At 45.6% G+C, this 57,671-nt stretch carries 48 protein-coding genes, 1 tRNA gene and 1 pseudogene (1 of these 50 running past the window's edge); 24 read left to right on the top strand and 26 right to left on the bottom strand.

The genetic code is table 11. From position 1 onward, the window contains the following. Positions 1–104 precede the first annotated feature (104 nt). Positions 105–950: a diaminopimelate epimerase gene (gene dapF, locus NIES208_RS04875; protein ID WP_075890315.1), complete on the bottom strand. Its 846-nt coding sequence runs from the start codon at positions 948–950 to the stop codon at positions 105–107. Between the two features lie 41 nt (positions 951–991). Between dapF and NIES208_RS04880 the strand changes: the two genes are divergently transcribed. The 6 genes from NIES208_RS04880 (at position 992) to NIES208_RS04905 (ending at position 6,318) form a co-directional block, all read left to right on the top strand. Beyond that, on the top strand, positions 992–1,204 hold the full coding sequence (locus NIES208_RS04880) for an Hfq-related RNA-binding protein (RefSeq protein WP_075890317.1): 213 nt from the start codon (positions 992–994) through the stop codon (positions 1,202–1,204). A gap of 68 nt (positions 1,205–1,272) precedes the next feature. Beyond that, positions 1,273–2,181, top strand: a complete 909-nt coding sequence (locus NIES208_RS04885) for a M23 family metallopeptidase (RefSeq protein WP_075890319.1) — start codon at positions 1,273–1,275, stop codon at positions 2,179–2,181. A gap of 317 nt (positions 2,182–2,498) precedes the next feature. Continuing rightward, positions 2,499–3,053 carry a late competence development ComFB family protein gene (locus tag NIES208_RS04890; protein ID WP_075890321.1) on the top strand — a complete coding sequence of 185 codons (555 nt, stop codon included), beginning with the start codon at positions 2,499–2,501 and terminating at the stop codon, positions 3,051–3,053. Between the two features lie 119 nt (positions 3,054–3,172). Next, positions 3,173–3,832: a sigma-70 family RNA polymerase sigma factor gene (locus NIES208_RS04895; RefSeq protein WP_075890323.1), complete on the top strand. Its 660-nt coding sequence runs from the start codon at positions 3,173–3,175 to the stop codon at positions 3,830–3,832. An 82-nt stretch (positions 3,833–3,914) separates the two neighbouring features. Next, positions 3,915–4,433 (top strand): anti-sigma factor family protein, encoded by a 519-nt coding sequence (locus tag NIES208_RS04900; protein WP_139324988.1) that lies wholly within the window; start codon positions 3,915–3,917, stop codon positions 4,431–4,433. Positions 4,434–4,698: 265 nt separating this feature from the next. Continuing rightward, positions 4,699–6,318: an NAD(P)H-quinone oxidoreductase subunit 4 gene (locus NIES208_RS04905; protein ID WP_075890327.1), complete on the top strand. Its 1,620-nt coding sequence runs from the start codon at positions 4,699–4,701 to the stop codon at positions 6,316–6,318. 131 nt (positions 6,319–6,449) lie between these two features. Here NIES208_RS04905 and NIES208_RS04910 read toward each other — a convergent pair whose 3' ends face one another. Then, entirely contained in the window at positions 6,450–7,688 is a 1,239-nt protein-coding gene (locus tag NIES208_RS04910; RefSeq protein WP_075890329.1) for a hypothetical protein, read from the bottom strand. Between the two features lie 265 nt (positions 7,689–7,953). Here NIES208_RS04910 and htpG point away from each other — a divergent pair, with 265 nt between their 5' ends. Further along, positions 7,954–9,924 carry a molecular chaperone HtpG gene (gene htpG, locus NIES208_RS04915; protein WP_075890331.1) on the top strand — a complete coding sequence of 657 codons (1,971 nt, stop codon included), beginning with the start codon at positions 7,954–7,956 and terminating at the stop codon, positions 9,922–9,924. A gap of 303 nt (positions 9,925–10,227) precedes the next feature. Here htpG and NIES208_RS04920 read toward each other — a convergent pair whose 3' ends face one another. Beyond that, positions 10,228–11,625: an ATP-binding protein gene (locus NIES208_RS04920; protein WP_216349359.1), complete on the bottom strand. Its 1,398-nt coding sequence runs from the start codon at positions 11,623–11,625 to the stop codon at positions 10,228–10,230. 681 nt (positions 11,626–12,306) lie between these two features. Between NIES208_RS04920 and NIES208_RS04925 the strand changes: the two genes are divergently transcribed. Continuing rightward, the gene (locus tag NIES208_RS04925) at positions 12,307–13,023 is read left to right on the top strand and encodes an LOG family protein (RefSeq protein ID WP_075890333.1); all 717 of its coding nucleotides are present in this window, start codon (positions 12,307–12,309) and stop codon (positions 13,021–13,023) included. A 35-nt stretch (positions 13,024–13,058) separates the two neighbouring features. Here the strand turns inward: NIES208_RS04925 and NIES208_RS04930 are convergent, their stop codons facing one another. Continuing rightward, positions 13,059–13,463 carry a DUF4359 domain-containing protein gene (locus NIES208_RS04930; protein WP_075890335.1) on the bottom strand — a complete coding sequence of 135 codons (405 nt, stop codon included), beginning with the start codon at positions 13,461–13,463 and terminating at the stop codon, positions 13,059–13,061. Between the two features lie 58 nt (positions 13,464–13,521). Here NIES208_RS04930 and NIES208_RS04935 point away from each other — a divergent pair. Continuing rightward, positions 13,522–13,594, top strand: a tRNA-His gene (locus NIES208_RS04935). A 211-nt stretch (positions 13,595–13,805) separates the two neighbouring features. Here the strand turns inward: NIES208_RS04935 and NIES208_RS04940 are convergent. The 3 genes from NIES208_RS04940 to NIES208_RS04950 all read right to left on the bottom strand — a co-directional run bounded on the left by NIES208_RS04940 (position 13,806) and on the right by NIES208_RS04950 (position 16,907). Then, complete coding sequence (locus tag NIES208_RS04940) at positions 13,806–14,846, bottom strand: hypothetical protein (protein WP_075890337.1); 1,041 nt, start codon at positions 14,844–14,846, stop codon at positions 13,806–13,808. A 173-nt stretch (positions 14,847–15,019) separates the two neighbouring features. Further along, a complete protein-coding gene (locus NIES208_RS04945; RefSeq protein WP_075890339.1) occupies positions 15,020–16,228 on the bottom strand; it encodes a saccharopine dehydrogenase family protein in 1,209 nt (402 codons plus the stop codon). A gap of 61 nt (positions 16,229–16,289) precedes the next feature. After that, positions 16,290–16,907 carry a hypothetical protein gene (locus NIES208_RS04950; protein WP_075890341.1) on the bottom strand — a complete coding sequence of 206 codons (618 nt, stop codon included), beginning with the start codon at positions 16,905–16,907 and terminating at the stop codon, positions 16,290–16,292. Positions 16,908–17,272: 365 nt separating this feature from the next. Here NIES208_RS04950 and NIES208_RS19885 point away from each other — a divergent pair, with 365 nt between their 5' ends. Both NIES208_RS19885 and aspS read left to right on the top strand, forming a co-directional pair. Continuing rightward, on the top strand, positions 17,273–17,530 hold the full coding sequence (locus NIES208_RS19885) for an HNH endonuclease (RefSeq protein ID WP_075890343.1): 258 nt from the start codon (positions 17,273–17,275) through the stop codon (positions 17,528–17,530). Positions 17,531–17,707: 177 nt separating this feature from the next. Next, positions 17,708–19,498, top strand: coding sequence for an aspartate--tRNA ligase (gene aspS / locus NIES208_RS04960; protein WP_075890345.1), 1,791 nt, complete (start codon positions 17,708–17,710; stop codon positions 19,496–19,498). Positions 19,499–19,669: 171 nt separating this feature from the next. Here the strand turns inward: aspS and hetR are convergent, their stop codons facing one another. Next, positions 19,670–20,575, bottom strand: a complete 906-nt coding sequence (gene hetR / locus NIES208_RS04965; RefSeq protein ID WP_084176536.1) for a heterocyst differentiation master regulator HetR — start codon at positions 20,573–20,575, stop codon at positions 19,670–19,672. Between the two features lie 320 nt (positions 20,576–20,895). On the opposite strand from hetR, the gene NIES208_RS18505 reads away from it, so the two are divergent. Further along, complete coding sequence (locus NIES208_RS18505) at positions 20,896–21,111, top strand: hypothetical protein (protein WP_139324989.1); 216 nt, start codon at positions 20,896–20,898, stop codon at positions 21,109–21,111. A 439-nt stretch (positions 21,112–21,550) separates the two neighbouring features. On the opposite strand, the gene NIES208_RS04970 is transcribed toward NIES208_RS18505, so the two are convergent. From NIES208_RS04970 to speD, 9 genes are all read right to left on the bottom strand, one after another. Then, positions 21,551–22,816 (bottom strand): SUMF1/EgtB/PvdO family nonheme iron enzyme, encoded by a 1,266-nt coding sequence (locus tag NIES208_RS04970; RefSeq protein ID WP_075890347.1) that lies wholly within the window; start codon positions 22,814–22,816, stop codon positions 21,551–21,553. After that, complete coding sequence (gene egtC, locus NIES208_RS04975) at positions 22,785–23,555, bottom strand: ergothioneine biosynthesis protein EgtC (RefSeq protein ID WP_075890349.1); 771 nt, start codon at positions 23,553–23,555, stop codon at positions 22,785–22,787. The genes NIES208_RS04970 and egtC overlap by 32 nt, the downstream gene beginning before the upstream one ends. A gap of 57 nt (positions 23,556–23,612) precedes the next feature. Further along, positions 23,613–24,734 carry an aldo/keto reductase gene (locus NIES208_RS04980; RefSeq protein ID WP_075890350.1) on the bottom strand — a complete coding sequence of 374 codons (1,122 nt, stop codon included), beginning with the start codon at positions 24,732–24,734 and terminating at the stop codon, positions 23,613–23,615. 15 nt (positions 24,735–24,749) lie between these two features. After that, the gene (locus NIES208_RS04985; RefSeq protein WP_075890352.1) at positions 24,750–25,820 is read right to left on the bottom strand and encodes a tetratricopeptide repeat protein; all 1,071 of its coding nucleotides are present in this window, start codon (positions 25,818–25,820) and stop codon (positions 24,750–24,752) included. A gap of 205 nt (positions 25,821–26,025) precedes the next feature. Further along, positions 26,026–27,150 carry a recombinase RecA gene (recA, locus tag NIES208_RS04990; RefSeq protein ID WP_084176537.1) on the bottom strand — a complete coding sequence of 375 codons (1,125 nt, stop codon included), beginning with the start codon at positions 27,148–27,150 and terminating at the stop codon, positions 26,026–26,028. 160 nt (positions 27,151–27,310) lie between these two features. Then, positions 27,311–28,978, bottom strand: coding sequence for a bifunctional 3,4-dihydroxy-2-butanone-4-phosphate synthase/GTP cyclohydrolase II (gene ribBA / locus NIES208_RS04995; RefSeq protein WP_075890354.1), 1,668 nt, complete (start codon positions 28,976–28,978; stop codon positions 27,311–27,313). A gap of 78 nt (positions 28,979–29,056) precedes the next feature. Continuing rightward, positions 29,057–30,757, bottom strand: coding sequence for a sensor histidine kinase (locus NIES208_RS05000; RefSeq protein ID WP_084176538.1), 1,701 nt, complete (start codon positions 30,755–30,757; stop codon positions 29,057–29,059). A gap of 346 nt (positions 30,758–31,103) precedes the next feature. Beyond that, positions 31,104–31,334: a hypothetical protein gene (locus NIES208_RS05005; protein WP_075890498.1), complete on the bottom strand. Its 231-nt coding sequence runs from the start codon at positions 31,332–31,334 to the stop codon at positions 31,104–31,106. Positions 31,335–31,473: 139 nt separating this feature from the next. Further along, positions 31,474–31,863, bottom strand: coding sequence for an adenosylmethionine decarboxylase (gene speD, locus NIES208_RS05010; RefSeq protein WP_075890358.1), 390 nt, complete (start codon positions 31,861–31,863; stop codon positions 31,474–31,476). Positions 31,864–32,062: 199 nt separating this feature from the next. On the opposite strand from speD, the gene clpB reads away from it, so the two are divergent. Beyond that, positions 32,063–35,239, top strand: a complete 3,177-nt coding sequence (clpB, locus tag NIES208_RS05015; protein WP_075890360.1) for an ATP-dependent chaperone ClpB — start codon at positions 32,063–32,065, stop codon at positions 35,237–35,239. A gap of 150 nt (positions 35,240–35,389) precedes the next feature. Here clpB and NIES208_RS05020 read toward each other — a convergent pair whose 3' ends face one another. From NIES208_RS05020 to NIES208_RS05030, 3 genes are all read right to left on the bottom strand, one after another. Continuing rightward, the gene (locus NIES208_RS05020; protein WP_075890362.1) at positions 35,390–36,091 is read right to left on the bottom strand and encodes a hypothetical protein; all 702 of its coding nucleotides are present in this window, start codon (positions 36,089–36,091) and stop codon (positions 35,390–35,392) included. A 347-nt stretch (positions 36,092–36,438) separates the two neighbouring features. Beyond that, positions 36,439–36,906, bottom strand: coding sequence for a hypothetical protein (locus NIES208_RS05025; protein ID WP_075890500.1), 468 nt, complete (start codon positions 36,904–36,906; stop codon positions 36,439–36,441). A gap of 386 nt (positions 36,907–37,292) precedes the next feature. Then, positions 37,293–38,087 (bottom strand): hypothetical protein, encoded by a 795-nt coding sequence (locus tag NIES208_RS05030; protein ID WP_075890502.1) that lies wholly within the window; start codon positions 38,085–38,087, stop codon positions 37,293–37,295. Between the two features lie 295 nt (positions 38,088–38,382). Between NIES208_RS05030 and NIES208_RS05035 the strand changes: the two genes are divergently transcribed. Next, the gene (locus NIES208_RS05035) at positions 38,383–39,306 is read left to right on the top strand and encodes a tetratricopeptide repeat protein (protein ID WP_075890504.1); all 924 of its coding nucleotides are present in this window, start codon (positions 38,383–38,385) and stop codon (positions 39,304–39,306) included. A 441-nt stretch (positions 39,307–39,747) separates the two neighbouring features. On the opposite strand, the gene NIES208_RS05040 is transcribed toward NIES208_RS05035, so the two are convergent. Then, positions 39,748–40,068 (bottom strand): Mo-dependent nitrogenase C-terminal domain-containing protein, encoded by a 321-nt coding sequence (locus NIES208_RS05040; protein WP_084176540.1) that lies wholly within the window; start codon positions 40,066–40,068, stop codon positions 39,748–39,750. 261 nt (positions 40,069–40,329) lie between these two features. On the opposite strand from NIES208_RS05040, the gene ligA reads away from it, so the two are divergent. Together ligA and gntT are read left to right on the top strand one after the other, a co-directional pair. Then, positions 40,330–42,357, top strand: a complete 2,028-nt coding sequence (gene ligA / locus NIES208_RS05045) for an NAD-dependent DNA ligase LigA (protein WP_075890364.1) — start codon at positions 40,330–40,332, stop codon at positions 42,355–42,357. A 378-nt stretch (positions 42,358–42,735) separates the two neighbouring features. Beyond that, complete coding sequence (gntT, locus tag NIES208_RS05050; protein WP_075890366.1) at positions 42,736–44,118, top strand: guanitoxin biosynthesis MATE family efflux transporter GntT; 1,383 nt, start codon at positions 42,736–42,738, stop codon at positions 44,116–44,118. Between the two features lie 424 nt (positions 44,119–44,542). Here gntT and NIES208_RS18870 read toward each other — a convergent pair whose 3' ends face one another. Beyond that, the gene (locus NIES208_RS18870; protein WP_171971721.1) at positions 44,543–44,692 is read right to left on the bottom strand and encodes a hypothetical protein; all 150 of its coding nucleotides are present in this window, start codon (positions 44,690–44,692) and stop codon (positions 44,543–44,545) included. Between the two features lie 174 nt (positions 44,693–44,866). Here NIES208_RS18870 and NIES208_RS05060 point away from each other — a divergent pair, with 174 nt between their 5' ends. Beyond that, positions 44,867–45,502 carry a class I SAM-dependent methyltransferase gene (locus tag NIES208_RS05060; RefSeq protein WP_075890370.1) on the top strand — a complete coding sequence of 212 codons (636 nt, stop codon included), beginning with the start codon at positions 44,867–44,869 and terminating at the stop codon, positions 45,500–45,502. A 4-nt stretch (positions 45,503–45,506) separates the two neighbouring features. Here NIES208_RS05060 and NIES208_RS05065 read toward each other — a convergent pair whose 3' ends face one another. The 3 genes from NIES208_RS05065 to pyk all read right to left on the bottom strand — a co-directional run bounded on the left by NIES208_RS05065 (position 45,507) and on the right by pyk (position 49,003). Further along, positions 45,507–46,355 (bottom strand): segregation/condensation protein A, encoded by an 849-nt coding sequence (locus NIES208_RS05065; RefSeq protein WP_075890372.1) that lies wholly within the window; start codon positions 46,353–46,355, stop codon positions 45,507–45,509. A 39-nt stretch (positions 46,356–46,394) separates the two neighbouring features. Beyond that, positions 46,395–46,868 (bottom strand): LapA family protein, encoded by a 474-nt coding sequence (locus tag NIES208_RS18360; RefSeq protein WP_084176541.1) that lies wholly within the window; start codon positions 46,866–46,868, stop codon positions 46,395–46,397. 335 nt (positions 46,869–47,203) lie between these two features. Beyond that, positions 47,204–49,003, bottom strand: a complete 1,800-nt coding sequence (pyk, locus tag NIES208_RS05075; protein WP_075890374.1) for a pyruvate kinase — start codon at positions 49,001–49,003, stop codon at positions 47,204–47,206. Positions 49,004–49,763: 760 nt separating this feature from the next. Here pyk and NIES208_RS05080 point away from each other — a divergent pair. The 6 genes and pseudogenes from NIES208_RS05080 to NIES208_RS05100 all read left to right on the top strand — a co-directional run bounded on the left by NIES208_RS05080 (position 49,764) and on the right by NIES208_RS05100 (position 55,843). Further along, the gene (locus NIES208_RS05080; RefSeq protein WP_075890376.1) at positions 49,764–50,360 is read left to right on the top strand and encodes a hypothetical protein; all 597 of its coding nucleotides are present in this window, start codon (positions 49,764–49,766) and stop codon (positions 50,358–50,360) included. A 129-nt stretch (positions 50,361–50,489) separates the two neighbouring features. Further along, positions 50,490–51,659: a pilus assembly FimT family protein gene (locus NIES208_RS05085; RefSeq protein ID WP_075890378.1), complete on the top strand. Its 1,170-nt coding sequence runs from the start codon at positions 50,490–50,492 to the stop codon at positions 51,657–51,659. 26 nt (positions 51,660–51,685) lie between these two features. Continuing rightward, positions 51,686–52,141: a type IV pilus modification PilV family protein gene (locus NIES208_RS05090; protein ID WP_139324990.1), complete on the top strand. Its 456-nt coding sequence runs from the start codon at positions 51,686–51,688 to the stop codon at positions 52,139–52,141. Next, positions 52,092–52,262, top strand: a pseudogene (locus tag NIES208_RS19890) (PilW family protein); the annotation flags it as partial. The gene NIES208_RS05090 and the pseudogene NIES208_RS19890, both read left to right, overlap by 50 nt. Positions 52,263–52,349: 87 nt before the next feature. Then, positions 52,350–53,225 carry a hypothetical protein gene (locus NIES208_RS05095; protein WP_225875254.1) on the top strand — a complete coding sequence of 292 codons (876 nt, stop codon included), beginning with the start codon at positions 52,350–52,352 and terminating at the stop codon, positions 53,223–53,225. Positions 53,226–53,287: 62 nt separating this feature from the next. Beyond that, a complete protein-coding gene (locus NIES208_RS05100) occupies positions 53,288–55,843 on the top strand; it encodes a hypothetical protein (RefSeq protein WP_075890384.1) in 2,556 nt (851 codons plus the stop codon). 194 nt (positions 55,844–56,037) lie between these two features. On the opposite strand, the gene phnD is transcribed toward NIES208_RS05100, so the two are convergent. Continuing rightward, positions 56,038–57,054, bottom strand: coding sequence for a phosphonate ABC transporter substrate-binding protein (gene phnD / locus NIES208_RS05105; RefSeq protein WP_075890386.1), 1,017 nt, complete (start codon positions 57,052–57,054; stop codon positions 56,038–56,040). Positions 57,055–57,166: 112 nt separating this feature from the next. Here phnD and NIES208_RS05110 point away from each other — a divergent pair, with 112 nt between their 5' ends. Then, a protein-coding gene (locus NIES208_RS05110) for a sensor histidine kinase (RefSeq protein ID WP_075890388.1) crosses the window boundary here: on the top strand, positions 57,167–57,671 show its 5' portion. The gene runs 1,181 nt beyond the window's last position; 505 of the gene's 1,686 nt are visible here — the first part of the coding sequence; its start codon is at positions 57,167–57,169; the stop codon falls past the right edge of the window.

The following is a 57,671-nucleotide window of genomic DNA, read 5'->3' on the forward strand; positions in this document are numbered from 1 at the left end:
CGTGTCTCTTTTTCTCTAAAGAATTTTGGCTACATTCTTATCCATAACTGACGTTCAAATAGATCTGGTAATCTTGCTTGCTGTTGGCTCAAATCGTTAAATTTTTATAGGATTGTCGAGCCTTGAAAGGAAACCTCCGCAGGGCCTGTCATATACACATGGTTATCTTCAGCTGACCATTCAATCTGTAGACAGCCACCGGGAAGCTCCACAGTACAGAGGCGATCGCAGTTGCCAGTGAGTACACCCGCCACCACCGAAGCACAGGCTCCAGTTCCACAGGCAAGGGTAATCCCAGCACCGCGCTCCCAGACGCGCATTTTGATGTAATCCGGGCGCACCACTTCAATAAATTCTGTATTGATTTTCTGGGGAAATGCAGGGTGGGTTTCAAAATCAGCACCAATTTTTTCGAGGGGAATGGCGGCCACATCCTCCACAAAGGTAATGCAGTGGGGATTACCCATGCTCACACAGGTCACTGTCCAAGTTTTCCCAACAACTTCGAGGGATTGCTTCACGGATTTTCCTTCGTCGTCAGCCAGTGTCGTGGGAATTTCAGCAGCCGTTAAAATTGGCTCGCCCATATCGACGCGCACCTGTTGTTCTGCTTCGAGGCGAGGGCGGATAGTGCCCGCAAGGGTGTGAATATCGTAGGTTTTACCGACAGGGTTACCACCTTCGAGCTGATCGATAAACCGTGCCATGCAACGAATACCATTGCCGCACATTTCTGGTTCGGAGCCGTCAGAATTGTAGATACGCATGGTGTAGTCGGCACCGTCAGTGCCCGGTAGCGCAAAGATTACACCGTCTGCGCCAATACCAAAGTGGCGATCGCAGAGTTTTGCTGCTTGTTCAGGGGTGACGAGGGGCTCAGTTTGCTGACGATTATCAAGCAAAATAAAATCGTTACCGAGACCTTGATATTTTGTAAATTCCAGCGCCATACTTGTCGGTTAAGCTAAATCAGTAAAACTAGAATGCCATTATGACAGACTTTAATACGGGCTATCCGAGCGTCCGCAAAATTCAAACTTACATTAAAGACAAGACCCCAACGGAAATTAAACTCCTGACGAATGATGTTTTAGTTGGCAAATTATTGTGGCAAGATCCCTACTGTATTTGTTTGGCCGATGCGGAGGAAAAACAAGTTATTGTCTCCCGTGAGGCGATCGCCTACGTCAAACCCCAAGGCTAGACACTACGCTCTTAGGGATTTGCCTCCACAATCTAAAATTTTTCCAACCCTATTCTCTTTCCTATATTATGACGATGCTCCGTGGTCTATTTCTCAGTGCCGTTACGACCCTCACAATATCAACGGCAAGCCTTGCCCAGTCAGAGTCTCAGCTAAAAGTTGAGCTTCGTCCCAGTAGCCCCAAACTAGGGGAGAGTATGGTGGTGGAAATCGATCCGCCGGGTAATTTATCACCGGAAACAGCTCAGCGGTTAACGGTCAATTTCACAAAAAGTGGCACAACACAACCAGTCAGTTATCCCGCTTTTCCCATTGATGCAGCCGGCGATCGCTACCGCGCTTTAATTCCCACATCGCCCCTCGATCAGCACGGCAGAACCCTCCTACAAATTAGCGATGGCAACGAAACCCGCAACCTCGCCGTCTGGGTACAAAATCGCACCTTTCCCACCCAACGCATCACGATTCGAGGTGTAGCCTCCCAAGGCGCAACCCAATACGAATTAGACCGTGTCGCAGAATTTAAAACATTAGTCACTCCCATTAAATATTGGAGTGGCAAACTGGTGCGCCCAAATAGTGGTCGTATTTCTACAGTTTTTGGAGTACGTCGCTACTATAACGGCGTTTTCGCCCATGACTATTACCACCGTGGCATTGACTATGCTGCTGGTTACGGTTCACCCGTTGTTTCCCCCGCTGCTGGCAAAATCGCTCTCATTGGCTACGAAAAAGATGGCTTTCGTGTTCACGGCAATACAGTGGGTATCGACCATGGCCAAGGTTTGATTAGTATTTTGATGCATCTCAACAGTATTCCCAGCGGCCTCAAAGAAGGAGATCTCGTCCAAGCCGGGCAACAGGTTGGTACAGTCGGCTCCACTGGTGCTTCCACTGGCCCCCATTTGCATTGGGGTTTGTACGTCAATGGTGTGGCGATCGATCCCGTTCCTTGGCGATCCCAGGGAATAGACTAAAAGTCCCTTAACCAAATTTTTCCCGCGGAGGGCACTGCGGCAATACAGATCAGCAGCAGTGCTTTATCTGACTATCCTTTGCAACTGCATTCCAGTATTAAAGCTTTGCCCAAAGCCGAATATGAAGTTACTGTATGTTTTCGCCAATTTTCAGTCAACAGATATAGGCAAATTTCAGTAGGAGCACTATTATTTCTGTAAGTTAGAACACATCAGAATTTGATGAAGTTTTTGCTTTTCAGTGCGCCTTTCTAAATTTTTTACGCAAAGATAAAGTAAGAAATTGGTATTTTTATCAGAGATTCACCAGCAAACCTATGAGTATCGATCAAATCGTTGAACAAGCCCTGAAGGATGGGTATCTGACCCCCAGCATGGAAGCTGAAGTCGGTCGCATCTGTGACATGGCGTCAGAGCTTTCCATCGAAGAGTATATGGCTTTAGATCGACTAATGGGCGCGCTGTTGACGGGAGAGGTTGTGGCGGTTCCCCGCAAGCAATTTATTAACGTCATGGAAGAATTAGTCATTAGCCGATCCATTGCGCGCGTCGCAGAAATTGAAGCAACGAGTGAAAAGTCCCTAGATGTTGGCGATATTGCGGCTTATGCTCTCAATCGTCTGCCGCCTCTGTATGCAACCACGGAAGAAGGTGCAGTTTACCAACGCCAAAAGGCTCAAGAAGAGCTACAAACTCTCATCAATGAGCAAGTAGATTCTGCTTTAACCCGTTACCTAGATCGCCCTGAGTTCTTCCCTGAGAGACAAGCTATTACCCCAACGAAGCAAGAAGGTACGGTATTATCACAGGTTAGTAAGCTCTTGGGAGATTATGCACCGGGCTTTGAGGGTAAGGCCCCCATTTCTGAGTAATGGCCTGTGGGTCATTTGGCACAGACAGTTTTCTTTCTGTCTACTCCGTGGAACTTTTGCGATCGCCTTGATGTCAAATAAGGAAAGACATTGTTTAGCGAGATAAGTCCTGCAAAGCCATGAGTCAATCTCTCCCGCTTTCTGTTTCTTCCTATGAGGGAGTCGTCCCCCACAATCGTGTGTCACCGGAAAAACTTTCTAATTATGATTTAATTCTCCGTTGTCAGGCAGAAGGTCAACCGGAAAAGTCTGCGTTTGTGGAATTACTACGACGCTATCAATCCCATGTAGATCGCTTGCTTTATCACCTTGCCCCTGATTGGCAAGATCGTGCCGATTTATCTCAGGAAGTCTGGATCCGTGTCTACCGCAATATTAGTCGCCTAAATGACCCGAAGAAGTTTAAGGGTTGGCTCAGCCGGATTACCACGAATTTGTTTTATGATGAGCTACGCAAACGTAAGCGGGTTCGTCGACCCCTCTCTCTGGACAATACTTTCCGCACCCAAGATGGTGAGATTAGCTGGGATGTCCCTTCTGATGATCCAAGTCCTGATGATGATTTGGCCACCCAAGAATTTTATGAGCATCTGAAGGGGGCGATCGCCCAACTGCCAGAAGCTTTTCGCACTACAATTGTCCTAAGGGAGATTGAAGGGCTACCCTATGAGGATATTGCTGAAATGACGGGTGTTTCCCTCGGTACAGTAAAATCCCGCATTGCAAGGGCGAGGGCAAAATTACAAGAAATGCTACAGCCCTATCTCAACGAGGCCTAAGCAGCCAAACTCAGTGCCGACAACGGTCAACAGCCACCAAATTTATATCCACCTGTATACAGATCAGGGCGGTGACCTAGAGATGACAAACAAACGTTTACAGACTGACTCCACTTTAAAGCTCAATACCCTTACAGAAGACCAACTCTCTGATCTAGAGCTTCTCAGTGCCTATGTAGATGGAGAGGCAACACCCGAAGAATCCCATCAGGTACAAGAGCGCCTCGATACTGATCCAGTATTTAGACGGCAGTATCTACAGTTGCATCAGATTCGGCAGGGATTGCAGGCAATGCCTACACCGTCAAGTCAATCTCACCGCCGTTTATCTAATCAAGTTTTTCGTCGTCTGCGCTGGCAAAAGAGCAAGGTTCTCTCTTTGTGGGGCGGGGGGGCGATCGCCGCGTTATTTATTGCAGGCGTTGTCAGTAATCTTCCTCGTTCCAACCAAACAGAATTCGTGAACCGCACCGCACCGGTAGCACCCACGACCCTACTCGAAACAGCCCGTGAGCCCAATCAGGACGAAGCTTTAGTTGTCGCTTTAAATCGACCAGTTCTCCAAATTCCGAAAATGGCAACGTCTGACGACACACCATAACGTCTTGACAAAAAAACAGAATAGATCTTTTAAAAGGGGCAATGCCTCTTTTTTTGTAGGTGAGTAATGATCAAAATGTTGGCAATCCTAGACATCATCGCAACTGCAACAGTATTGAGTGAAAACAATTACTCCTTTAGACAGATCTCTATGGGTCTATTGTTAGGAGATGATAAAAAGTTTTTTTCTTAAACCCTTGGCAGTTCGCAACAAAAGTTAATATAATCGGAGCAGTCCCAACGATGAGTATTTATTACTAGGTTTCATGGATAGCTTACAGATACCTTGGCTGACTGCGGCGATCGCCCTACCCCTCATAGCAGCCTTTGCCATTCCCTTTATCCCCGACAAAGACGGCAAGACAGTCCGTTGGTATACCCTTAGTGTTGCCCTCACGGACTTTATGCTGCTCATTACCGCTTTCTGGAATAACTACAGCCTTCAGGATACGGATTTTCAACTCACCGAAAAATTGGCTTGGATTCCCCAGCTGGGCTTGAATTGGTCTTTAGGCGTTGACGGTTTGTCAATGCCTTTGATCGTTTTAGCCACTCTAATTACCACCTTGGCGATTTTGGCATCGTGGAACGTCACGAAGAAGCCCAAGCTATTCGCCTTTTTAATGCTTGTCCTTTTAAGCGCACAAATTGGTGTCTTTGCCGTACAGGATGTTCTCCTATTCTTCATCATGTGGGAATTGGAGCTTGTACCTGTTTACCTCCTGATTTCCATTTGGGGTGGTAAAAAACGTCTTTATGCCGCAACCAAATTTATTCTCTACACAGCATTTGGTTCTGTATTTATCCTTGCCGCAGCGTTAGCACTGGCTTTCTACGGCGACAATGTGACCTTCGACATGCAAGAGTTGGGCATGAAGGACTATCCAGTTCTGGTGGAGACCCTCGCTTATGTGGGCTTCCTAATCGGTTTTGGTTTAAAGTTACCGATTTTCCCACTGCATACTTGGTTGCCTGATGCCCATAGTGAGGCTTCTGCGCCTGTTTCGATGATTTTGGCAGGTGTGCTCTTGAAGATGGGTGGCTATGGTCTCATCCGTTTCAATATGGAGATGTTGCCCGATGCCCACATTAAGTTTGCGCCGCTTCTAATCATTCTCGGTATTGTCAATATCGTTTATGGTGCATTGACTGCTTTTGGTCAAACCAATCTCAAGCGTCGTCTGGCTTCTTCGTCTATTTCTCACATGGGTTTTGTGCTCATTGGTATTGCCTCTTTTACTGATTTGGGGATGAATGGTGCGGTGTTGCAAATGCTTTCCCATGGTTTCATTGCGGCGGCGTTATTTTTCCTCTCTGGTGTTACCTATGAGCGGACTCACACGTTGATGATGGATGAGATGAATGGTATTGGAAAATTAATGCCGAAGACGTTTGCTATGTTTACGGCGGCGGCGATGGCTTCTCTGGCGTTGCCGGGTATGAGTGGTTTTGTCAGTGAGCTAACGATTTTCCTTGGTCTTAGTGAAAGTGATGCTTATAGTTCTGGTTTTAAGGTTATTGCGGTTTTCCTCACGGCTGTGGGTGTGATTTTAACGCCCATTTATTTGCTCTCGATGCTACGGGAAATCTTCTATGGCGATCGCCCTGAGGAGCTGAAGGCGACTCCTGCTCAAGCTGATGCCAAACCCCGCGAAGTCTTTATTGCGGTTTGCTTGATTGCGCCTATTATTGCCATTGGTCTTTATCCGAAGTTGGCGACTCGCACCTACGACACAAAGGTTGTTGAGGTTGCTAGTAAGGTGCGCTCTGCGCTTCCGGTCTATGCGGAAAAAGCTACTGAGAATCAGGGTTTACAGGCAGCAAATAATGTTTTTGAATCGATGCACACGCCGGCATTGATTGCGCCCAGTTTGCCAAATTCCTAGGGTCTAACGGCTATCCAAAGTTTGAATAAGTAAAGTAAGTAAATTTAAGGGTCCTGCGGGGCTCTTTTTTTTGGGGAGATATTTTTTAATTTCGTGATTAATCACTCGTGATTTAGGCGATCGCCGCCACTCTAAACGAAACGCGCTCCTTTAATGCGACAGCCGAGACCGCCTCGTTCTTGGAGACTTTTATGGGTAAGCTGCCGTGGTGAAAAAATCACATCGGTAACGACTTGCCATGTTTCGACCATGAGTTTTCGGAAACGTATTTCTTGCTCTGGCGCTGCACCATTGGTGATGTAATAGGCATTGCCATCTTTGCCTGTAATAAATTCGCCATTGCAAAAATTATAAAAAACGCCATTAACTAAATTTTCTCGTTTGACAGTCAATCCTGCCTGGTGTAAATCTTTAGCGGCGATCGCCTCAAGATGATCCTGAAGTTCTAGTAATGCTGCCATGGTTTCAGTGGTAGAGCAGGGTGCGAGTGTGGCCATTTCCTGAGCGTTATTGAGGGCTTCTGCACTGTCATTAACGACGACGATACCTTTGCCCAAAAACAGCATGCCCATATCTAGATGAAATTGACCGGGTTGCTCGACATAAACGATTTGTTCTGGGCTGCTAAGACGAAATTCTTCTACTAATAATGCCTTGAGGCGATCGCCTGTTATTTCCCTCAGATATGTAGTGGCATCAATCGCATCTTTGCCAATGAGAATCAGGGTTTGACCTTGGGCATCTTCCCCCACAATCATGTTGCCCCCCTCGATATAGGCAGAGATAAATTGCACCGTTTGCCCCCGTAATTTTGCTGCCGTCAGTTGCTGGGGAACCATCTCCGCTTCATGGACTTTAATGCCTAGGGGAATCCAAAGATGATCTTCCCCTAAAACCTGTTCGAGAGTTTCGTCCCCGATTTGTCCAGACCAGCGCGATCGCCGCCCCTCAGTCATTGCCACAATTAACTCTTCTAAATCGCACGCCATCGGCAGCAGCACCTGACCGTCGTCGAGATACTCTGCACAGTCTTCTGCCCACTTCAACACAGGTGATTCACTAACATTTACCCGATAGTCCAGCTCGGCAAATCGCGATTTTGATAATTCTGTTTCGACATCAACGGCTCCTAGACCGTGGGTCAAAATTTCTAGTTTGAGACCAAATGCCTGTGCCTGCTCTGCAAAAAATCTCAGATAAGCCAACTCCGTGGCGACGGGCTGACCATCGGTGTGGCTCCGTGAATAATTCATGTACCACACATTTGTGCAACCACTGGGCGTTTTACGATGCAGAGGCGATCGCCGCCCTTCTAAACTGTTTTCATGTTTATCTACAGAAATGGGATGCTGATTTTCTGACTCTTCCATTGCCGATATTTTTACGCCATTTTTACGCCCTGCCTCTGTGTAGAGTAGCGGTTTTCGACCCTTAACGGCGATCGCCCATAGATTTGATGATGATTTTATGGAAAATAATCTTTCACGCCACCTTTATCTCCATTCAGGGGGATGGAGCGAATCGTGTTGAGGTAGGGTAATCCGAATCGAAATATGACGGCGATCGCCTACCTCCTTTGGGGTGAGACTCCGGCAAAATGGTTAACACACTTAGCGCATACGTAACGTAAGACCTATGGCTGTCCTCGAAAAAGGCAACATTTCAATCCATACCGAAAATATCTTTCCGATTATCAAAAAATCTCTCTACACAGACCATGAGATCTTTTTGCGGGAACTAATTTCTAACGCAGTCGATGCCATTAGTAAACGGAAAATGGCAAAACTCTCTGGCGAAAGTAGTGTTGAAGTGCCCGACGGCGAAATCATCCTAGCGGTTGATCAAGAGGCAAAGACCCTCTCCATTACCGATAACGGCATCGGTATGACCGCAGAGGAAGTGAAAAAGTACATTAACCAAGTGGCTTTTTCTAGTGCTGAAGAATTTATCGAGAAATATGGCAGCGATGCGGATGCCCTCATCGGTCACTTCGGTTTAGGTTTTTACTCAGCCTTTATGGTGGCCACCAAAGTCGAAATCGAAACCCTTTCTTGTAAAGATGGCTCCGAGGCAGTGCATTGGTCTTGCGACGGTTCCCCCGAATTTGAACTCAGTGCCAGCGAGAAAGACACCATCGGTACAACCATTACCCTCACCATCATGGATGATGAGACGGAGTACCTCGAAGACCAGCGCATTAAACAGCTCGTTAAGACGTATTCGGACTTTATGCCCGTTGCCATCAAGTTCAATGGTGAGCAGATCAACAAGCAGCGCGCCATCTGGAAAGAGTCTCCCCAAAATCTCACTGACGAAGATTATTTAGAGTTTTACCGTTATCTCTATCCTTTCCAAGAGGAGCCTTTACTTTGGGTGCATCTGAATACTGATTATCCCTTCATGTTGAATGGTATTTTGTATTTCCCGAAGCTACGTCCCGACGTGGATGTCACAAAAGGTCAAATTAAACTCTTCTGCAACCAAGTTTTCGTCAGTGATCACTGTGAGGAGGTTATTCCTGAATTTTTGATGCCTTTACGCGGCGTGGTGGATAGTACTGACATTCCCCTCAATGTTTCCCGGAGTGCCCTCACTAATCACCGCACTGTTCGTCGCATTTCTGATTACATCGCAAAGAAAGTCGGCGATCGCCTCAAGACTTTGTACCGTGACGACTACGCAGCCTATGTCAAAGGCTGGGAAGATATCGGCACTTTCGTAAAGTACGGTTCTATCCGCGACGAAAAATTCAAAAAACAAGTCGAAGATATCCTCATCTACCGCACCACTTTTGAAGCCGATGTCGCGAAGCCCGAAGAGCCAAAAGTAGAAGTCCAGAGCAGTGACAGCGATGTTTGGGATGATGTCAGTAAAGAGGGTAACATTGCCACAGAACCTTTCACTACCCTAAAGGACTATTTAGAGCGCAACAAAGAAAAGCACGAAAACCGCGTCTTCTATTGCACCGATACCAGCACCCAGGCCACCTACATTGAGCTGTACAAAAACCAAGGCTTAGAAGTCCTATTTATGGACTCATTTATCGATACCAACTACTTCATTCCGTTCTTGGAGCGTGAATTTAGTGACGTGAAATTCTCTCGCGTTGACTCCGAGCTTGATGACAGCCTCGTCGATAGCGATAAAGCCAGTGAAATCGTTGACCCCAGCACCAACAAAACCCGTGCTGATGTGATTAAAGAGGTCTTTGAGCAGGCGATCGCCAAAGAGAAAGTCAACATCAAAACCCAATCACTAAAAGGAGCAGACAATCAAGCAGCACCACCCGCCATGGTTCTCCTACCAGAAGCCATGCGTCGCCTACAAGAAATGACCGCCATGATGCAACAAAGCACCATGCAGTTCCCCGACGAACACGTCTTAATGATCAACACCGCTCACCCCCTCATCGAAAACATCTACAACCTTAGCCAAGGGTCAATTATCCAAGCCGACGGTTCCTCTTCCAACCAAGCCACCGTCAATATGCTCTGTCAGCATGTTTATGACCTCGCCCTAATTGCCCAAAAAGGCTTTGACGCAGATGGCATGAAATCCTTTGTCGAGCGCTCCAACCAAGTTCTTACCAAACTCAGCGAAAAGTAAAACCCTCCGATCAGAGGGAATCATCCGTAGGGGTAGTCCGTAAACTGCCCCTATTTAACCTGAGTTCGGTTTAAGCATGGTCTGGAATGACGACGCGGCGAAAGGGAGAGCGAGGGATGGGGCGGTTTTTTATTCAAACAATTCTAATGCGGGTGTCCGTTGATGTCCCGTATCTCCCCCTCTCCGTGTCTCTCTATCCCAATGTCCCCGTGTTTTCAAGGCATTCGGATAACTCCTTAACCCGAACTGACGTTATTTACTTTTGTGCCGCTTCACCCAAGATCACCTGAGCTTCAGATCAAGTCACAGTTCAATCGGTAGATCAACAATAAAACGCGTTCCCGCATTCGGCTGAGAGAAACAGCGCAAATCTCCCTGATGACTGTCCACAATAATCTGACGGCTAATGGATAATCCCAAACCAGTACCTTTACCCGATAGCTTCGTTGTAAAAAACGGCTCAAACAAATGCTGTAAAGCCTCTTGGGCAATACCTGTACCATTATCTCCAATGGTGACACGCACAAATGCAGGCCGATTCGAAGGTTCTAAAAACTGGGTGCTAATGGTAATTTGACCTGCTCGATCTGTATCTTGAATCGCATCCACCGCATTATTCAAAATATTCAAAAAGACTTGGTTAATCTGGCTAATATGGCAGGCGATTTGCGGCAAAACAGCATAGCGCTTTTTGACATGAATCGGCTGGTCTGCCTTCATGCGATGCTGCAAAATCACAAGGCTACTATCGAGTGCTTCATGAATATCAAAAAATTCTTTGTCTGCTGGATCTTTACGTGCTAGCTTTTGTAGATCAATCACGAGACTGCGAATACGTTCAGAACCGTACAACATCGATGTCATAATCTGTGGCAAATCTTGGCGCAAATAGTCCAAGTCCAGCTCTTCGCTTGCTGCTAAAACTTTCGGGTCAAGCTCCGTTGTTTCTAGGAGGTCGAGAAATGTCATTAAATCTTCGATATGCCCCTTCGCATGGACGATATTGCCATAAATAAAATTCAGCGGATTATTAATTTCGTGGGCAAGACCTGCACTGAGATAGCCGAGGGTTGATAATTTTTCAGATTGAATGAGTTGCTGTTGGGTGCTCTGGAGCTGCTTTAGGGTTTGGGCAAGTTCTTGCGCCCGTTCTTCGGCGATCGCCTGGGCATCAAGACTCGATTGATAAAGTTGAGCCTGATAAATATCAATAGCAAAATCTAAACTTTCCTTCTCTTTCTGATACTGAGTGACGGCCGCATCCAACGCAATTAATAAAGATTCAGAAGCCGCCACCAAAATACGCTTGAGATAAACATTGTCCGTTGTCAGCTCTGCTTCCGGACAGACTAATAAATTTCGCCCGGCCTCAATGTAATGACAAACCTGCTGATCCAGCTCATAGGGCGGTAAATAATAAATTTTTGCAATCTCTGGCGAATGGTGACTGGCCAGCTTGAGCTCGGTATTGCCGTGGAGCAGTCCCTGGTGGGATTCAGCCATCAGATCCAAAACCTCAGAAAGCTTTTGGCGCAAATCGCTGCGTAACTCCGGTGGTGAGGCGATCAGACGCATACTATACAGCGCTACCCGTTGGGACAACATCCGCTGACGACCGCTGACATTAATCACCGCAGCATTGGTCTCTAGCATCTGCTCTAGCTCATAATTATAATTCCGATAAATTGAAGCGACAGCCAAGTTTAAGAGTAATGACAAATGAGGATTTAGCACTGCAACTATCGGAGAACTCAAAGGATATAAAAATGGCGTTTCTCGCCGAGATAAAGCAGGCATAAAGATGTCTTATAGGGAGTTAAGCAGAAATAGCGATGGCGGTAGACCAGTATTTTTGAGACTTATTTTACATATTGTAAATGATGGCTTTAAAGACTTAGGGTATAAGGGAATACGAAACGTCAAGACTTTACTGGACAAGCGACACAACTTCATTTTTGTGTGAGGCTACATCGTGAGCTTTGGCAATTATTGCAATATTTCTTTTGTTTGTGGTTAACATTTTTTTGATGATTATTGTAAAAATTTAACCTAATGTCTTGATACTAGATTCTGGTAAATACTGTTTTTTTTATTGCAGTTTTCCCGGATAAAGATAAAAAACATAGGGACATATTCTGTGCACAAAATTATAAAACTCACACAAATAAAATTGTGTTTAAGGGTTGTTTAAAACTTCTCGGTGTTATCGTAGTGGCGATCGCCTCATGGTTATTCAGCTAGCAGTACAGATAGCAATACAGATATTGATGGAGGGAAGAGGAAGGTGAAGCTGACAAAACATCAATGTTATGATTTAGCCATAAATCAAAGCACAACTAATTTGCTGCGCTTTCAAAGATAAGTCTGGCTAATGTAGTACTAATGCAGCAAAATTTTCCCGATCATCCATCTTGCAATCCGCCTAGCCTCAGCCAACAACAAATGAGCTATGAGGTTGTACAAGAAGCGATCTTGTCTTTGTGGCAAGTGGTGAGTGGCTTGAGTAGTATTGAGCCACCTCAACGAGAGCGGTATCGCGTCACTATTTTTGGCTCAGCGAGACTCGCTAAAGACGAAGCGGTTTATCAAGATGTCAAACGTCTTGCCAGTGAACTCACTTATCTTGGCTGCGACATCATCACTGGTGGCGGGCCGGGGCTAATGGAAGCGGCTAATGAAGGAAGCGTTGTGGCAGACCTCGATAACCAAACAAAATCGATTGGAATCCGTGTGGATCTAGGGTTTGAGCAGGAGGTGAATCCTTTTGTGGAGGAGGTATTTCAGCATCGTACTTTTTTCTCGCGTCTGCACCATTTTGCCCTTGTGTCGGATGCGTTTGTGGTGATGCCGGGGGGGGTTGGCACAACCCTTGAGGCGTTAATGATTTGGCAATTATTGCAGGTGCGCTCGATCCATGATGTGCCGTTAATTATGGTGGGAGATATGTGGCAGGGTCTGGTGGATTGGGCAGATCAATCAATGGTGCCGCAGATGGCAGCTCCTGAAGATATGCAGATTCCTTTTTGTGTCGCGACAGTGGATGAGGCGATCGCCCTCCTCAAACAAGACCACCATAGATGGCAAACACATTGCCCATAAAAACACCTTGCCCATCACAGTTTTATGGGTCGTGCTTAACTTTTCTCAGCGCGGTAGGTCAAAAAATGATTAAACAAGCCAATCGTTTCGAAGGAATAATGGGGAAAAGGTTCGGGTAATTTAATTTCTGTTTGATATATTCCGAAAAAAAAGTAGTTTTGATAGCTCGTTTGTTCGCCGATTAATTCTCCTAGTTGGGGCTGGCTCGCATCGACTAAGGTTTTGCAGTAGTTTTTTAGGGCTTCACTGCTAAACTGACCTAAATCAATGGGCAAATTGTCGCTAGAGTTTTGGCAAACATTATCTTTGAGGTAGATGGCGATTTGCTCACCAGCATAGGTTTCGTAGCGGTTTGGTGAGGGATTACTAAAAAAGGCGATCGCCCCCAAAGCGATAATCGAGGCACCACTGACCATCCCCAGAATTTGCGAAATTTTCATAGATTGCTAGACAAAAATAAAATCTGTGGTTAATATAGGTAACTGTGTCGAAGACATGGCGAGCGTAGCCAAGTGGTTAAGGCAGCGGTTTGTGGTACCGCCATTCGGGGGTTCAAGTCCCCTCGTTCGCCCTCTTAATTCATCATAAATGACAGCAACTTGAGGTTGCAGCAAGGCTTTTCTTTTAGCTGACAAGTTTTGCCTGCGATACAGCCCTTGCGGTGGGTGTCCTCATTGTTAGAAAAGGATTTTCAGCGACAGACATTGAAGCTGGGGATGATGAACTTATTCCGCTGACCCAAGGGAAAGTTCACCATCTCGTTTAAGACGTTGTAGATGAAATTATAGATTTGGGGTTTCGGTTTCTTGGGGCAATGCTCCTTCGTGCCAACTAGAACGCCATGCCGCTTCCGCTTCGGCGATCGTTAGCTCCCGTTTTGTTTTTTTATAGTATTTTTTAAGTTTTTTGATTTTTTTCAATTCTTCACGTATGCGGCTTCGTTGTACTGTAACTTGGGGGTCGCTAAATTCAATTTCAGAGAGTTTTAAGTCAACAGCGGTAATCTTTGTGCGGCGCTTTTTTTTGTCTCCCATATCTGCTTCGATAATGAGATTTACCAAGTTATTAATTTTGGCATTGCTATTGGATGGACGCTCATTTTGGAGTGCCACGTCTAAAACTTTCTGGGGAATATGTTTTGGTAAGACACCAGCGTCTTGAAATAGGCGATTAGAATTTTTTGAGCCGCGACGTAAGGTTGTCCTAATACGTTTTTCTAAACGACGGTATTCTTCGATTAAAGCTTCGGGACTATTTTCGTCAATGGGTTCAGCCTCGGCTTCACTTTGCATCATCTCTGAAATACTGGCGGCAATGCGTTCTGCTAGCTGGGAAAGCTCGGCACGTCGATCGTCTTTTTCGTCGGTATCATCTTCTGCTGATTTTGTTGGAGAGTTATTTTCTTGTTTTAGGTCTGGGATCACTTCATCTAGACTTTCGAATACTTCTAATAATTCTTGTTCTACATTTTCGTCATCTGTCGCGATGATTGTTTCGCTGAGTAAAATTGCTTCTTCTTCTTCTTGTTCTTCGGGCTGTTCTAGATCTGTTAAAACTCGCCCTAGTTCAAGGTTTGTTTGTTTGGCAATTTGCCTTAAATCTTGCTGCATTTTTTGCCGCTGGTCATAGGACAAAGCGAGCATGTTATCGGGATAAATATGGGTACAGAGCTGAAACCCGGCTAACACTAACTGTCGTTCTAGGCTAGTGCCGAGGACTGTGAGATAGTCGGCATAAGCTTCGTGTAGGCTTTGTCGCACTGTGCAGACTTTTTCGGTCAGGGTATTGAGATCACGACGAATTTGCTCGATTGCTTTGACCATGCACTTTATAAGTTTGATGATTTATTTAGGCTCTAAAACGCTCTTAAAAGTAGCTGTGAAGACTGACTTAAGCTAACTCACTTTATCTTCTTACAGTCATGATAAAAAATGAAGGGAGGATGTTTCGCCCTAGGGGTGGCGATCGCCCTACTTTTTGAAACGAAACAAGCACTCTAGTCTATTTCTTCAAAGGTTAGTCCGGCAGACTGGATTAAACGGCAAATTAATGTCTCTCCGAAAATGCTGGCGGGTGTCCAAAATCCACCATTGGCATCAATATCTTTTGCCAAACACAGTCCTGCCTGTGCCAAAATCTTTGCGGTGGAGCCATAGCCGGGGTCGCGATCGCCGGTCACTTTGGTCATGATGGTTTTGCCGGATGTTGTTTCTCCCCAAAATCTTAGGTCATAAAAACCATTTTCCTGCTCGGTTTCGCTGGGGCCTTCGCCGGGGGCTGGAATGAATTTTTTGAGTAATTCTGGGGCGATCGCCGCCGCTACGCCAAAAATATCAAGGGCAAATTTTAGGCCATAGGATGTGAGCCAACCGGAGATACCTGTTCCCACCAGCATGGCTTCGTCGTATTGAAATTTTTTGCTATAGTCCCAGTCCTGCAAAGCATTGGAGCGCAACACGACAGGCATATTTACACCCGCCATCACAAACGGCGTAATCCATTCTCCAAAGGTATTATCGATCTGCACTGGACTGAAAGGGGCGGGATGTTTTAAACTTGCTGCTGCATCGCCACACAAAATGTAAGGATTAGCGAGGGCTGATTTAACTTCTGGATCGGCGATCGCCTCCTGAACTAAATTCACACCACTGGCTGCTGTCCCCCCAGAAAAACCACCGCTTGCAGCTTTCACTCGCATTTTGACACGCACACAGGTTTCGCCAAATTTTTCTTGCGCCTGTTGCTGGAGATAAAAAACACCGAGATCAGACGGAATCGAATCAAAGCCACAACAATGTACAATCCTCGCGCCGGACTGCTGGGCGATCGCCTCGTATTTCGCGATCATCTGTTGCACCCATTGCACTTCCCCAGTGAGATCACAATAATCTGTCCCAGTCTCCGCACAAACTTTCACAAGGGTTTCGCCATACAAAGCGTAGGGGCCAACCGTCGTCACAATCACTTTTGTTTGCTGGCAAAGCTCCCGCACCTGTTGCTCGTCGGTCACATCTATCTGTAACGTTTTTAGATCCTGTGCCGCTTCACCCAAAGATGATTTGAGAGTGTTTAGTTTGGAGAGGGAACGTCCGGCGATCGCCCATTTGAAGTCTTCAGTTTTGCTATGGGTAACCAGATAACGGCAAACAATTTGCCCCACAAATCCAGTGGCACCGACAAGAATTAGATCAAAAGACTGGGACATGATTCACATAAAAGTGGTTCTTCACCTAGGATAAAACGTCGGAAAAAAAGCTGTGGCGAGCCTATTCCCCTTTTTCTTCATCTTCCGCTTCTACCAGTTGCATTACTGCTTCGAGTGCACCATAAACCCTTTCGATGCGGTCAATCGTGAAGTTTTCGGGATGCTGCGTAAAAACATCGTCATATAGTTTCCCGAATTGCCAGAGATTTCCATCTGTCACAATGCCGTAAATCGTGCGGTGGCGATCGCCATTAATTTTTTGTGCGGCGACTAATTGTGCCAAACATTGACCCCAACCTTGCTCAAAGTCATTTTTCTTTGCTTCTACTACTACGACTAAGGGAGGCTCTAAAACAGTTTTTCCGAGGGGCGATCGCCGAGAAAATAGATAATCAGGTGTTCCTGAAAGCTCATCATCGTAGCGAATACTTTTCTGAATCCAAAAAGCGTAATTTTGATAATGCTGTTTATAAACTTCCCTCAGTAATGGTGAAATTACAACTTCACTACGTGCAGCTTCTGAAGAAAACACATCAATATTTTGTTTACTAAATTTAAAATCATTCAGAAAACTTTCAGACGGAAATAGTTCATTACTTTGAACAACACTTTTTTCCAAATATTTAATTTCAAACGTCTGCTGAACTTCTGAAATATTTTTGTACTGACTAAACGACATAACTATATCCCTTAATGTCTACAAGGTCTTAATTGACACTTTAGATTTCCTTGGTTAAGCTTCAAAAAGATTAGAAATATTATTTCTCTCCGAAAAGCGTGAATGGCAATTTTGCGGTTCACTCTATGGTAGAGCAACGCCCGCCTCTGTACTGGCGATGCACCATATAGATTGTATTTAGTAGCTGCAGAGTTCTCAGCCTAACCAACTGACTTTACAGATCCAAAATGTTATCTATATAACGCTTACCGTATATTGTTTTTCGGTGACGAAACCCAAGGGTTTACATTGACTATATGGTTCATCGTCAATGGTTAGTGTATTTAATATTTCGAGACTAGATAACCAATTTCAATGGTCTCGTAATGAACCCAAAACAAAAACGTAATAAAAAGGCTGCTCTTTTAAAAGACTTTGGGGCAGTTTGCTGGTGGTGTCAAAAATCCTTTGCCGCTAAAGACCTCACTTTTGAACATTTGCGACCAAAAAGCAAAGGAGGCTCCAATTCATTAGAGAATCTCCGACTAGCTTGTCGTCCTTGCAATCAAGCACGTGGAAATAGTCTTTTTCCACCAAAAGCCACCAAAAATAACCAGCGACCGAAAAGCCAAAACCGTCGTTAAATGAAACGGGTGAGTTGGGTGAAAGTGATTTTAAATCTTCCAACTCATTTTTTCTTTTCTTACTGAATATCAATGGTGTTCGTACCTATAGATAGCCAAGATAGGCAAGACTCTTAATCTTTGGTAGGCTTAGAGTCGCTTTAAAGTTCTATGCCTTAACTATATATATTTAAACCTATGCGTACTCATTATTGTGGGGAACTGCGTTCCGAGCATATTGACCAGACCGTAACCCTTTGTGGTTGGGTCGATCGCCGTCGTGATCATGGTGGTGTAATTTTTATCGATTTGCGCGATCGCCGTGGCGTTGTGCAGATTGTCAGCGATCCGGAGCGGACACCAGATTCCTATAATAATGCCGATGCCAGCCGTAGCGAGTACGTCGTCAAAATCGTCGGTAAAGTCAGCCCCCGCAAAGATGGCGCAATTAACCCCAACCTTGCCACGGGCGAAGTCGAGATTTATGCAGACTCCATCGAAATTCTCAATAGCGTTAATAAACAACTTCCCATTTTGGTTTCTGCCAGCGCCGATGGTGACCAAGTAAAAGAAGACTTGCGCTTGAAATATCGTTATCTCGATTTGCGTCGGGAAGCGATGGCGAAAAATCTCCAACTGCGCCACACCGTCACAAAAGCCATGCGCCGTTTCCTTGAAGACGAAGAGAACTTCATAGAAGTGGAAACCCCCATCCTCACCAAATCCACCCCTGAAGGTGCCCGCGATTATTTAGTGCCTTCCCGTGTGAATGCAGGTAGCTGGTACGCTTTGCCCCAATCTCCCCAGCTCTTTAAGCAATTGCTCATGGTGGCGGGCTGCGATCGCTACTATCAGATTGCCCGTTGTTTCCGGGACGAAGATCTGCGGGCCGATCGCCAACCGGAATTCACCCAGTTGGATATGGAGATGAGCTTCATGTCCCTCGACGAAATTCTTGATCTCAACGAACGTCTGATTTGTGCCATTTTTAAAGCCGCAAAAGGTATCGATTTACCTCGTCCTTTTCCACGCATTACCTATGCCGAGTCCATGGAAAAATATGGCTGCGATCGCCCCGATACCCGCTTCGGTCTAGAGCTAGTCAACGTCTCCGACATCGTCAAAGATATGGGCTTTAAAGTCTTTTCCGGCGCAGTGAAAAACGGTGGTCAAGTCAAAGTTCTCCCAATTCCCAACGGTAACGATGCCATTTCTAACGTGCGCATCAAGCCAAAAGGCGATCTCTTTAATGCAGCTTGTGAAATGGGTGCAAAGGGTCTGGCATTTATCCGCGTACGTGAAAACGGCGAGATTGATACCATTGGCGCGATTAAAGATAACCTCAGCGAAGAGCAGAAAACCGAACTCCTCCAACGCACAGGGGCAGAACCCGGCACATTATTACTTTTTGGCGCAGGCGATACCGACACTGTCAATAAATCCCTAGACCGTGTCCGTCAATTGGTCGGCGCAGAAATGGGTTTGATTGACGAAAATAAACTCAACTTTGTGTGGGTCACCGAATTTCCCATGTTCGAATACAACGCCGACGAAAAGCGCCTCGAAGCTTTGCACCATCCTTTCACAGCGCCCAATCCAGAAGATCTTGACGATCTTGCGACTGCTCGCGCCCTTGCCTATGACATTGTGCTGAATGGCATTGAAGTCGGTGGTGGTAGTCTCCGGATTTACCAGCGGGATGTCCAAGAAAAAGTCTTTGCAACCATCGGTCTATCCGACGAAGAAGCCAAGGAAAAATTCGGTTTTTTACTTGAAGCCTTTGAATATGGCACACCGCCCCATGGTGGTATCGCCTACGGTTTAGACCGCCTCGTGATGTTGATGGCACAGGAAGAATCCATCCGCGATGTCATTGCTTTCCCCAAAACTCAACAAGCCAGTTGCCTACTCACTGAAGCCCCTGCCAGCGTCGATGATAAACAGCTGAAAGAACTTTATGTCGCTTCCACTGTTTCTGATGACGAATAGATTTTGCTGGATAGATTAGATTTTTCTGCAATTTACGGGAACTAATCTAATGGCGATCGCCTCAATATAAAGATAATTGGGGATTCTCCAGCCGTTTGGAGAGACTAGATGATATTTAGGCCCTTCATATTATGAAGGGTCTTTTTTTCTAATGAGGCGATCGCCAAACCATCACCCATCCTTTTCACCAAAAACCATCTGCACAGCCATCGTCGTTGCCCCCCGTTTGTGATACTTATCCGCCCAAGTGCGCATCAGCTCATCCAGCTCCGCTTGCGCCGCAGGCAAATCTGCATCAGGAATATCTAACGACTCAAAAATACGCATCACATTGGACTTTTTCTCCGCCCACTCCCGCATCAAGCGAAAATACCGTGCCGTATCCTCCACCATCGTATAAATCCGCTCATCCTCGCCCTCCGGCGCATAGGTCGGACGCTGCAATACGTAATAGGGCATCCCCCAAGGATTATCCAAACGCATCACCGTTTCCGAATGCAACAAGCGACGCTTAATATGTTCAGCCAAAGCCTCACTCAAAGGCATACGCCGATCATCAGGAAACTTCTCCTGCGATCGCTGGTGGAGAAATTCGATCAGATCAGCAAACTGTAGCGAACTAATCACCTGAGCCCGGGGCAGACCTTCAGGCAAACGTTGCTCAAAATACTCACGATGCTCCAAAGAAAGCTGATTTCCAGACATGGGAGACTGACCATCCCGCAACGGATAATGCTCTAGCCACGCAAAAGGCAGTTCAATCAAATACGAAGGTTCCTGAGAACCCAACATTTTTAGGAGCTGACCTTCCCGCAGCGCCGTCTCAATCTCCTTGACAATAACCTTGACACGCTTCGGCTCAATATGGTGTAGATGCCCCGTCATCCGGAGATTACCATCTTGCTCCTGATAAGTCGTATAGATAGCGCACTTCGCCGCTGTTGCCGCTGCATCCAGAAAAGCCCCATGACGATAACCATTACCTCGCAACACACAGAATGCTAGATATAACAAAATTTCGTCGAGGGCACTCGGATTTAAGTCTTTAAGTAAATCCAATTCAGTTTTCATCACCATGTCGATTAGGTCAACAGTCTTTAAAAATGTGGATGAGAGAGGAAATTATTGCATTACGAGGCGAGACCGCTTTCGTTAATTTGGATTAGGCGAATGACTACCCTACCAATGAAATGATACAGCCTTGATGCGATGAACCCTAGCAATATCGAGGATTATTTCGAATCCAATGACTTAATTGTAAGCAACTTTTTCCACTATGGTCGAGGCGATATAACTATTATCTAATTTTCCCAAAAAAACCATCAGAAATTCCGGAGAGGTTGACTTGTCTAAGTAGAGAGAAATGTACCCTTTAAAGTCCATCTGGGCAATCTGCTATGACCACTAAAAATGCAATGGTAATGCTCCTTTCTATCGGTCTTTTCTCTACTTTAAGTGTATTTGGAGAGTCAGCACAAAGTTCTATCTCTAAAACTACTGAAAAAAATATTTTACTCAGTGATTCAAACTCAGTAGAAGTTGCAGAAAGAGGCAGCGGCAGGATTGAGCCGAGTGCAACTTCTAGCGCTTTTGAACGTCATTGTTTTAGCTAGTTATTGCGCACTTTTATTTATCAGGATATGACACAAGTTCATTGGTAAATAATAGGTTATTTCATATTTATCAGGGTTTGTTTCTCACCATATTTATTACCTTTGAGGGATTACGGTGAAATATTATATTCTTGCTGGCAGTTTATTATTAAGCGTTTGTCTTGCACCGAAAATCGCGAGGGCTAACGACTCTCTGTCTATGCTGCAAATAGAACAGAATTTATCTTCGAAAGAAGGAAATACCTGTAGTTATGTTCGTGGCTGTGGTCGTCGCGATAAGGTTTAGGGTTTGAATTACTCAGTTTTTTCTAATACCAATTCAAAAAAATAGAGCTACTAATGGGTGAACAAAAATCCTTATTTGATAGGCAATTTAGGATTGTGTTTGTGGATTTTCTAAAATCATTTGGTATAAGGTTTGGAATTTTGTAATTAGCTATTATTGGGCACAACGAAAACCAGCGAAAATCTCCCTTGTCCAAGGGTGATACCAGTTGCGGAAAGTATTACGAATCCCCCATTTTCGGGTCACCCAACTACCGCCACGCAAAATCAAATGCTCGTTATCAAAATAGCTGGCAGAGTAGCCTTTATAGGGATAGGCCACAAAGTTGGGGTAGGGTTGAAAGACTGAGGTTGTCCATTCCCAAATATTACCGAGGCAGTCAGCACAACGGTAAAAGCTTTGATTGTTTGTGTAGTGGTTTACGGGAACAATGCCTGCGTTTTGTAGGCTATGGTTGCAATAGTCATCATGCCAATTTGTGCCCCAAGGATAGGGTTGAGATTGTTTGGTGTCTGGTTGCCAAGCGGCTGCTTTTTCCCACTCGTATTCGCTGGGTAAACGTTTGCCGATAAAGTTTGCGTAGGCTTCGGCTTCGTAATAGCTTATGCCACAAACGGGGTAGTCTCGGAAGTTCTCTGGTTCTAGCCAATATAGGGGTTGGGTGACTTGGGCTTGAGTTTGCCATTGCCATCCTGTTTTACTCCAGTATTTTCTTGACTGATATCCGTTTGCATGAATAAATTTTTGAAAGTCGCCGTGGGTTACGGGATAACGGTCGATTTGATAGGTTTCAAGGTGAACCCAATGGGGCGATCGCTCGTTATCTTGGGCAATCATATCTTCTGAACCACAACGAAATTTTCCGGCAGGGATTGTGATCATTTCCGGTTTTACGGGATCATTGTCAAGATTTTGGCTTGGGCTAAAAATGGGTTGTCCGGTGTTGAATTTATGGAGTGCTAAGATGAAGGCAATGGTTTCGTTGTGCTGAGTTTCGTGTTGTAGTAGCCACCACCATAGTCTTGCTTGTTCGTGCACAGGGGCGATCGCCAAATAGTCAAAAACTTTTTCGCGAACAGTATTTAAATAATCGTCAATAACCTCAAAACTGGGCAATTCTTGGCGTTTTTCTTTTGGTAAACCGTCGGCTGCAAATAGTTGGCGATATTCTGTAAATATTGGCGCTTTTCCTGCCAAATGCTCTAAAATCCACAGTGCTTCGGTAAAGGCAATATGGCCTAAATGCCAACCTACTGGACTAAAGGTTGGGTGTGCCTGTTGGCAAAATGTTTGCTCGTTAATGTCGGCAAATAGGTTTAAAGTGAGCTGTCGCGATTCTGTATAGGCTTGTTTGAGTTGGGCTTTGAGGTCTCTGTTGTAGTCGGATTTACTGGGCGATCGCCTCGATGTGTAGCTCACGGTTTTCGTCGATGGTGATTAAACTTTGTTCAGGAAAAGATTGCCAGGGACTGTCGTCTAAAGGCTCTGAGGCTAGGGTAATCCCCCGGTCATCTTCTCGAAAATATAACGTAGGAACAGGGGCGCGGTGGGCATAACGAGTGGCAAAGATGCGTTTACCGTCACTTAAAATGATATTGGTAGAAAAATGCGTATCATATTCTGTTGCTAATAAAGTTAGTTCTTTAATTGCGGTTAATAATGCCGTTTTTAAACAGTCTTTATACTCGGTTAAAATTAATGCAAAAATATGTTCTGAGTCCGTTGTTCCGTGGACATTTTGATATAAATAATCGTTTAAATGGGCGCGAATGGGACGGTATAAAGTTTGCCGGAAATTATTGATATAACCGTTATGAATAAAGCTCATTTTTTGTTCGACAAAGGGTTGACAATTTCCCAAATCAACGGGCAATCCGGGTGTCGCACTACGGACGTAGGCAAGGATGCAATGGGATTCTAAATAACGGCTAATTTGCGGTAAATTTACGTCGCTCCAAATGGGCAGTAAACTTTTGTAAGTATAGGGAAAATCATCTTTTTCTGGGTGATACCAACCAATCCCAAAACCATCAGCATTGAGCAGTCCCGCTGTCATTTCTTTAGGGTGATAGCTTTGAACTTCAAGGGAATGTTCTGGCTCTAAAAGCAGGCGATCGCCTTGGATAGGTTCACCGATGTAGGCAAGTAAACGACACATAAAACAAACGACGATAAACCATAAAACTTTTGACTATCCTACTATCCTAAAGACTTTTTATTCCCAGAGACGACGGCGGGGCTTGCCGTTTAGCTTTGTGTGGGCATCTTTTAATAATTTAGGAATCTGTAAATGTTCTGGGCAACGGGGCAAACAATCGCCACATTCGGTACAGGCATTGCCTTTGCGGCCGGGAAACCAATGTCCCGCATTTTCTAACATTTGATAGCGATATTCGCCGTAACCTTGCATGTCGTAGGCGATCGCCAAATTTCTGAGACGCAAAATTTCGGGAATGTTAATGTCCTCTGGGCAAGGTAAACACTCATAACATTGGGAGCATTGATCCGCTTGGAGGGTTTGTTTTTGGTGCTGTTCGAGGCCACGGAAAATGTCTGATTCCTCCGCTGTTAAAGGTTTTGTTTGGTCGGCGATCGCCGCTAGATTATCCAGCTCATCAGGTATGGCTGCCCCAAAACTGAGGGTTGTGATGCGCGGATCTGCTAGTAAAAATCGATAGCTGAGTGGCAACGGGTCAAAGGGTTCGCAGAGCTTTTCTAAAGTTTCAGGAGGTTGGTACAGCTGTCCACCTTTATCGGCTGGCGAAATAATAAAAATCCCCATATCTCGCTCCGATGCGGCGGCGATCGCCTGACCATTACGCTGAAAAAAATAGTAATAATGCAGATTGATAAATTCAAAGAGATTCGTGGCGATCGTTTTTAAAATCAGCTCTAAACTGCCATGGGTAGAAAAACCAATGTGCCGAACTTTGCCCGCAGCCTGAAGCTCCGCTAAAACCTCAAAACCACCATTAATGACCCAATCCAAATGCTGTTGTAGATTAATGCCATGAACCGCCACCGCATCAAGATATTCAACGCCCAAGAATTTTAACGAACGCTCAATCCGTTTTAGGATGCCCTGCCGATTGCCCTTTGGTAACACCTTTGTGGTGAGATAAATATGCTCCCGTTGTACCGACAAATCCGACAGCGATCGCCCTAAAAATTTTTCACTATTGCCGTAGCTCGGAGCCGTTTCAAAATGGTTAATACCCAGCCCAAGGGCACGACAAACCGTTGCCGACATCGTGGCCTGATCCGCCAAAGCCCGCATTGTACCGAGGGAAAACACCGATAGCTCTAAATTTGTTTTCCCAAATCGCCGATATTGCATTGTGATTGTTAGTCCTTAACTGTCTTCAATGGCAGCTAGTAGCGCATCAATTTTGCGTTCGCCCTGCTTATTATTTTGCAGACGATAGAGTTTTTTGGCTGTTTCTAAAGCCTCGATAGCTTCAGAAGTTCGGCTACGCCCTTGAAACGACAAACCAAGATTTTCAAATACTTGGGGATCATTAGGCGCAAGTTCGCTCAATTGGCGATAGGCAATAATTGCAATGAGATAATCTTGATCCTTAAACGCCGCAGAAGCTAAACCGGACATCGCCGCTGTGGACTGGGCATCTAATTCCGTTGCCCGCTGGTAAGCGTTAATCGCTTCGGCATAGACCCCTTGATTTTCGTAGATTTGACCAATTTTTAGCTGTACTTTAAAGTCCCGGGGGGCAAGACGACGGGCTTCTTCGAGGAAGGCGATCGCCTTGGCTTTGTCTCCTAAACCAAACCAAGTAATGGCAGCCTGCACCCGTAGATCACCATCGGTTGGTAAAGCACGAAAAGCATTATCCAGTAAATCAGCGGCATCTCGGTTACGGCGCAGTTGGAGCAAACTAGCGATACTATTGCGAATCGCATCGGCATTGTTGGGGTTGAGCTGCAAAACTCGCTGATAGGCGCTATGGGCTTCGCTATACCGTTCCCCACGGAAAAAAACCGTCGCTAAACCGAGATTATATTTAATGTTATCTGGCTCTAGTTCCACGGCACGGCGATAGGCATTAATGGCGTTAGTATAGTCACTGCTATTGCCTAAGCTAAAGCCGAGGGCATAGTAAAACTGGGCATTGTCATTTTCTAACTGCACTGCCCGCTGGTAGGCGATCGCCGCCTCCTGAAAATTCCCCAGCTGAGCATGGGCATATCCCAAACCCGCATAAATACGAGCATTATCATTATCGAGTCGCGCCGCATCTCCATAGCGTTGCACCGCATCCGCAAAGTTTTGACTTTGAACCGCCTCATTTCCCTGCTTAAGCAGCGTATCCAGTTGTGGGTTTGCCCGTAATGCTGTCGGAATAACCAACTGGGTGGCGATCGCCAAACCGAAACCAAATATCCAACGAGAGAAACGATTACCCATAAATAGCAACGTAACGTTTTTTTACAGAATTGTGCGTCCGATTCTAACATGCAGCCCAGAGAATCTGTTTTCCGCACAAAAAAGAAGCTGATCTGGATCAACTTCTCAATATTTATGCAGCACCATGAGATATCAAGACGCACTAATCGTTTATCAGTGAAGTCGAAATGGTTCAAAAATAGCCTTGGTGAGCTAACCTCAGACCTTATTTTTTCTTTTTATCTTTATCGTCCTTTTCCGCTGTCGCTTTACCATCACCATTGCTACTGGCTTCAACTTTCACCTCAGCTTTCGTCGTATCCCCAGCATCTTCTGCAAAACCCATAGAACTGAGATCTAGATTTTCCTGGACTTTTTTGTGCACAACACTCGTAATCTCAGGATTATCCTCGAAATATTTCACCGCATTGTCACGGCCTTGGGCAATATTTTCGCCTTCATAGCTATACCATGCCCCTTTACGATTTACGATGCCCGTTTGTTCCGCAAGATCGAGCATACAGCCCACACTGGAAATCCCCTTCCCAAAAATGATGTCAAATTCAGCAATGCGGAATGGGGGCGCAACTTTATTTTTGGCGACTTTTACCTTCGCGCGAATGCCAAATTCCCCTTGAGCACCTTTTTTCAAGGTCTGAATACGGCGAATATCGAGACGAACTGAAGCATAAAACTTCAGCGCTGTACCGCCAGTGGTCACTTCCGGGCTACCGTAACTAATGCCAATTTTTTGCCGCAGCTGGTTGAGAAAAACCACAGTACAGCCAGAACGACCCATATTTCCGGCAATTTTCCGGAGAGCTTTACTCATGAGACGTGCCTGTAAACCCACCTGCACATCACCCATTTCCCCTTCAATTTCAGCGCGGGGAACGAGGGCGGCAACGGAGTCAATCACAATCAAATCAACCGCCGCTGAACGGACTAACTGGTCTGTAATCTCTAGGGCTGATTCACCATTATCGGGCTGGGCAACGAGGAGATTGCCGATATCAACGCCAAGGGCTGCGGCATAGGTCGGATCTAGGGCATGCTCTGCGTCTACAAAGGCTGCAACACCGCCTGCTTTTTGCACTTCGGCGATCGCATGGAGGGCGACAGTGGTTTTACCAGAACTTTCTGGGCCATAAATCTCGACAATTCTACCTTTCGGGAAACCGCCACCCATTGCCAAGTCCAAAGTGAGAGCGCCACTGGGAATGGTTTCCACCCGCATTCGCGCCGCATCACCGAGACGCATAATCGCCCCTTTACCAAAGTTGCGCTCAATTTGATTTAAAACAAGATTTAAAGCTTTTTCCTTATCGGGGTTTGTGGTAATAGCTGCCATTCGCTACCTCGGTTAGTGTCGATTCGTGGACTGGGTATTGTACGGGGTTGTTAGATCAACAGTACTTATTTTACTGTAGCCCCAAACAAAAGAGTATTAAGTTAGCTCACTAATGAGTCTCCATCTTAAACGGATTTTTTTCATCGTCAGCAAATATCCCCTAGGGCTCTCGCTGGAAATGGTAAATTGCCTGGGATTTTAGCTCTGTATTGGCCATAAACTGGGACAGTTTTTCCCAGGGTAAAAATTCCCGGTCAAGTTTAATTTGTAAGCCGGCCATCGGATCGTCACCGCCTGTGGCCAGCATTAGTTCTAGTTGGGTCAGATCTGACCATCCGGCCAGCTTTTCTACGATGTTGGCGATCGCCTGAAGATAGGGATGATTGTGATCCGTAAACCAATCTGCCGCCGCCAATTTTAGCTGATCAAAACCGAAGTGAACGATTAGGGGCGAACCCGAAAAAACAGCATTAGCAACTGGACGGGCTTCTTCGCGCACTAAAAGATGTTCCGTTTGCGCCATCACCCGCAATTTTTCTAGATATTCATAGCGCTGCTCGACATCTTCCTGTCCTTGCCAACGCAAGGCGATCGTCGCGAGGTGGGTTTGCAGCAACATATGCCCTAACTTTTGTGCCTTAGTCGTCAGATAACGATTATTAAAATCATTACTTTCGATCAACAACGGCACACGGTCAATAACTTCTAGACCATACCCTTTAAGACCCGCAATTTTACGAGGGTTATTGGTAATCAAACGAATGGCATGGACACCAAGGTCATTCAGCATCTGTGCGCCCATCCCGTAGTCCCGCAAATCCGCCGGAAAACCGAGACGCTCATTGGCCTCCACCGTATCCAAACCGATATCTTGTAAGGAATAGGCCTTCAGTTTATTCACCAAACCAATGCCGCGACCTTCCTGGCGCAGATAAACTACCACACCCTGCCCCGCATTTTCAATCATTTTGAGGGCAGCAATGAGCTGCATCCGACAATCACAACGTAATGAACCGAGGGCATCACCTGTCAAGCATTCTGAATGCACCCGCACCATCACAGGCTTGTCTTCAAAATCCTTCGGGTCACCTTTAACGATCGCCACATGTTCCGTATCGTCGAGGGTATTGCGATAGGCATAAATATTAAATTGCCCAAACTCCGTGGGGAGCTTTGTGATGGTTTCCCGGTGAACAAAACGATCATTTTTGAGGCGATAGGAAATCAGATCGGCAATGCTAATAATTTTGAGATCAAACTTTTGCGCGTAGGACACTAGCTCCGGCAACCGTGCCATCGACCCATCATCATTTTGAATTTCGCAGATCACCCCCGACGGATGGAGACCCGCTAAACGGGATAAATCAACGGCGGCTTCTGTATGGCCAGCTCGTTTTAGCACGCCACCTTTCCTTGCCCGCAGCGGAAAAATATGACCGGGACGACTTAGATCTTCGGGTTGAGAATCTGGATGAATGGCGACCTGAATGGTGCGAGCGCGGTCTTCTGCGGAGATACCAGTGGTCACTCCTAAACGGGGGTTGGCATCAATACTGACTGTAAAGGCTGTTTGGTTACTGTCGGTATTTTTGCTCACCATTAATGGTAAATCTAAAGTGTCGAGGCGATCGCCCGTCATCGCGAGACAAATCAACCCCCTCGCCTCCACCGCCATAAAGTTAATCATGTCAGGGGTGGCAAACTGAGCCGCGCAAATTAAATCCCCTTCATTTTCACGATTTTCATCATCTACAACAACGACAGCACGCCCTGCTTTAATATCGTCTAACGCCGCTTCAATCGAATCAAACTGCCAAACAATGTCCACTAATTTCTAGGTCTACCAAACGTAATTTTTCTTTCAAATTCTGTCTTTATTGTAACGGTTTGGTGGATCTGATGTAGCCTAAACAATCACCTGGGGATCGTCGGTGGGATCATTTTTTAGGAGGGGTTTTTGGTTCAGGGGCATCGAAAAAGTGACTGTAGAGCCCAGATTTTCGCCCATACTATAGAAGGAGACTTTGCCACCGATCGCCTCGACTAATTTTTTTGAAATGGCTAGCCCTAGGCCAGTGCCAGAATATTTACGGGTATGCCCCCCAGTGACCTGGGAGAAACTTTGAAATAATTTATCCTGCTTATCGAGGGCAACCCCAATGCCTGTATCTTCGACTTTGATTTTGACCATGCCGGGGAAATTGCGACCGTTACGGTGAACATCCCTCAACACCAACTCTACGCTGACGGTCACCCCACCTTCGTGGGTGAATTTCATGGCATTCCCCACAAGATTGAGCAAAATCTGGAAGGTTCGTTGCTCGTTGGAATAAAGGATAATGTCGTCGTAGGTATTCGGCACCACAATATTCCACTCAAGATTTTTATTTTGTGCCTGGGGACGAGCAAAGTTATCTACGTTTTTCAGGACTTCAGATAGGCTAACGGCATCTAAATCAATTTCAATTTTGCCTGCTTCAATTTTGGCAATATCTAAAATATCGTTGATTAGATTGAGTAAGTGAATCGCACTTTTGTAGGCCTCGCCGACAAATTCTAGTTCTTCTTCGCGGTCATCGGCCATGTCGTCCAAAATCAACTTTAAAAAGCCGATAATGCCGTTTAGGGGTGTCCGTAATTCGTGGGTTGTACTGGCAAGGAAATCACTTTTTAGGCGAGAGGCTTCGGTGGCGGCTTGGTTGGCTTGTTCTAGTTCGTGGTAAAGGGTTGCATGGGCGATCGCCGTGCCTAGCTGTTCCGCCAGTTCTTGGGTGAGTTCCTTTTCTCCTTCACTCCAGAGGCGCAGATTGTCACATTGCTGCAAACAAATAAAACCATTAACTTTATTTTGGTATAGCGTTGGCACAACAAAGGCGGACTGACTATCACCTAAAGCGTCTGTCAGATAGTCAACATCAATGGCTTCACGACTTTGTACCGCGTGCTCTAGCAAAGGGCTATCCGGCGATCGCCACTGCACCCCTAAAACAGAAATCACATCACTATGACGATATTCAGCGGCCACCTGAAAGGAATGGGACTCTTCGTCATAGGACAACAATAAACAACGGCTGACATTAAGGGCTTTCCCTAAACCGGTAACGGCTTCTTGGCGAATGGCAATCAGATCCAGCGTGCTACGAATTTTTCGGGCAATACTGGTCAGTACTTTTTGATAAGGATCCGGTTGGCGGGGCAGGCTCGGTTGTTGGGTTAGGGAGCTATCACTCGTGGGGAGTTGGTGGGCGATCGCAATGAGTTGTTGGACACCACCATTGGGCTGAAAAATCGGCGTGAGATTAATCTCTACAGGCAAAGGGCGATCGCCAACCTCAAATAAACAAGTGACCTGCTCTGGCAAATTGCGCTCAAAAACACGGTCAGTCACCTGTTTAAGTTTTTCCTGCTGCTCAGTTTGAAACCAATCCAAAATCGGTGCGCCGACAATTTCCTGACTATCTAACCCAAAATTCGTAGCATCCCGCCAAAAGAAACCAGTACAAATGCCCTGCTTATCCTGAAGCCAAATCAGTTCAGCACCTAGTGCCTGCCAATACTGCAAATGGAGTTCGTTACCAGAAGCAAGATTTGAAGTGGTCGCCTTCATTCTTTCTGTACCTAGAGAATTTATAAGATACTGCCAAGTCCCATTTACTCATCCTAATCGGTGAACGCTCACAAAGGCTCGAGGAATTTACAGACAATCAATCATTCGGTATTCGATCAATATTTACTGGGAACAATGACTCATAGTAGTTGTGCACACCATCATGGTTTTTTCCTCGATATCAAGCACCAACTTAACAAAATAAATTTGCTTTGGCTCGACATTAGATTTAAACCAAAACAGGACTTCATTCACTATTTTATTTTTCGGAGACAAGTATTGACATGGCTATGGAATTTTGATCACGAGGATTGCTTGCGATCAGCGATGACACAAATTGCCGAGCCTAGTCGTTCCACTCACCTTTCGGGGGAACGGGAGGATTGCGACGTAATCGACGCGTTAGTTCGTCATCACGGACTCTTTCGCCCCGTAACCACTGTTTGACGGCTGTTTCAATCACTTTACTGGGATCGTTAGTTAAATGTTTAATTTGCTCTAAAACGTCCGGATCAAGCTGGATGGCAACCTCTGTTTTCTCAGTATTTTTTTGTGTGTCGATGGAGTTATTTTCCATAGGTTGTGGGGAACGGGTTAAGTGATATTTTAACAAACTACGTTCCCGCAGTTGCTCGGAAATGTCTAGGGGAGACTGTTTCTGTATCAATATTTGTTAACGCAGGTTAAGGGCAGCGATCGCCCTTTTTTTCTGTTGATCAACTCGCTTGGGCGATCGCCGGTGCAGAGGCAGCAAGATGGGCAGTGGGGAAACCCCGCTCAAATTCAGTCATCTTACAGTCTGTCGCCTGGAGCGCCTGTTGTAAAAATTCCATCGCTTTAACAGGCTTGCCCGCACCACAAAAAAATAAATCGGCGGCGAAATAGCCATGTTCAGGCCAAGTATGAATGGCGATATGGGATTCAGCTAAGGTGGCAGTCGCTGTCACACCGTGGGGACTAAATTGATGTACGCACAAATCGATAAGGGTTGCTTCGCCGGCGGCGATCGCCGCGATCATTGCTTGACGGATGCCTTCTGGATCATTTAACAAATCAGCAGGAGAGCCCCAGCCGTCCACCACAAGGTGTGTTCCCAATTTTTTCATTCTCTTTATCCTTACACTCCAAAATGGATGAACAAATGAATAGCATAGAGATCGACAATAACCCCTAGGACTACCCGCCCCCAGTTTAGCCGCAATATTTTCAGATTGGCAGACAAGCACATCCATCAGGAACACCCAACGACTTGTTATACTGTGCTGATAAAAAATGTCACTCACCACTTTAAAGTCTTAGCACCTGATGCAGCCCACTGACCCCAGTAAATTTACCGAACAAGCTTGGGATGCGATCGTCAAGTCACAAGAGGTCGCCCGTCGCTACAGAAACCAAAATCTAGAGGTAGAACATTTACTGCTTTCTCTACTGGAGCAAGAGGATGGTACCGCTGCAGGTCTTTTACAGCAAACCACCATTGACCCGGTACGGTTACAGCAACAAGCAGAGCGCTTCACCAAGCAACAGCCGAAATTATTGCGTGGCGACCAACTTTACCTTGGGCAACAGCTTGATACCTTGTTAGATCGTTCTGAAGCTTGTCGTGTCAGTTGGCAGGATCAGCTCATCGCCGTCGAACATTTGTTAGTGGGCTTTGCGGAGGATGACCGCTTTGGACGACGTGTACTACGGGGGTTTAATCTCGATCCTCAAGATCTAGAGGCAAAAATCAAAGAGGTACGCACACCCCAAGTTACGCCAGAGGGGGAAGAGACAGACTTTGCAAGCGATAGCCGCGACGATGGCAGACGCAGCGCTCTGAATAAATTTGGTCGTGACTTAACGGAGCAAGCCAGAGATGGCAAACTTGATCCAGTCATTGGGCGAGATGATGAAATTCGCCGGGTCATTCAGGTGTTATCCCGCCGCTCAAAAAATAATCCTGTTTTAATCGGTGAGCCGGGTGTCGGCAAGACGGCGATCGCCGAAGGATTAGCCCAACGCATCGTTAATGGCGACGTACCCGAATCCCTGAAAGACCGCCAACTGATGTCCCTTGATATGGGGTCATTGATTGCCGGAGCAAAATATCGCGGTGAATTTGAAGCCCGTTTACGCTCTGTCCTCAAAGAAGTCACCCATTCTGATGGCCAAATTATTCTTTTTATCGACGAAGTCCATACCGTTGTCGGTGCAGGTGGCGGCAATGGCACCATGGATGCCGGCAACTTACTCAAACCAATGTTGGCGCGGGGAGAACTACGGTGTATTGGCGCGACAACCCTCGACGAATTCCGCAAAAATATTGAAAAAGACCCAGCCCTAGAACGACGTTTCCAGCAAGTTCTCGTCAAACAGCCCACCGCCGAAGACACCATTTCAATTTTACGGGGCTTAAAGGAACGCTATGAGCGTCACCACGGTGTGAATATTACCGACTCCGCATTAGTTGCCGCGGCGACCCTATCAAACCGCTATATTACTGATCGCTTTCTCCCAGATAAGGCGATCGATCTCGTCGATGAAGCTGCGGCCAAGCTCAAAATGGAAATCACCTCCAAGCCCGTTGAACTAGAAATCATTGACCGTCGTCTAATGCAGTTGCAAATGGAGCAATTATCCCTTAAAGGCGAAGAACAACTTGGCGCAAATTCTCCGGCCTATCTAGCCTCAAAAGAACGACTAGAGCGCATTGACGAAGAAATTGGGGAACTGGAAGTGCAGCAAAAAGACCTCTCTTCCCAATGGCTTGCCGAGAAAAATTTGATTGACGAAATTAATGAGCTAAAGGAAGAAGAGGAGCAACTCCGCCTCCAAATCGAACAGGCAGAACGAGCCTATGACCTCAACAAAGCGGCTCAACTCAAGTACGGTCGCCTTGAAGGGTTGCAGGAAGAGATGACCGCCAAAGAAGAAAAGCTATTGGCGATTCAGGCGGCGGGTGATGCTATGTTACGAGAGCAAGTCACCGAATCTGATATTGCAGAAATTGTGGCACGGTGGACAGGCATTCCAGTCAATCGATTAATGGAATCTGAGCGACAAAAACTACTCCAACTAGAAGGCCACCTCCACAAACGTGTAATCGGTCAACAGGAAGCCGTTGAAGCGGTTGCGGCGGCAATTCGTCGGGCAAGGGCTGGCATGAAAGATCCCAGTCGTCCCATTGGTTCTTTTATGTTTATGGGGCCAACGGGTGTCGGTAAAACAGAGTTGGCACGGGCATTGGCGGCTTTTCTCTTTGACAGCGAAGATGCCATGGTGCGCATCGACATGTCGGAATATATGGAGAAGCATGCCGTTTCCCGGTTAATTGGTGCGCCTCCGGGATATGTGGGCTATGAAGAAGGGGGGCAGTTATCTGAAGCGGTGCGTCGTCGTCCTTATTCGGTGGTATTACTGGATGAGGTGGAAAAAGCCCATAAGGATGTTTTCAATATTTTGTTGCAGGTGCTCGATGATGGTCGCATCACCGATTCCCAAGGTCGCACGGTGGATTTCCGCAATACGATCATTGTGATGACCAGTAATATCGGTAGTGAATTTATCCTAAATCTTTCGGGAGACGACACGAAATACGACCAGATGCAGCAGAAGGTAAAGGGTTCGTTGCGCAAGCGTTTCCGGCCTGAGTTTTTAAATCGGATTGATGAGCTGATTATTTTCCATACTCTCAAACGAGATGAGCTAAAAGAAATTGTTAAGCTCCAAATTAAGCGCATTGAGAAGTTACTGGCAGAGCAAAAGATTTCCTTAGAGCTGACCGATGCGGCTCTCGATCATGTGGTTGAAGCTGGTTATGAGCCAACCTTTGGGGCAAGGCCTCTAAAGCGTGCTATTCAGCGGGAGCTAGAAAACCCCATTTCTACAAAAATTTTGGAGGCTGATTTTGCGGATGGCGATCGCATCATTGCAGACTGCGTTGATGAGGTGCTCATTTTCACAAAGGCGGAAAAACTCACTGACACCAACTCTCCTGTTGAGGTGGTTGAGCCACAGGAGACTCTAAAGATCGATAACAGTTCAGAGGTAGGAGTTCTTACTACTGTTGTTGCAGAAACCATGTCAGAAACAGATCTACCGGAGGATGTTGCACCGCAGGAGCCGGAGATTATCTCGGTAGCAGAGCTTACCGACGACGACAGATCTGAGGTGTCATCGGAATCTGAGCCTGTGATTGAAGTAGCAACAGAGTCGGTGACTGATCTAGGTGAGACAACATCTGCCATGGCAACGAATGACTCTGGGGCAACAATGGAGGCGATCGCCCCGACAGAAGACGAGGAAGTCCCAGAAACAAGTAACTGGCTTGATGAGGATCTAGATGAATTTGAAGCAACACCAGTTTCGGTTGACAATGAATTGCCAGAGTCCGGCGATCGCGACATTAGTACTGACGGTGAGACTCATGATCAAGACATAACGCCAGAAGACTCTGAACCAGCTTTAGCGGGAGTTGATCCCGAAGAAGAGTGGATTTAATTTAGCAAAATCTCCACGGAGTAATATGGGGGTTTAAACATGTTACAACCCCCACTAATCTTGCCGACCACGACTATAAGCCCCATCATGGCTGCATATTGTCGATTATTATTCTTGCTCGCTGGACAGGAAAACGAGTGAGTCATTTACTTATCTGACTTCACGTTCCCAAATGTACCAATCGGGATAAACATATACCCAATAACCTTCAGCGCCATACTCGCCACACCAGCTACCGCCACTCCAGTAACCATAGTCATAGTACTCGCCATAGGTATCACCATCTTCATAGCAGGTAAGAACTTGAGCTAGCTCAGTATATTTACCATTCACCGTCGCGAGATTGTCAATGGCGGCATCGTCGGTTCTATTGTCATAGCGCCAAACATACCAGGTTGGAAAATCATAAACCCAATAGCCTTCTTCGGCATACTGATCGCCGCAGATATAGTCTCCTCCTTCCCAGTAGCCATAGTTATTGAAACTGCCGTACTCAGCTTCTGCGCGAGGACAATAAATAGTTTGTACTAAATCTTCATAGCGTCCGTTGACTGATGCACGGGCACTCTGAGCTTGGTTGTCATTATTCCAGACATACCAGTAGGGATATTCATAAACCCAATAGCCTTCTTCGGCATATTGATCGCCACAGATATAGTCGTTTCCTTCCCAATACCCGTAATGGTTGTAGCTGCCATACTCATCACGAGCTTGGGGACAGTTCATTTTCTGGATCAACTCTGAGTAACGTCCGTTAACAGAGGGGGAGGCGACGGCAGGCATGACAGATGTAAAGGCTGTTACTGTGGCGATCGCCGCAACAGAAAGCTTAGTCGAAATTGTTTTAAACATGATTCATTTCCACCACAAAAATTTGGGACCGTTACGAGCACGGCACTCCACTACCCATGCTTCAATTATGGCGAAGGGATTTACGGATTTCGAGACTTTTAAAGTTATGTAAGGTACTATCCCTACCACAGGAAAGGGGCGATCGCCGTCAGTCAAAATAAACCCCTAACATTCAGACAACAAAACTAGAACCTGCAATGGTGACACCGCGAAGGGGAGGGAGATGGCCTGAGGCCATGAATATCGAGAAGGCCTAGGTGGGCATTTAGTAAAAAGCAAATTTCTCCCTATCGCCCTATCTGCGCGTCTCCCCCATTTCTAAAGATGAATTGATTCTTTAGCAGTATCTATTTGTTGGAAAAAGACCAGATATACCAGTCGGGGTAGGAATATACCCAATATCCTTCAGTCGCAAAGGTGTTACACCATCGGCGACTATCCCCATAGCCATAGTCATGGTAGTAGCCATACTCCGGTAAATCCTGTGGACAATATAGGATTTGGAGTAAACCACCATAATCTCCATAGGCAGAAGCTGACGGGGGAATTTTATTGGCCCAAATATACCAATGCGGATAGGAGTATACCCGATATCCTGCAACGCCATATTTGCCACACAAATCCCCACCCAACCAATAACCAGAATCGTAATAGTCGCCATAGGAGGAAAGGTCATCAGGACAGTCTAAAACCTGAATCAAATCTTGATATGAATTTCCCCCGGGTTGGACTTGAGCCCATATAGGTATCGATATCCACATCGATGTGGTGGCGATCGCCATGGTAGAAAGACTCACCCAAATTTTTTTAAACATGTTGATCCACCCAGAAAAAACAGACACAATCACAAACAAAATACTTTCCCATTGTCATCCTGATTTTGGCGGGGAAATATATAAATTGTGAATTTTTTTTGAGACTTTTTTTCGAACTTTGAATATTGTGTAAAGAGTCCCATCCTTGCCAAATAAATAAAATATGCTCAAGGCCATTAAAGTTAAGACATCTAATGGACTTTAAAGCCTTATCCTGCCTCGATTTAACCTGTTCAATCCCGACTAATTCTGCTGACAATGACGATGATCAAAAGGCGATCGCCCGATTTCGACAAAGCCAATCCATAAAAAAATCTCCCAACAATTTGTTATTGCTGGGAGGTCAGGAGTTGTTAGTGAAGGCCTCAGGACTTAACTTTGCAAATCTAGTCCTCAGTTTTTGGCTTAGGACGGGGGACAGGACGAGCGCGGGCGGTTGAACCAGACGCTTTACCGTCACCTTGTCCTGGAATTTGGGGCTTCCCTTTAAACTTATTGTTAAAGCGACGACCACCGGATTTTTTACGATTATTGCGAATTAAACCAATATCTTCGCAGGTCTGGATATTCAGCACATTATCAATGAGCTTGGCCGTTAAATCATAAAAATGATTGACTGGACGTTCCGGCAGCGCACCATGGAGCTGAACCTTAAAGAACTTGGGCTTTTCCCCTTCTTTTTTTGGCGACTGACGGATTTTGACAATTACTTTTTTAGACTCTGCGTCGTAGAAAATCACTTGGCCACGAATAGAAAAATAGCCATCTTCCACTTCTTCGCTACTAGGGACATCCTCATCAGTTTCGGGGTCAACTTCGTCATCGAGATTTTCTGGTTCCCACACACCCAAAATTTGGAGATGGAGATGATTGTCATCTTGGCGAGTGCGAGGATAAACAACCCAAACATGTTCTTGCTCTAGGTCGATGTGATTTTTAACGAGGCTGATCACACGTCCGAGAAGAACGGCTTCGATATCACCGTCAGTTGTTTTAATGTTGCCTTTACTGAGCTGCTCGGCTTCGTCGGGCGTATATTTGCCGCGCACAATGCCGATCGCACGATATTGACGGGGGTGGCTAGCAGGCGGAATGGGATGGTTACGCTGTTTCGGCTCATCTGAAGCGAGTACGGGTTTGGTGGGGGAACTCGATGCAGGTAGATGGGTAGATTCAGACACGGGCTTATCCAAAGTTTCTCAACAAGTAAGGGCTAACAACAAAAATGGCTGTCTAGATCGTTTTACTGTAGACAGCGGCGGGGGCGATCGCCCTAATGAGCGATAGGATAGGGGTAAACCTTTAGAACTCAGGGAATCCAAGGGTAAAGACCTTCCAGCGCCTGCCTATTGTACTCAATGCAGTGACAGAGATGATAAATCAGCAAAATTTAGATAGAATTTTCCCAAGTTATTGGATTTTCTGCTAAGTTTTCGCTATCTACGCCCCCGTTGTCCTTTACATTATTGCCCAGCCATGACAAGCAAAGTCGTCGAAAAGTATTACCGTCCCCACCCTTGGGTCTACGGCGTTTCAGGTTTATTGCTCCTGATGGCAGGGGTCTTGTTCTTCCTGCCCAGATTTGATCAGTGGGTGATGGAAAAACGTATTGCGGCGGCGACAGAAGCGCAACTTAACGAAACGGTAGAGGATCCGGCGATCGCCGTTTTAGAAAAAGAAGCCCAGAGCTATGAAGTGTGGCTTCAGAAAGAACCGAATAACGAAAAAGCATTGCGTGGTTTACTTGATACTCGTTTGCAGTTAGGTGATATTAGCGGCGCGGTTGCTCCCTTAGATCAGTTGGCACAGCTTAATCAAGGCAACGAAGACTATGCCATTTTGCTCGGTCAGGTGAAGCAAAGGGCGAAGGACTACGAAGGGGCAGCAGCAGAGTTTAAAAAGATTCTTTTATTAGATCCGACTAATGTCAAAGCTTTACAAGGCATGGTGGATTTGATGCTTGAGCAAAATCGCCCTGAAGGTGCCATCGGTTTACTGCAACAGACCCTCAAGGATATGGGCAAGCCCCAAGAAGATCAAACCATCGAAATTGACCCCGAAAAGGTTACCTCCATTCAGCTGATGCTCGGTCAAATCTATGTGGATCAAGAACGCACCACTGAGGCGATCGCCATTTACGAACAAGCAGCAGCCATTAATCGCACCGATTTTCGTCCCGTTTTAGCCAAGGCGATGGTCTTAAAGGATCAGGGCAAAGACGCTCAGGCAAAACCCCTCTTCACCACAGCAATTACATTAGCCCCTGCAAAATATCGCGATCAAATTAAAGAAATGGCAGTCTTTGATCAAACAGAACTAGAAGTCATTGAAAATATGGAAAACACCACGGCAAAGCCTACTCCAGAAGTCAATACTTCTACCTCTGCCACAACCGAATAGAACCGACTCTCTACCGACTTTTCTCGACTGTACCCAATAGCTGGAACTGCCACCTTAGGTAACGTGAGTTTTGCTTAAGCATGCTCGGAAGTACGACGCGGTGAATGGGAGAGCGAGAGAGAGGGAGATGTTTTTATGCAAACAATCCTCGCTTTCAAAAAATGCAAATTTTCGTTGCTTCCCCCTGTCTCTCCCTCTCCGTGTCTCCTTTTCTCTAAAGAATTTTGGCTACATTCTTATCCATAACTGACGTTAGGTAAGATTTTGAAGCACAATCATAGCGACAAAAACCGGCTCACCATGCCCCGATCCTCTGCGAACAAATAGCTAAATCAACAGACTGCTTGTTTGCTTTTTTACGACGGGGCTAAGTTCCCATCTTGCAATGATGCTCGATATTTTTTGGTCAGCACCATTACTTAAAGATTGCTCCCAATACCTTTAGCAATACCGACGCACATCTTCTTGGCAAGTATCAGACAAATAACAGAGGGCTCGAAATCGCAAGCTCACGACTTCTTCATATAAAGGATTTAATTTGCATAGCGGGGGAATATGAAGCGTTAGGCCAAAACATTCAATATCGCGTGCGAAAGGGCATTGCATCGGAATGAGTTGGCATAGAAAATGAGCCACCCTAGCATTTTTTATTTCGACTCCATCTAACCACTGGCGACATTGGTCTAACACTGATTGAGATATGGTGTTTGCAGAGAAGATTAGTTTCGTAAAACCACTTAAAACTTGAAGGGGGTAAAACATTTTTAACCTCAACTTACATCTCTTTTCTTACTTGCCTCCCAGCATATCTATAATTCAAAAATATTGATAGATGGTTAAAATATAAATTTCATTTATCATTAATAGCTTTTGCTTAACTTTGTTAGTAGCGGGGTTGTTCTGGCTGGTGCGGGGTTATGGTTATCTCTGCTCTCAAAGTCGCTATCACTAATTTGTGATGTCATGTTTGCCGATGTAATGTCTGTTTTGTTGTTTATTTTTTTGTTGTTTATTTAATGTTGGATGACTATTGAACACCGTTTAAATCAATTGCGATCGCAGCTCCAGAAAGCCGCCTATGCCTACTATGTTTTGGATAATCCGATCATGGAGGACTCGGTTTATGACAAACTCTACCGGGAATTAGAAGGGTTAGAAAAAGAATATCCGCTGCTGATTACACCGGATAGTCCGACTCAACGGGTCGGCGATCGCCCGGCGGCTCAGTTTGTCAGTGTGAAGCATAATATTCCGCTGTATAGTCTGGAAAATGCTTTTGATTTTGAGGAACTGCAGCAGTGGGAACAGAAGTGGCAACGGGCACTTGAAGGCGAAACTCCAGAACATTCAGGCTATGTTTGCGAGCTGAAAATCGATGGCTCGGCGATCGCCCTAACCTATGAAGATGGTCTTTTGGTGCGAGGGGCAACGCGTGGTGATGGGGTGACCGGGGAAGAAATCACTCAAAATATTCGCACTATTCGAACGATTCCGTTGCGGTTAAATCTTGACAATCCACCGCCAAGAGTTGAGGTGCGGGGCGAAGCGTTTTTGCCCTTAGATACCTTTGAAGAGATTAACCAAGAACGAGAAAAGGCTGGCGAAAACCTTTTTGCAAATCCTCGAAATGCCGCTGCTGGAACCTTAAGGCAATTGGACTCGCGCATTGTGGCGGAGCGCAAATTAGACTTTTTTGCCTACACATTGCATATTCCCGATGCCGAAGGTTTTGAGTTGCCCACCACTCAATGGGAAGCCCTAGAATTTTTACAAAATATGGGATTTCGGGTGAATCCAAATCGGGATCTCTGCGTTGATTTACAGGCAGTGCAAGATTACTTCGACAGTTGGGATGAAGAGCGAAAAAAACTCCCCTATTTAACCGATGGCGCGGTGGTGAAACTGAATGATTTTTCTCTACAACAAGAATTGGGTTTTACACAAAAATTTCCCCGCTGGGCGATCGCCCTCAAGTATGCAGCGGAGGAAGCACCCACGGTGGTTAAAGACATTATCGTCAATGTCGGCAGAACTGGCGCAGTGACCCCAATGGCAGTCATGGAACCTGTGCAATTAGCGGGAACCACTGTCCAAAGGGCAACCTTACACAACGAAGATCGGGTTAAAGAATTAGACATTCGCCTTGGGGATACTGTCGTGATTCGTAAGGCTGGAGAAATTATCCCAGAGGTATTGCGAGTATTGCCAGAGCTACGCCCGGCAGCAACTGAACCCTACGAAATGCCTACCACTTGTCCAGAATGTGGCTCTACTTTGATTCGTCCCCAAGGTGAAGCGGTATTACGGTGCGTCAATAGTTCTTGCCCAGCAATTTTGCGTGGATCTCTAGTTCACTGGGCTTCCCGCAATGCCCTCGATATTCAAGGTTTAGGCGAAAAAAATGTGATTTTACTGCTGGAACACAATCTCGTTAATTCCATTGCAGACATCTATAACCTTACCGTCGAGGAAATTATGGCTCTGCCTCGCATGGGTCAACGATCTGCTGAGAAACTAGTGGCGGCGATCGCCGCGTCAAAGTCCCAAGATTATGCGCGAGTAATTTACGGATTAGGGATTCGGTTTGTGGGGAAAGTGAATGCCGAGATTTTGACCCAAAATTTTCCCACCTTAGACAAGCTTCAAACAGCAACTTTCGCAAAGTTACAGGGAGTCTATGGTATTGGGGAAGAAATCGCCCAGTCTGTGGTGGATTGGTTCCGAGTGGAAGCAAACCAACAGCTCATTGCAGCGCTACAAAATGCGGGTTTAACCTTTGAGGCTACCCAAACGGCTCCGGTACAAACGAATAGCAGCATTGCGGGTAAAACCTTCGTGATTACCGGCACTCTACCCACTTTGAAACGTTCTGAAGCAGCGGACAAAATTAAAGCAGCAGGCGGCAAAGTCACCAGCTCAGTGAGCAAAAAAACCGATTATCTTTTAGCGGGAGAAAATGCAGGTTCAAAACTCGAAAAAGCGAGAACACTTGGTGTAACAGAGTTAGATGAGGCACAATTTTTTGAGCTATTGTCCTCGACGACAGCTTAAAAGAACTTTTCTCAGACAATTTTGATCAAAGATTTAGTGATGTCGAATAAATTTTAAAGACAATTGACAATTTATGTTCTTCCCGGGGAAAGGTGCTCCTAAAAGGTCAGGGATGCTGTAGGTTGCGTCGTTCACGGAGACTCTAATTTCGACCTCTTCTAAGGGGGGAATATTTTATTCTGGTTTGAAATTTCTAGAAATCACTTCGGCGATCGCCGGACAAAAGGCCAATGGTCATCATCATTTTTGCGCCAAACACATTGTTCACCTTTTTGCTTGGATGGTAAGAACATTACTAGTAAGTGACAAATGATAATTTAGAATTGTTAAGCTCTTGTTAATGTGCTCTTCTCCTAAGGTTGTTCTTGCGAACTATTTATGGCGTTTCTGATCCCAGCTCAACATCGTAGTTTTCTCCCGCGCTTCTACCGACTTGCCGTTGTCGGTATTTTATCGAATATGATGATTCCCCTCGCCAGTCTTGTGGACTCGGCATTTTTGGGTCATCTCGAAAATATCAACTACCTTGCTGGGGTCATTTTAGGCGGTATTTTATTTGACTATCTCTACCGTATTCTGAAGTTTCTACGGAATAGCACTAACAGTCTGACGGCTAATGCGGTGGGCAAAGATGACCAAGCGGCGATGTTGGTTGTCATTTTGCGGTGTGGTCTGATGGCTCTGGCGATCGCCGCCGTGATGTTGCTATTTCAATATCCCATCCACAGATTTGGGTTTGCGCTGTTGTCCGGTTCGCCAGAAATGGAGCTAGCAGGACTGGACTATTTCAATGCTCGTATTTGGGGTGCGCCAGCTGTTTTACTAAATTTTGTGGTGATTGGCTGGTTCCTTGGCCGAGAGCTGAACTGGATTGTCTTGCTGATGTCTTTTGTGGGCAATGGCAGCAATGTCCTATTCGACTATTTGATGATTGTGCAGTGGGGTTGGGAAAGCACAGGTGCCGGATTAGCGACGGCTATCAGTCAATATCTAGCCTTGTTTATCGGGCTGGTGGCGATCGCCTTCACGACGAAATGGCAATTTTTTAAGACAGCATGGTCACAGATTTTTAAGGGTAATGACCTATCCCGCACCCTTGCTCTCAAAGGTAATATGCTGATTCGCTATTTCAGCTGGATTTCCTCCTACGCGATTTTCACCAACCTCAGTGCCTCCTTTGGAACAGAGCTGCTAGCAGAAAACGGTTTGCTCTTACAGATTGCCCTGTTGAGCCAATTTACCGTACAAGGGGTGGGCATGACTTCCCAAACATTAATCGGCAATTTTCACGGGCAAAAACAAACAGATAAAATCATGTCGGTACTGAAAGTCGCTCTGCTCACAGGACTGGCGATCGCCCTTGGATTTGCCCTAGTGACCGTATTTTTTCCCCACATTATTTTTAAAATATTGACCAACCACGCCAACGTCACCCAAATGATGCAACGTTCCGCAATTTGGCTCATTCCGTTGCTCAGCCTTAATGCGATCGCCTTTATGTTGGAGAGCTACTTCAGCGGTATTAAAGACGGTGTCACCCTCCGCAACGGTGCCTTATTGGGTTTTGTCTGCGGCTTTTTACCACTCACTTATTTTGCCAATTACTACCAAAGTGAAAACCTATTATGGGCAGCATTAACAGGCCATATGGCAACGGTTTGTATCTACCTCACCTTTCGACTGCTACGCATCCACCAATCACCAGTATTGGTACTATCACCCGGTGATCGCAAAGCAAATAAAGTCCGGATCTCTGCGTAAACTACGCCATTGCCATCGATCAATGGGATCACAAAAAAATATAGACATGTGGTTAAAATTTGTCTTCAGAGTTTTTTAGAAAAAGGGTGACAAGGAGACGCGGAGAAACTAGCCTGCTATTCATCCCGTTCTCACCAAAATTTATGGACGAAGAAAATTCCCCTTTCACCATATCTCGCAGGAAGCACATCCAAAAAAAGCAGCAAAAATTATCAGCCCACCATTTTTTCTCTCCATCGTCCCCACACCGTGTGATGATTACAGATTTTGCTTGACCCAAACTTCGACCCCTTAGGCGATCGCCAAAAAAAAGCGGAAACGTCTCAACATGAAACATCCCCGCAAGAAAGCATAAATATTATTGAAATCGAAATGAGATCGTTACCCTAACCAGCCCACAGGCTTCAGTCGGCAACACTTGAGATTAATAATTTTTGAGGTACTCTTTGGCCTCTTTACAATCAATGCTGTCACAATCACCGCCCTTCTGAGCCTGCTGCTTGAGCACTTGTCTTGCCCAAACTCGCTGCATTGCGGAAAGAGTTCCGTTACGTTGCTTATCGCGAATTGCCATTTTTGCTACGCTCCTTACTTAATATCTGACAGCTGAACTGTATCAACCGTTACATTATTTATAGCATTTTCAAAATTTCATTGCCCAAGATATCAATAGATCTTAACAAAGATGACAATAATAATCAGGTTCCTTTATCTTTAAATAGGTGACATTGCGGAGTAAGTTCAGATCATGGCTAATTTTCTCAAAGCCTATCTGGCTAAGCAATTGGGGCATCCTGCTGGCTGGTTTGGTCAGGTGCTGCTACGTATTCTCAATCGTAGTAATCGGGCAATGAACGATTTAACATTCCAGCAATTGGCTTTAGCAAAAAATCACCATATTCTAGAAATTGGGTTTGGTGGTGGTGATCTCATTAGTTGTTGTCTGGCGGCTGAGAGCACCCTCAAAGTCTCAGGGATTGATCCGGCGATCGCCGCCGTTGATTTTGCCAAAAGACGTTTTAAAGAGACATTGCAATCGGATCGACTACAAATTGCCCAAGCATCTGGCGAAAATATCCCTTTTGCCGACGCAGCTTTTGACCGCATTATGACCGTTAACACCCTGTATTTTTGGTCAAAACCAGCACAAGTTTTAGCCTCCTGTCGGCGAGTCCTGAAACCTGCGGGCAAGCTGGTGATCACCTACAACAACAAACAATTTCTCGAAAAAACCCAAGCAACAAACTACGGTTTTCAAGCCTATGATCCCCATGAAGTGGAGGCGATGCTAGGGAAAGCTGGATTTTTAGAGATCCAAACCGTTGCCGAAGAAAGCCCCTATGATGGGCAATTTTTCTGTACCGTTGGCGTAAAAAATACATAGTTGGTTATGGCGCAATTGTTGAGGCGATCGCCCCTTTATCCGTTGGCTCAGACAGGTCAGGATACAGGGGGCGCACCAAAATCGGCGCATAGAAATCGTCCTGTAATAATTCAACTTTTGACTGGGCGGACAAAAGCAGTAATGCCCAAAAAATCCCCACCTTTTCGTGGCGGTGTTGTTGGCGGGTAATTTCTTCTGGGAAAAACTCATTGGCTTCTTTATAGGCGAGCCATTGGGTAACCACTTCATTCAGTTCAATGACAATCGGTGTATCTGGTTTATCCGGCGATCGTGTCTGGAAAAATTGCTCCAGTTGGGCGGCCAGTTCCGTTAAATTTTCATCGTGGGCAAGCTGCGTAATCTGTTTAATCGCGGCTTTATTCGACATTTTGCGAGGACGTTTGACCCGTTGTTTAGGCACATGATCCTCAATTTCATTGGCGATCTGCTGAATTTGAATAATAAATTCTTGCAATGTAACGCGACGGCGTTTTGGTGGCGGTGCAGAGGCACGACGACGAATATGTTTTTCTAATTTGAGGGGTAATCGTCTGCCATTTGCTTCGTCCCATTCTTCGAGAAAGTCATCTTCTTGCAGCTCTTCTTCAATGGCGGTCAAACTCTCCAAGGTATCGGCTTTCAATAACACTAATTTCGATGCCCACAGAAAAGTCTGCCCCGATTGGGGTAAATCGAGATCCGCCACCGCCACATCCTCCGCGCGCCCCGTCAATCCCAATTCACTCAAAAATTGATCGATTACATCGATCACCTGCACATCCCATGGGTCTATCTCTCCCTCTTGGGCAAGGTTAATCAGGGTGGCGATCGCCTCTTGAGCTTTATTGGCCATAGACTTCCTTAAAACATACGACTACCATTACCCACCTGACTAATCTGGCGCGGCACTAGAACCATTTTCGTGATTTTCAGCTTGGTTGTCCGTCGTCGACTCCGACTCCTCCTCTGGGCGATCGCCATCCATATCCTCAGCACTAGCTAAAGACAACGATTCTGTTTCTTCTTGAGTAGATTGAGGCTCTTCCTCTAACTCAAGAGCTTCACCTTCCGTCTCCGTTTGCAATTCCGCCAAAGTCTTTTCCAACTCCTCAATTTTGCGGCTTTGCTGCTTCAATTCCCGCTGGGCTTTCCAAGATTCAATTTGCCGTTGCAGCTGATCCCAGAGACTAAAAATCCAAGCCAACATTGCCCCCGTGCCAACCGCAAGCAACAGCTCAATAGACAAAGGCGCTTCAATTTGCACACCGGGAATCAGATTAATCGCAGCCGTTTGCGTATTTTCAATACTAAAAAGAGCCAGTCCCAAGCACAGTGCGAAAAACAATAAAAAATTTAACTGCCGCATAATTTTGATTTAAATCTTGACCCGCTTCCGCTTAGAATAGCTCACTATTTTTCGGCTTAACCGCAATTACTCAATAATCTTTGTATGAGTTTGCAAAGGAGAAAAACCAAAGGATATAGCAACCCAAAGACACGGCGACAGGGCGATAGAGACAGGAGACATAACCGAGAGGTTCTGCCCCAAAAATCTGAAACACCACAAAATAGTGACACCATGCCTCAAAACAGGTGAACGAGCAAAATTGATCCTCTCACTTGGTCACCCCATCACCCTGTCACCCTGTCATCTTTTCCCATCGACAACACCCAAGAGACAAACAAATTCTCTCCCTAGCCCTAGGTCAAAGACATAGCAGAGCCTGTTGAAGTCGCATCCCCTAAAGACACATTGACCCCAGAGTAAACAGTACCTCGCCGAGCGTCGATGGAAATAATACCGCCATCTCGAATCAAAGTCGTTGCATCACTAAAGCCAACAATAACCGGGATCCCAAGGCGCATGCCAATGGTGGCAGCATGGCAATTTTGGCTACCGTCCTCAATGACAAGGCCGCTGGCTTTACGGATCATGTCAATGTGAGTCGCATCGGTAGAAGCAGCGACTAAAATTTCACCGATACTAAAATCATTAATTTCTTGGTTGGCTTTCACCACCCGGGCACGGCCACTCGCCGACCCTTGGCCGACACCAATACCTGCACCGAGGACGGCCTGTACCATTTCGACTTTTACCAAATCCGTAGACCCGGAGACCCCCTGTAGGGTTCCGGCGGTCATCACCACAAGATCACCTTCTTTGAGGAGATCATTTTCTTGGGCAACGTTAATCGCGGCTCGGAACGTTTGGGTTGTGGATGGCGAATCCATAACGAGGAGAGGTTGCGCCCCCCAAACTAGCTGTAAACGACGGGCCACATCAACATGGGGAGTGACGGCCAAAATTGGTGTAGATGGCCGGAATTTTGAGACATTACGCGCTGTGGCTCCCGACTTCGTTAGGGTCATAATTGCCGTTGCATCGAGCTGGGTAGAGATATGGCTCACTGCTGCCGAAATTGCATTGGGGATAGATTTTTTGTCGGAAGGTTGACGGCGAATGGCATCGGGCTCTTGTTCGATACGTTTGGCGATCGTGGCCATGGTTGCGACAGCTTCAACGGGATATTCACCAACAGCTGTTTCATTCGAAAGCATGACAGCATCTGTACCATCTAGAATTGCATTGGCAACATCTGAAACTTCTGCGCGGGTCGGACGGGGGTTATTCGCCATGCTATCGAGCATCTGTGTCGCCGTAATGACGGGAATACCAAGGCGATTAGCTGTGGCAATGAGCTTTTTCTGAAGGAGAGGTACTTCTTCGGCGGGTAGCTCTACACCGAGGTCACCGCGAGCCACCATCACCCCATCGGAGAGGGAAAGGATGGCATCCATTTGCTCGATCGCCTCATGTTTTTCAATTTTGACAATCACAGGCACATTTTTACCAGTGCTAGCGATGATGTCTTTAATTTCAAGGACATCTTGGGGGTTACGAACAAAACTGAGCGCCACCCAATCAACACCCTGGTCAAGGCCAAACATCAAGTCTTCGCGGTCTTTTTCTGTTAATGCTTTAACCGATAGATAGACACCGGGAAAGTTTACACCTTTATTATTAGAAAGTTTGCCGCCGACCACGACACGGCAATGGAGATTTTCGGCTTCCACATCGACTTTTTCGACGCGCATTTCAACCTTGCCGTCATCGAGCAAAATTGTGGCACCTTCGGGCACTTCTGCCGCTAGACTTTTGTAGCTGATATAACCGACTTCTTGGGTACAGGGGACTTTGCGGCTTGTGAGGATATAGGGATCATTTTTCTTGAGGCGAATGGATCCTTTTTCGTATTTCCCTAAACGAATTTTAGGGCCTTGTAAATCCTGAAGAATTCCGACGGGACAGTTTAGCTCAAAGGCGGTTTGGCGAATGAGACGAATATTGCGTTGGTGATCGTCATGGGTGCCATGGGAAAAGTTTAGCCGTAGAGTGGTTGCTCCCGCTTCGATGAGTTCGCGCAAAACATCGGGTTTACTCGTCGCAGGACCAATGGTTGCAACGATTTTAGTGCGGCGAGGCATTTCTCTAAAGGGCATGGTGTAAGTTTCTCTGGTCAGTTTGGGAAAATAAGCCCCATATTATCCCAAAATTTGACTTTTCTTTCGGCCAGTAATGAATCTGCCGTGGGGAAGATTTTATGGATGAGATGAGTCGGCGATCGCCCTAGCCAGAAGAATTTATCAACAAATCAAATCAACAAGATACAAAATTGACAGCTTACAGACGTAACCGGATCTCACAACATAACTGCCCCAATGCAATCATCACATTTCAAATGACAAGCAAAAATCCACATACCAGACACCACTGCTATTTACTGATTTATGAATTCGCCCTTCTCAACTTTTATTCAGCTCCATAAGTGCAAAATCTTTGGGAGAAAAAACAATACAGCTTTCGATCTTTTCCGGCAGCAAAATATCTAAGATGTAAAAATACACAATGTTTTCACCTAACTATGTCCCTGCGTTAACGACGTATGCCCCTGAACAGGAGCACTTTACAGACAAAACAATCTATTTGCGTTTGATGGCCAACACATCAATATCCGAGATGTAGTCGATCATCGTCAAGGAACTTTACTGCAACTTTAAATTACCATCCCAAGCTTTATCCAAAATTCTTCAAATACCGAGAATTTACTTACCGTTATCTCTCCTATTTAGGATTACACTTAAGGACAAGAAAACGATCTGCATCTACCAACTATTCATTTTTTGGCTCAATTTAACCTATCTCTATTGTTACAGATGATAGATAGTGTGTTGTGGCCATCAAAACTACTCGCAGATCGCCATGAATACTACTTCATTTCACAAGACATCTCAGACGCATCGCAAGTCTTCCTCCAAAGTTAATGTTAAGCCGCCGGAGTTGGTTCCATCTAGTTGGATTAATGGCTTTGGTATTGTTTCCCTTGTTACCTGTTCTAGTATTATTGCTGCCGGTTATTCTTCTGAACAGCAAGCCCAGCAAGCCTTACATGATGCCCAAAGTATGGGAATTGCTGAGGCTGGTTTAGCTCGTGTCTTCAACAGGTTAATTCAGACACAGAACCGGGGGTTACTGACTCAAAGTTTTGATGCGAGTGCAGGGATCAATGGGTGGTCAACGGGTTCACTCAGTTGTGGTGCAACGGTTACCGCCCCTGATGCCATTCCAACGGATTTATTTTCTGGTCAGGTGCAGGACGGCAGTTATCGTCTTGTGGCCTATAAATATGATGCTGGTCTTCGCCAAGGCACATTTGTTGTGGAGGGTACAATCAACGGTTCTACTTCCCGTGTCGAAGTCACTCGCAATATTGATTTGCCGACTACAGGTCAAGGTGGTGCTTGTCCCCGTATTGCCACCAATTTACGTCATTCTGTTGCCGCACGCATGGCTTCCTAGGCATCATAGTCTGTTTTCAAAACTTGGTAATTTCCCTTTGCTCCTTTCCTCTAAACCCTTGCTGTCATTGCTTTGTCAAGGGTGAGTATTCTTTTGTAATTAGATTCTAGATTTTAGATTTGCAGGATCATGAATAACACCCAAGACCAAGGTTTCACAATATTGGAACTGTTAGCGGCTCTTGCCATTATTGGCATTCTTTCGGCTATCACGACTCCTTTAATAATGTGGGCAAACAAGCCTTTACAAAACGGTACGTATCAGGCGGCTGGTATTTTTTCTCAAGGGCGATCGCGGGCGATCGCCACCACTTCTGCGCTGCGTATTCAACCGAATCCCAGTAATCCAGAGCATTCATTTATTGTCCAAGCTTCAGATACCCGTAGCTGCGATCCAAATACGACAGTACTGACCGGAGCTATTGCCACGGATAGCAATCAATTAGCTGTTGTTTCTACACAAGGCTTTGCGGCAGGCGATCGCCTCAAAATTGGCGATGATGAAACAGAAAATGTGGTTCTCACAACTGACAGTAACAGCGCCACTCTGACCCTAGGCAAACCCATTGGTACAGCCCATAGCTCCGGTACAACCGTAGAAATTATAGCCAACTGGCAAAACGATAAAACCTTCTTCCAAGAAGATATGACCCTGCCCGACACCGTCAAAATGATCGGGAATCTAGCGGACTGGGAGCTTTGTTTTGATAGTCGCGGCATTGCCACCGTCAGCGATACCTTTGGCATTGCAGAAGACGACCTAGAAATCACTCTCATTAGCGAAAAAAGCCAAAAAGAAGGAAAAATCATAGTCTTCCAAGGCGGCATGATCGACTCCGTGGTCATTCAACCCAAAGACGACATTGTGGTGGCAGCCCTAGAAGATGCCGAGACCAATACATCAAATGGGAGCTCCGCAGCAGCAACAGGTTCTTCAACAACCACCAACGACCCTAGCAATAATGGCTCCAACGCGACATCTAACGACAACGGCACATCAACAGACACTCCACCACAACCCAACCCAGACTATCAATTAGATGAAGGTGTCATCGTTCCTTCCACTTCACCCACAAACAATACAACACCGGAAACCAACACAGGAGCCATTGATGACAATAGCTTTGACAGCGAAAACCTCACATTCGAGCAGAGACGCGCTGTCTACCAAGAATGGTTAGACCAAAATGAATATTATCAGAGCATTCTTCAAGGCACAGAAACTGTAGATAGAGACAGCGAGCCCTACAAAGAATTCGTCAAAGAAATCATTGAAAAATTAACTTGGTTGTATTCCTAAAAAAACCATAATCATCACCTTACGTCATGCTTTTTTACTTCAATAAGCTTCTATCCCAGCAATCTTCATCAGTGGAAAACCATGGGGGATTTTCACTCATTGAGTCAATTGTTTCTTTGCTAATTTTTGTGGTTACCTTCTCCCTTGCTTCACCACTTTTTGTTGCACAGCAGAAAAATAATATTACCAATGAAATTCGTACAGGCGCTGTCTCTTTATCACAACAAGTTTTAGATAATTTACGTCTCGAAACATCCCTGACGCTCGGTGAAACCAATGAAAGTAGTATTAGCAGCCTCGGCCGAACCTATGGATACACACAATTTGTTTGTACTGATAGACCCAGTGTTGCCCCTGATAACTCTGTGTCTTGTGACACCACAGTAGATGTCAACAACCCAATGAGATATATACTACTGCAAATTGATTACAATGAAGAGACCATCTATACAGTGGAAACCATCTACACAGACATCAAATAATCGCAGTTTCTATTTTAAGTTTTTAGTTTATCAACAATGCAAAAGCGCTTGTCATTCAGAGCAAGGATTTACGTTAGTTGAACTCTTAGTTTCTTTATTTATAGGCTTATTTGTTATTAGTCTTGCTTTTTTTGGTAGTGTCTTAAATCGACAGCTTTTTGTCCAAGATAAAGCCCGTTCTGATATTGCTCAAACGCTACGATTACCGTTGGATACTTTGGGTAATGATATTAGACAGGCTGGGGAAGGGATTGGGACAAGTGATCCGAATTTTCCGGTGGTACTGCTCAGCACTAATCCAACCCAATTAACGATTCGTCGTCAACTTTTACCCACTTCTATTCCTGTGTGCCGTGATATTGTCGCTGGCTCTAGTGATCCGGTTGTTGTGCTTGATGACAATGGTGGTGATCCATTGGTTGGCTGTGAGATTGGGGCGATCGCCGATACCGATAGCGATGGTTGGCCGGATGCTTGGGATGAGCTCGAAAAGTTTCGTGATTTTCGTACGACGAATGGCGGTACGGTCAGAGCGTTTATTTATAACGGAAATGGTCAAGGTGACTTTTTTGACTATAAAAATGAAGGGACATTCGCTGCTGATGATACAGCGATAATAGACCCCATTACTGGTGCAAATTTGCTGGAATATACGACGCTAGATGCTGGCGGTGCGACTTGGACAAACAACTATCTTGCTGATAGTAGTAGTCGTATTTATTTGTTAGAAGAACGCCGTTATCAATTAGATACGAATACCAATACGCTACAGCTCATTACAGACGACAGTGAGGAGTTGAGTATCACCAATAATATTGGTGTTTTAGATGTAGAAATTATTCTTGAGCAGGATGACATTGAGCATACTTGTACGGTTTTACCGCCTGTTGATCCAGCAGATTGTGATCCGGTTTTAACGAATACCTATTCTTGGTCTCAAATTAAAGCAATAGAAGTTATGTTGCAGGTTTCAGCTGACTCATCAGCAGCCTTAGCATTACAGACAAATTGTCCTGATCCAGAGGATTGTGAACCCCTCCAGCTGAGACGACGCTTTGTGCCTCGTAATGTCTTTAATTTTTAGGGTTTTACTATAGGATTTCAAGATTTTTATAACGATCAAATTTCTATTGCTAACTAATAAAAATGAATATTTTTTTAAAATTAATTTGCTATCTAAACTATAAAGCGACAATGGGCTCACAACGGCGATCGCCCCAAACAGAAGGCGGCTATGTTTTGTTTGTGATCATCATGATTTCCCTATCAACCCTAGGCCTATTGGCAGCCTATGCGAAAATCACCCATGTGGAAAATATGCGCTCCACTTCTTCTTTTGAAGGGAATACCGCTTTCTATGCAGCAGAGGCAAGCTTAAACCTTAAAGTTGAAGAGATTCGCCAAAAATTTGCTGGCTACAATACCCCCAACGGTACGCCCCCAGAATCCATCAATGCCTGCTTTGATTTAGATGCCACAAACGATGGGACGAATGATTTTGGGTGTGCCATTGAAACCTTTGCGCCTAGCTCGTCGGGTCAATCGGGTTTTGAAGCGGCATCCTATGTCATCGCCAAAAATAATGGTCAACCGGAAATTGGGACCGTACCGCGCGGCGAAGCCTTTCAAAATCTCAATATGCAGGAATATAGCTTTGCCATTCACGCTGTGGCAAAAAAGGCCACTGCCTCCGACTCTGAGCTGGGCGCTAGTCTCAAGATGGACATCAAAAGTCGCTTGATTCCAATGTTTCAGTTTGCGGCGTTCTATGCTAATGATTTAGAAATTTTGCCGGGTCCGACCATGAACTTGCGGGGCCCGGTTCATACCAATGGCTCGCTGTATTTGGGGGCGGGTAATACTTTATTTGTCCATAATCAGGTGACCCTCGGCGGTGAACTGTATAACAGTCGTAAAAATAATGGTTCGACCTATTCTGATGGCAAAGTCCGTATTAAAAATGCGGCAGGAAATTGGCTCAATTTGCTCTCTAAGGGTACTGGCAGCACAAACAGAACGTCGGCGGCGATGGATCCAGAGCTTGTGGAGACGGCCTGGGGTACGCAGGTACAAATTGGCCTTGACCCTGTCATTATTCCCTCTCCTTCTTTTATCGATGCAACGGGTGCTTATTACAACAATGGTGACTTGAGGATTGAGTACAAACCTGCCCCAACGGCTAACAATAATAGTGATTATTTAGAAACGGTTCCCTTTGCCATTCAAGTGCCCAACTCTGACCCTAATATAGATACCTATCAGGATCTAACGGAGGGGCAATTACGGAGTTTGCGGCAACCTGTGATGGTGGGTCGTGATGTGGAACAGGCTGGTTATTGTAGTGCGGTCAGTGAACCAAATATTACTGCGGTAACGTCGGATAATGAGGTGAAACGCTATATTGTCGAGGCACTACAAACGGCGATCGCTTCTCAAAAAGTACCCATGCAATTTTCTGAATTTGTTGATACTGACACGAGATCTACTAAGCTGAGTGATCCGGTATTTGATGATCTTAGAGCTAGCTTTCAAGCCGCTCTCGCCGCCCGCCTCGACGAAGAACTAAATATGAGTAGTATTTTGGGATTGGGTGATGCTTTGGCGATCCTGAATCTTAATAATATTGTCGACACAACAAATTTAAGTACGTTAAATAATTTATCCCCGGCACAAATCGCGGCTCTTTCTTATCAAGAAACAGACCCAGAGACAGGAAATGCTGTCGAAAAAGGAGAACGTTGTTTTCTGGCTGCACCGTTGCGGGATATTGGGCGAGATGCTGGTGGTCACGACTCGCCTTATCGTTTTTACAATGATCGTGAAAAACAAGAAATGCGTCTATTACAGATGAATTTGGAAAGCCTTACGGTTTGGAATCGTGACGGTGTTTATGTCGATTTTAATGGTGGCACTGTTCAAGATGTGAATAATGGCGAAGGCTTCTCCACCGACGAACTTTTATTTGAGCAAATTGAGCCGGATACAGGGGCGATCGCCAACTCATTCCAAAGCCTAGGATTAGCCGCCAGCGATACCAGCGAAGGGGGTCTCGTATTCCACGGGACTGTTGACCAAACAGCCTATACCGATGCCGCGACAAATGATAGTCCTTTCGGTTTTGCCCTTACCCAAGGTGAACAGTTGATGGGTTTAGCGGGAACAACTGACAACCCAGAAAATACTGGACTTACTTTTGTGAGTGACCAAGCTGTTTATGTCCAAGGCGATTTTAATACCGTTAATAAACAGCCCGCTAGCGTTTTAGCTGACTCTTTGAATGTGTTGTCCAATGCCTGCTTGAATCAGGATATGACCATTAACAAAAGATCTGGGCGAGATTGTAATCCTGATATCAATGACTCCGGAGTTAAGAGCAGAGCAGAACCAACAACAATTAATAGTGCATTTTTAGCAGGAACTGATATTACGAATTCTGCTGCAACCAGTGGTTATAACGGTGGACTCGAAAACTATCCCCGTTTCGCTGAAAATTGGTCTGGCAGAACTCTAAGATACCGTGGATCTTTTGTGAGTCTTGGTACGCCTCGCTATGTATCTGGTCGATGGAGTGACCAAAAATATAGTGCACCGAGACGTGATTGGGAGTTTGATTTGGATTTTAATAATGCTGATAATTTACCGCCTTTGTCGCCCCGGTTTGTTTATGTTAAACAATCTTCTTTTGAGCGCTATCTTGACTAATCTTTTTGACGATTAATGTTACTCATGTTGAGGAGGATAAATGCTAATTTTTCAGATAAAAATATCGTCAAAAGCAAAATTTTCTTATCAAAAAAGCGCTTTTTCAATGCTGGTTTAATGGGCATTTTAGACTGGTTTACAAGTTAGGCGATCGCCGTAATATTGCTGATGTCGGAGTTGATGACCTCAATATTTTATTCGTTACCCGTCGTTTGTAAATCAGCGAGTTTTTGTTCTAGATTGCGGATAATTTTGACTTTATCCGGCTGGGCGATCGCCTCATTTTGTTGAATATCAAGGATTTGTTTGCCGATTTTTAGTTCACGAATGGGATGCCAGTCGGCATCGGTTGCGGCTTCAAATTTTGACCAATTTAGAGACTGTAATATGCCTTGATTGTTGTAGTGGTGGAAGAAATTGCGAATTTTCGTTTTGAGATCATCGGGTAGCTTATTGGTGTAGGCAATGGGATCGGCGGGAATGAGGGGTGATGTCCAAATAATGCGCAGGGCTTGAGTTTTGTCGGGGAATTTTTCTGCGAAGCGCTCTAGGGCTTCACTATTACTCGTGGCAACATCGACTTTTTGGTCGGCGATCGCCAGAGCTGTGGCTTCGTGGTTACCGAGGAAACTTATTTTTTTAAAGTAGGTACGGGGATTAATCTCATTTTTGGTAAACAAATAATACATTGGCACGAGATAACCCGAAGTGGAATTCACATCATTAAAGGCAAATGTCAGATCTTGCCCTTGACTGAGCAAATATTTTGTCGGCGGCTGTGACCCAGTCTTTTGTAGCCAAGGGCGATCGCCATGGGTGATCAGGTGGGCATAATAACCTCGACTCCCTTTATCGGATACAGTTAAGGCAAAGGCCTCTGCGTCGGCGACGGTTGCCGCTTCAATATAGGTTTTGCCACCAAACCAAGCGATTTGAATCGCCTCTGAGCGCATGGCCTCAATGAGACTGGAATATTGCCGCGCAAAAAAGGGCTGCACCGGTAAACCAATGGCCTGGGATAAATCCGCCAAAAAAGGTTGCCAGAGGGGCAATAAATCCGCCTTTGATTCAGTTGTTAAAATGCCAAATTTTAATTCTCGTCGAATCTCTGGGGTATCTTTAAATAATGGCTGTTGGCATCCTTTGAGGGCTTGACCACCAGTGGCGGCGGCAAATCCGAGGAGTAACCGCAGGAACTGTTGCCTATGCATGGTCACGGAAATCTGGGTCGGAATGGTCTTTATGAAAATCTTTCTGCTCAGGGGCGATCGCCACTGTAACAACTAGAATTACAACATTTATACTTTAATTCGCGATTACCTAGTGAATTCTGCTGCCCCAATAAAACCCATTTTTCGCCAACTCCTTTTGGGATTTGGTGCTTCCCTCACCATTGTGGGCTTTGGGGCAACATGGCTCAACTACCGTATTATTCACCGGGACCTTGAACGGCAAATTAACATTCGCGCCTCTTCTATTACCCAATCGCTCCAAATCTCCTCAGAAGGTCTCATTGATCTTGGCTATTTTCCACTCCTAGAGCGTGTCGTCACCAACTATGCAACCCTCCCAGAGGTAAAGGAAGTCGCAATTGTTGATCCCCAAGGCATAACCATTAGTCATAGCCTTGTTACCCAGATCAATCGACCCTTTGCGGAAATCCATCCCAGTCTTCGCGGTCTTGTTGAAGCGGCCTCTACCACTGGACAAACCCAAAGCCAACGCATGCATCTCGAAGGTCACTCTACTTTTGTTGAGGTGCTGCCCTTTAGTAATATGATGTTCGGCGCTGGGGGACAACGGGGGGTGGCGATCGCCATTCTGGATT

This window comes from [Limnothrix rosea] IAM M-220 (genome assembly GCF_001904615.1).
Lineage (GTDB): Bacteria > Cyanobacteriota > Cyanobacteriia > Cyanobacteriales > MRBY01 > MRBY01.

Coding starts and splice junctions, on each gene's coding strand:
- NIES208_RS04905 (WP_075890327.1), top strand. CDS start 4,699: ATGGATAGCTTACAGATACCTTGGCTGACTGCGGCGATCGCCCTACCC.
- speD (WP_075890358.1), bottom strand. CDS start 31,863: ATGAAAAAATTGGGAACACACCTTGTGGTGGACGGCTGGGGCTCTCCT.
- aspS (WP_075890345.1), top strand. CDS start 17,708: ATGCGTACTCATTATTGTGGGGAACTGCGTTCCGAGCATATTGACCAG.
- NIES208_RS05080 (WP_075890376.1), top strand. CDS start 49,764: ATGAATACTACTTCATTTCACAAGACATCTCAGACGCATCGCAAGTCT.
- NIES208_RS04910 (WP_075890329.1), bottom strand. CDS start 7,688: ATGGAAGAGTCAGAAAATCAGCATCCCATTTCTGTAGATAAACATGAA.
- NIES208_RS04980 (WP_075890350.1), bottom strand. CDS start 24,734: ATGCAATATCGGCGATTTGGGAAAACAAATTTAGAGCTATCGGTGTTT.
- NIES208_RS19885 (WP_075890343.1), top strand. CDS start 17,273: ATGAACCCAAAACAAAAACGTAATAAAAAGGCTGCTCTTTTAAAAGAC.
- NIES208_RS04895 (WP_075890323.1), top strand. CDS start 3,173: ATGAGTCAATCTCTCCCGCTTTCTGTTTCTTCCTATGAGGGAGTCGTC.
- NIES208_RS04950 (WP_075890341.1), bottom strand. CDS start 16,907: ATGTCGTTTAGTCAGTACAAAAATATTTCAGAAGTTCAGCAGACGTTT.
- dapF (WP_075890315.1), bottom strand. CDS start 950: ATGGCGCTGGAATTTACAAAATATCAAGGTCTCGGTAACGATTTTATT.
- clpB (WP_075890360.1), top strand. CDS start 32,063: ATGCAGCCCACTGACCCCAGTAAATTTACCGAACAAGCTTGGGATGCG.
- NIES208_RS18505 (WP_139324989.1), top strand. CDS start 20,896: ATGACCACTAAAAATGCAATGGTAATGCTCCTTTCTATCGGTCTTTTC.
- recA (WP_084176537.1), bottom strand. CDS start 27,150: ATGGCAGCTATTACCACAAACCCCGATAAGGAAAAAGCTTTAAATCTT.
- NIES208_RS05025 (WP_075890500.1), bottom strand. CDS start 36,906: ATGTTTAAAAAAATTTGGGTGAGTCTTTCTACCATGGCGATCGCCACC.
- NIES208_RS18870 (WP_171971721.1), bottom strand. CDS start 44,692: ATGGCAATTCGCGATAAGCAACGTAACGGAACTCTTTCCGCAATGCAG.
- ligA (WP_075890364.1), top strand. CDS start 40,330: ATGACTATTGAACACCGTTTAAATCAATTGCGATCGCAGCTCCAGAAA.
- NIES208_RS04940 (WP_075890337.1), bottom strand. CDS start 14,846: ATGGTCAAAGCAATCGAGCAAATTCGTCGTGATCTCAATACCCTGACC.
- NIES208_RS04930 (WP_075890335.1), bottom strand. CDS start 13,463: ATGAAAATTTCGCAAATTCTGGGGATGGTCAGTGGTGCCTCGATTATC.
- hetR (WP_084176536.1), bottom strand. CDS start 20,575: ATGGTGATGAAAACTGAATTGGATTTACTTAAAGACTTAAATCCGAGT.
- NIES208_RS04880 (WP_075890317.1), top strand. CDS start 992: ATGACAGACTTTAATACGGGCTATCCGAGCGTCCGCAAAATTCAAACT.
- NIES208_RS05020 (WP_075890362.1), bottom strand. CDS start 36,091: ATGTTTAAAACAATTTCGACTAAGCTTTCTGTTGCGGCGATCGCCACA.
- NIES208_RS04945 (WP_075890339.1), bottom strand. CDS start 16,228: ATGTCCCAGTCTTTTGATCTAATTCTTGTCGGTGCCACTGGATTTGTG.
- NIES208_RS05085 (WP_075890378.1), top strand. CDS start 50,490: ATGAATAACACCCAAGACCAAGGTTTCACAATATTGGAACTGTTAGCG.
- NIES208_RS04900 (WP_139324988.1), top strand. CDS start 3,915: ATGACAAACAAACGTTTACAGACTGACTCCACTTTAAAGCTCAATACC.
- NIES208_RS04885 (WP_075890319.1), top strand. CDS start 1,273: ATGACGATGCTCCGTGGTCTATTTCTCAGTGCCGTTACGACCCTCACA.
- NIES208_RS05060 (WP_075890370.1), top strand. CDS start 44,867: ATGGCTAATTTTCTCAAAGCCTATCTGGCTAAGCAATTGGGGCATCCT.
- NIES208_RS05100 (WP_075890384.1), top strand. CDS start 53,288: ATGAATATTTTTTTAAAATTAATTTGCTATCTAAACTATAAAGCGACA.
- NIES208_RS05005 (WP_075890498.1), bottom strand. CDS start 31,334: ATGGAAAATAACTCCATCGACACACAAAAAAATACTGAGAAAACAGAG.
- gntT (WP_075890366.1), top strand. CDS start 42,736: ATGGCGTTTCTGATCCCAGCTCAACATCGTAGTTTTCTCCCGCGCTTC.
- NIES208_RS04890 (WP_075890321.1), top strand. CDS start 2,499: ATGAGTATCGATCAAATCGTTGAACAAGCCCTGAAGGATGGGTATCTG.
- NIES208_RS05065 (WP_075890372.1), bottom strand. CDS start 46,355: ATGGCCAATAAAGCTCAAGAGGCGATCGCCACCCTGATTAACCTTGCC.
- NIES208_RS05040 (WP_084176540.1), bottom strand. CDS start 40,068: ATGTTTTACCCCCTTCAAGTTTTAAGTGGTTTTACGAAACTAATCTTC.
- NIES208_RS04985 (WP_075890352.1), bottom strand. CDS start 25,820: ATGGGTAATCGTTTCTCTCGTTGGATATTTGGTTTCGGTTTGGCGATC.
- pyk (WP_075890374.1), bottom strand. CDS start 49,003: ATGCCCTTTAGAGAAATGCCTCGCCGCACTAAAATCGTTGCAACCATT.
- NIES208_RS05035 (WP_075890504.1), top strand. CDS start 38,383: ATGACAAGCAAAGTCGTCGAAAAGTATTACCGTCCCCACCCTTGGGTC.
- NIES208_RS05000 (WP_084176538.1), bottom strand. CDS start 30,757: ATGAAGGCGACCACTTCAAATCTTGCTTCTGGTAACGAACTCCATTTG.
- phnD (WP_075890386.1), bottom strand. CDS start 57,054: ATGCATAGGCAACAGTTCCTGCGGTTACTCCTCGGATTTGCCGCCGCC.
- NIES208_RS18360 (WP_084176541.1), bottom strand. CDS start 46,868: ATGCGGCAGTTAAATTTTTTATTGTTTTTCGCACTGTGCTTGGGACTG.
- NIES208_RS04925 (WP_075890333.1), top strand. CDS start 12,307: ATGCAGCAAAATTTTCCCGATCATCCATCTTGCAATCCGCCTAGCCTC.
- NIES208_RS05090 (WP_139324990.1), top strand. CDS start 51,686: ATGCTTTTTTACTTCAATAAGCTTCTATCCCAGCAATCTTCATCAGTG.
- egtC (WP_075890349.1), bottom strand. CDS start 23,555: ATGTGTCGTTTACTTGCCTACATCGGTGAACCTATCCAAGGCGATCGC.
- htpG (WP_075890331.1), top strand. CDS start 7,954: ATGGCTGTCCTCGAAAAAGGCAACATTTCAATCCATACCGAAAATATC.